Source organism: Duganella paludis, assembly GCF_054461335.1.
The window spans coordinates 6071887-6129557 of record NZ_CM136922.1 but is presented as its reverse complement, the minus strand read 5'-3'; the positions used below and the strand labels follow the sequence as shown (position 1 = coordinate 6129557).

General features: G+C 63.5%; 48 protein-coding genes, 1 tRNA gene and 1 riboswitch (2 of these 50 only partly in view). Of the genes, 20 read left to right on the top strand and 29 right to left on the bottom strand.

Annotated elements, in window-relative coordinates; genetic code table 11:
• The 12 genes from galB to ACXZ1M_RS27000 form a co-directional block, all read left to right on the top strand.
• Positions 1-1142, top strand: partial view of a beta-galactosidase GalB gene (galB, locus tag ACXZ1M_RS27055; RefSeq protein WP_459050687.1) — the final stretch only. Its footprint begins 1312 nt before the window's first position; the window shows 1142 of its 2454 coding nt (coding positions 1313-2454); its start codon lies off the left edge, out of view; its stop codon occupies positions 1140-1142.
• An 11-nt stretch (positions 1143-1153) separates the two neighbouring features.
• Complete coding sequence (locus ACXZ1M_RS27050; RefSeq protein WP_459050686.1) at positions 1154-3163, top strand: beta-xylosidase family glycoside hydrolase; 2010 nt, start codon at positions 1154-1156, stop codon at positions 3161-3163.
• Between the two features lie 193 nt (positions 3164-3356).
• Positions 3357-3466, top strand: a riboswitch (guanidine-I (ykkC/yxkD leader).
• 61 nt (positions 3467-3527) lie between these two features.
• Positions 3528-4529 (top strand): ABC transporter substrate-binding protein, encoded by a 1002-nt coding sequence (locus ACXZ1M_RS27045; RefSeq protein WP_459050685.1) that lies wholly within the window; start codon positions 3528-3530, stop codon positions 4527-4529.
• 9 nt (positions 4530-4538) lie between these two features.
• On the top strand, positions 4539-5387 hold the full coding sequence (locus ACXZ1M_RS27040) for an ABC transporter permease (RefSeq protein ID WP_459050684.1): 849 nt from the start codon (positions 4539-4541) through the stop codon (positions 5385-5387).
• Positions 5388-5390: 3 nt separating this feature from the next.
• Positions 5391-6239 (top strand): ABC transporter ATP-binding protein, encoded by an 849-nt coding sequence (locus ACXZ1M_RS27035; protein ID WP_459050683.1) that lies wholly within the window; start codon positions 5391-5393, stop codon positions 6237-6239.
• Positions 6229-6966, top strand: a complete 738-nt coding sequence (locus ACXZ1M_RS27030; RefSeq protein WP_459050682.1) for an urea amidolyase associated protein UAAP1 — start codon at positions 6229-6231, stop codon at positions 6964-6966. The genes ACXZ1M_RS27035 and ACXZ1M_RS27030 overlap by 11 nt, the downstream gene beginning before the upstream one ends.
• Before the next feature lie 9 nt (positions 6967-6975).
• Positions 6976-7620 (top strand): urea amidolyase associated protein UAAP2, encoded by a 645-nt coding sequence (locus ACXZ1M_RS27025; protein ID WP_459050681.1) that lies wholly within the window; start codon positions 6976-6978, stop codon positions 7618-7620.
• Positions 7621-7623: 3 nt separating this feature from the next.
• Positions 7624-11289, top strand: coding sequence for an urea carboxylase (gene uca / locus ACXZ1M_RS27020; protein ID WP_459050680.1), 3666 nt, complete (start codon positions 7624-7626; stop codon positions 11287-11289).
• Between the two features lie 12 nt (positions 11290-11301).
• Positions 11302-12201, top strand: coding sequence for a TorF family putative porin (locus tag ACXZ1M_RS27015; protein ID WP_459050679.1), 900 nt, complete (start codon positions 11302-11304; stop codon positions 12199-12201).
• A gap of 14 nt (positions 12202-12215) precedes the next feature.
• Positions 12216-13901 carry an allophanate hydrolase gene (gene atzF, locus ACXZ1M_RS27010; protein ID WP_459050678.1) on the top strand — a complete coding sequence of 562 codons (1686 nt, stop codon included), beginning with the start codon at positions 12216-12218 and terminating at the stop codon, positions 13899-13901.
• A 24-nt stretch (positions 13902-13925) separates the two neighbouring features.
• Entirely contained in the window at positions 13926-15047 is a 1122-nt protein-coding gene (locus ACXZ1M_RS27005; protein ID WP_459050677.1) for a helix-turn-helix transcriptional regulator, read from the top strand.
• Between the two features lie 170 nt (positions 15048-15217).
• Positions 15218-15814 carry a DUF2459 domain-containing protein gene (locus ACXZ1M_RS27000; RefSeq protein ID WP_459050676.1) on the top strand — a complete coding sequence of 199 codons (597 nt, stop codon included), beginning with the start codon at positions 15218-15220 and terminating at the stop codon, positions 15812-15814.
• Between the two features lie 12 nt (positions 15815-15826).
• Here the strand turns inward: ACXZ1M_RS27000 and ACXZ1M_RS26995 are convergent, their stop codons facing one another.
• Positions 15827-16261 (bottom strand): hypothetical protein, encoded by a 435-nt coding sequence (locus ACXZ1M_RS26995; RefSeq protein WP_459050675.1) that lies wholly within the window; start codon positions 16259-16261, stop codon positions 15827-15829.
• Positions 16262-16295: 34 nt separating this feature from the next.
• Between ACXZ1M_RS26995 and ACXZ1M_RS26990 the strand changes: the two genes are divergently transcribed.
• Entirely contained in the window at positions 16296-17345 is a 1050-nt protein-coding gene (locus ACXZ1M_RS26990; RefSeq protein ID WP_459050674.1) for a glycoside hydrolase family 43 protein, read from the top strand.
• 22 nt (positions 17346-17367) lie between these two features.
• Here the strand turns inward: ACXZ1M_RS26990 and ACXZ1M_RS26985 are convergent, their stop codons facing one another.
• The 18 genes from ACXZ1M_RS26985 to ACXZ1M_RS26900 form a co-directional block, all read right to left on the bottom strand.
• A complete protein-coding gene (locus ACXZ1M_RS26985; protein ID WP_459050673.1) occupies positions 17368-18627 on the bottom strand; it encodes a GGDEF domain-containing protein in 1260 nt (419 codons plus the stop codon).
• Between the two features lie 335 nt (positions 18628-18962).
• Positions 18963-19037, bottom strand: a tRNA-Val gene (locus ACXZ1M_RS26980).
• Positions 19038-19080: 43 nt separating this feature from the next.
• Positions 19081-20760 (bottom strand): carboxylesterase/lipase family protein, encoded by a 1680-nt coding sequence (locus tag ACXZ1M_RS26975; protein ID WP_459050672.1) that lies wholly within the window; start codon positions 20758-20760, stop codon positions 19081-19083.
• A gap of 27 nt (positions 20761-20787) precedes the next feature.
• Complete coding sequence (locus tag ACXZ1M_RS26970) at positions 20788-22134, bottom strand: glutamine synthetase family protein (protein ID WP_459054078.1); 1347 nt, start codon at positions 22132-22134, stop codon at positions 20788-20790.
• A gap of 22 nt (positions 22135-22156) precedes the next feature.
• On the bottom strand, positions 22157-23662 hold the full coding sequence (locus tag ACXZ1M_RS26965; RefSeq protein WP_459050671.1) for a CoA-acylating methylmalonate-semialdehyde dehydrogenase: 1506 nt from the start codon (positions 23660-23662) through the stop codon (positions 22157-22159).
• A 13-nt stretch (positions 23663-23675) separates the two neighbouring features.
• The gene (gene aptA, locus ACXZ1M_RS26960) at positions 23676-25028 is read right to left on the bottom strand and encodes an omega-aminotransferase AptA (RefSeq protein WP_459050670.1); all 1353 of its coding nucleotides are present in this window, start codon (positions 25026-25028) and stop codon (positions 23676-23678) included.
• Between the two features lie 5 nt (positions 25029-25033).
• Positions 25034-26788: an amidohydrolase gene (locus ACXZ1M_RS26955; protein WP_459050669.1), complete on the bottom strand. Its 1755-nt coding sequence runs from the start codon at positions 26786-26788 to the stop codon at positions 25034-25036.
• Positions 26789-26811: 23 nt separating this feature from the next.
• Positions 26812-28119: an NAD(P)/FAD-dependent oxidoreductase gene (locus tag ACXZ1M_RS26950; protein WP_459050668.1), complete on the bottom strand. Its 1308-nt coding sequence runs from the start codon at positions 28117-28119 to the stop codon at positions 26812-26814.
• 8 nt (positions 28120-28127) lie between these two features.
• Positions 28128-28961 carry an ABC transporter permease gene (locus tag ACXZ1M_RS26945; protein ID WP_459050667.1) on the bottom strand — a complete coding sequence of 278 codons (834 nt, stop codon included), beginning with the start codon at positions 28959-28961 and terminating at the stop codon, positions 28128-28130.
• Entirely contained in the window at positions 28958-29851 is an 894-nt protein-coding gene (locus ACXZ1M_RS26940) for an ABC transporter permease (protein WP_459050666.1), read from the bottom strand. Before ACXZ1M_RS26940 ends, ACXZ1M_RS26945 begins: the two co-directional genes overlap by 4 nt.
• Before the next feature lie 8 nt (positions 29852-29859).
• On the bottom strand, positions 29860-30981 hold the full coding sequence (locus tag ACXZ1M_RS26935; RefSeq protein WP_459050665.1) for an ABC transporter ATP-binding protein: 1122 nt from the start codon (positions 30979-30981) through the stop codon (positions 29860-29862).
• Positions 30982-30984: 3 nt separating this feature from the next.
• The gene (locus ACXZ1M_RS26930) at positions 30985-32082 is read right to left on the bottom strand and encodes a polyamine ABC transporter substrate-binding protein (protein WP_459050664.1); all 1098 of its coding nucleotides are present in this window, start codon (positions 32080-32082) and stop codon (positions 30985-30987) included.
• Positions 32083-32096: 14 nt separating this feature from the next.
• Complete coding sequence (locus ACXZ1M_RS26925) at positions 32097-32456, bottom strand: cupin domain-containing protein (protein ID WP_459050663.1); 360 nt, start codon at positions 32454-32456, stop codon at positions 32097-32099.
• Positions 32457-32530: 74 nt separating this feature from the next.
• A complete protein-coding gene (locus ACXZ1M_RS26920) occupies positions 32531-34945 on the bottom strand; it encodes a TonB-dependent receptor (protein WP_459050662.1) in 2415 nt (804 codons plus the stop codon).
• A gap of 87 nt (positions 34946-35032) precedes the next feature.
• A complete protein-coding gene (locus tag ACXZ1M_RS26915; protein ID WP_459050661.1) occupies positions 35033-36520 on the bottom strand; it encodes an aldehyde dehydrogenase in 1488 nt (495 codons plus the stop codon).
• Complete coding sequence (locus ACXZ1M_RS26910; protein ID WP_459050660.1) at positions 36517-37917, bottom strand: aspartate aminotransferase family protein; 1401 nt, start codon at positions 37915-37917, stop codon at positions 36517-36519. Before ACXZ1M_RS26910 ends, ACXZ1M_RS26915 begins: the two co-directional genes overlap by 4 nt.
• 11 nt (positions 37918-37928) lie before the next feature.
• Complete coding sequence (locus tag ACXZ1M_RS26905) at positions 37929-39299, bottom strand: glutamine synthetase family protein (RefSeq protein ID WP_459050659.1); 1371 nt, start codon at positions 39297-39299, stop codon at positions 37929-37931.
• 2 nt (positions 39300-39301) lie between these two features.
• Entirely contained in the window at positions 39302-40069 is a 768-nt protein-coding gene (locus tag ACXZ1M_RS26900; RefSeq protein WP_459050658.1) for a gamma-glutamyl-gamma-aminobutyrate hydrolase family protein, read from the bottom strand.
• A gap of 184 nt (positions 40070-40253) precedes the next feature.
• On the opposite strand from ACXZ1M_RS26900, the gene pdxR reads away from it, so the two are divergent.
• Positions 40254-41750, top strand: coding sequence for a MocR-like pyridoxine biosynthesis transcription factor PdxR (gene pdxR, locus ACXZ1M_RS26895; RefSeq protein WP_459050657.1), 1497 nt, complete (start codon positions 40254-40256; stop codon positions 41748-41750).
• A 3-nt stretch (positions 41751-41753) separates the two neighbouring features.
• Here the strand turns inward: pdxR and dnaQ are convergent, their stop codons facing one another.
• Genes dnaQ through ACXZ1M_RS26880 form a run of 3 tightly spaced genes read right to left on the bottom strand, consistent with a single transcriptional unit; the run spans position 41754 to position 43722 of the window.
• Positions 41754-42479, bottom strand: a complete 726-nt coding sequence (gene dnaQ, locus ACXZ1M_RS26890) for a DNA polymerase III subunit epsilon (RefSeq protein WP_459050656.1) — start codon at positions 42477-42479, stop codon at positions 41754-41756.
• 33 nt (positions 42480-42512) lie between these two features.
• Positions 42513-42953: a ribonuclease HI gene (gene rnhA, locus ACXZ1M_RS26885; RefSeq protein WP_373986743.1), complete on the bottom strand. Its 441-nt coding sequence runs from the start codon at positions 42951-42953 to the stop codon at positions 42513-42515.
• Positions 42946-43722, bottom strand: coding sequence for a class I SAM-dependent methyltransferase (locus ACXZ1M_RS26880; protein WP_373986742.1), 777 nt, complete (start codon positions 43720-43722; stop codon positions 42946-42948). Before ACXZ1M_RS26880 ends, rnhA begins: the two co-directional genes overlap by 8 nt.
• 20 nt (positions 43723-43742) lie before the next feature.
• On the opposite strand from ACXZ1M_RS26880, the gene gloB reads away from it, so the two are divergent.
• Positions 43743-44549, top strand: coding sequence for a hydroxyacylglutathione hydrolase (gloB, locus tag ACXZ1M_RS26875; RefSeq protein WP_459050655.1), 807 nt, complete (start codon positions 43743-43745; stop codon positions 44547-44549).
• A gap of 120 nt (positions 44550-44669) precedes the next feature.
• Here the strand turns inward: gloB and aceB are convergent, their stop codons facing one another.
• Positions 44670-46268 (bottom strand): malate synthase A, encoded by a 1599-nt coding sequence (gene aceB / locus ACXZ1M_RS26870; RefSeq protein ID WP_459050654.1) that lies wholly within the window; start codon positions 46266-46268, stop codon positions 44670-44672.
• 189 nt (positions 46269-46457) lie between these two features.
• On the opposite strand from aceB, the gene ACXZ1M_RS26865 reads away from it, so the two are divergent.
• Positions 46458-47366: a LysR family transcriptional regulator gene (locus ACXZ1M_RS26865; RefSeq protein WP_459050653.1), complete on the top strand. Its 909-nt coding sequence runs from the start codon at positions 46458-46460 to the stop codon at positions 47364-47366.
• A gap of 76 nt (positions 47367-47442) precedes the next feature.
• On the opposite strand, the gene ACXZ1M_RS26860 is transcribed toward ACXZ1M_RS26865, so the two are convergent.
• The 4 genes from ACXZ1M_RS26860 to ACXZ1M_RS26845 form a co-directional block, all read right to left on the bottom strand.
• Entirely contained in the window at positions 47443-47646 is a 204-nt protein-coding gene (locus tag ACXZ1M_RS26860) for a cold-shock protein (RefSeq protein WP_020703630.1), read from the bottom strand.
• Positions 47647-47891: 245 nt separating this feature from the next.
• The gene (locus ACXZ1M_RS26855; RefSeq protein ID WP_459050652.1) at positions 47892-48242 is read right to left on the bottom strand and encodes an Hpt domain-containing protein; all 351 of its coding nucleotides are present in this window, start codon (positions 48240-48242) and stop codon (positions 47892-47894) included.
• Positions 48242-48892 (bottom strand): uracil phosphoribosyltransferase, encoded by a 651-nt coding sequence (gene upp / locus ACXZ1M_RS26850; protein ID WP_445230963.1) that lies wholly within the window; start codon positions 48890-48892, stop codon positions 48242-48244. The genes ACXZ1M_RS26855 and upp overlap by 1 nt, the downstream gene beginning before the upstream one ends.
• Positions 48893-48938: 46 nt before the next feature.
• Positions 48939-50621 (bottom strand): isovaleryl-CoA dehydrogenase, encoded by a 1683-nt coding sequence (locus ACXZ1M_RS26845; protein ID WP_459050651.1) that lies wholly within the window; start codon positions 50619-50621, stop codon positions 48939-48941.
• 80 nt (positions 50622-50701) lie between these two features.
• Between ACXZ1M_RS26845 and ACXZ1M_RS26840 the strand changes: the two genes are divergently transcribed.
• The 4 genes from ACXZ1M_RS26840 to ACXZ1M_RS26825 all read left to right on the top strand — a co-directional run bounded on the left by ACXZ1M_RS26840 (position 50702) and on the right by ACXZ1M_RS26825 (position 56145).
• Positions 50702-51910, top strand: a complete 1209-nt coding sequence (locus ACXZ1M_RS26840) for an acetyl-CoA C-acetyltransferase (RefSeq protein WP_459050650.1) — start codon at positions 50702-50704, stop codon at positions 51908-51910.
• Positions 51907-52758, top strand: coding sequence for an enoyl-CoA hydratase/isomerase family protein (locus ACXZ1M_RS26835; RefSeq protein WP_459050649.1), 852 nt, complete (start codon positions 51907-51909; stop codon positions 52756-52758). The genes ACXZ1M_RS26840 and ACXZ1M_RS26835 overlap by 4 nt, the downstream gene beginning before the upstream one ends.
• A 220-nt stretch (positions 52759-52978) precedes the next feature.
• Positions 52979-54652, top strand: a complete 1674-nt coding sequence (locus ACXZ1M_RS26830; RefSeq protein ID WP_459050648.1) for a putative bifunctional diguanylate cyclase/phosphodiesterase — start codon at positions 52979-52981, stop codon at positions 54650-54652.
• Positions 54649-56145 carry an HDOD domain-containing protein gene (locus ACXZ1M_RS26825; RefSeq protein WP_459050647.1) on the top strand — a complete coding sequence of 499 codons (1497 nt, stop codon included), beginning with the start codon at positions 54649-54651 and terminating at the stop codon, positions 56143-56145. Before ACXZ1M_RS26830 ends, ACXZ1M_RS26825 begins: the two co-directional genes overlap by 4 nt.
• 5 nt (positions 56146-56150) lie before the next feature.
• Here ACXZ1M_RS26825 and ACXZ1M_RS26820 read toward each other — a convergent pair whose 3' ends face one another.
• Both ACXZ1M_RS26820 and aroC read right to left on the bottom strand, forming a co-directional pair.
• Positions 56151-57302: an MFS transporter gene (locus ACXZ1M_RS26820; RefSeq protein WP_459050646.1), complete on the bottom strand. Its 1152-nt coding sequence runs from the start codon at positions 57300-57302 to the stop codon at positions 56151-56153.
• On the bottom strand, positions 57303-57671 hold the 3' end of the coding sequence (gene aroC / locus ACXZ1M_RS26815; protein WP_459050645.1) for a chorismate synthase. 729 nt of this gene lie beyond the right edge of the window; 369 of the gene's 1098 nt are visible here — the last part of the coding sequence; its start codon lies off the right edge, out of view; it ends in the stop codon at positions 57303-57305.

Sequence of the window (57671 nt, the reverse complement as noted above, 5' to 3'; positions counted from 1 at the left end):
CGGCCCTCAGCGCCAAGCTGGTGGAGATCGCGCATCGCGAAGATCCCACGCGTCCCGTCACCAACGCCATGAACTACGCCAAGGCCGACATGCCGATGCCGGCCACGCTGGACATCATCGGCCTGAATTATCAAGGCGCTGGCATTCGCGCATTTCCCGGCCAGTTCCCGGCCTTCCACCAGAAGCTCCCGGACAAGATGATCGTGTCGACCGAAAGCGCTTCGGCGCTTAGCAGCCGTGGCGAATACCAGTTCCCGGTGCCGGGCGTGAACAGCGCGCCTGTGCGGCCCGGCGTGGGCGGCGATCCACAACGCCAGCACGTCAGTTCCTATGAATTGTTCGCCGCCGATTTCGGCACCTCGGCCGACCGCTCCTGGGCGGCGCAGGACCAGAACCCCTACGTGGCGGGCGAATTCGTCTGGACCGGCTGGGACTATCTGGGCGAGCCCACGCCCTACTACGGCGCGCGCAGTTCCTACTCCGGCATCATCGACCTGGCCGGCTTCCCCAAGGACCGCTACTATCTGTACCAGTCGCGCTGGCGGCCGGATCTGCCGCTGGCGCACCTGCTGCCGCATTGGAGCTGGCCGGAGCGCGTGGGCCAGGTCACGCCGGTACACCTGTTCACCTCCGGCGACGAGGCGGAGCTGTTCGTCAACGGCAAATCGCAGGGACGCATCAAGAAGGCGCCCTACGAATACCGCCTGCGCTGGGATTACGTGGTGTACGAGCCGGGCGAGATCAGCGTGGTAGCCTACAAGGACGGCAAGGAATGGGCGCGCTCCTCGGTGAAGACCGCGCAGGCGGCGGCCGTGGTGCAGGCCGGCGCCGACCGCAACGTCATCGCCGCAGATGGCCGCGACCTGTCCTTCATCAGCGTGCGGGTGACCGACGCCAACGGCGTGACCGCACCGCGCGCCGACCAGCGCATCCGCTTTACGGTCGAAGGCCCCGGCGAACTGGTGGCCACCGACAACGGCGACCCGACCAATATGGAATCGTTCCGGTCGCCGGAACGTGCCGCGTTCAACGGCCTGTGCCTGGCGATTGTGCGGGCCAAGCGGGGACAATCCGGTAGCATCGTGGTGCGCGCCACGGCGGAGGGCTTGACGCCGGCCACCGTGACGCTGCAAGCCAAATAACGGGAGATGCGATGAAAATCCAGGTGGCGATGATGGTTGCCCTCATTACGGTGTTGCTCACGGCGCCGGCGCAAGCCGAGCCGCCGGTCCGTACCTGGACGCCGGACAACGGCGACGGCACTTTCACCAATCCCCTGTTCTACGACGAGTTCTCCGATCCTGACCTGATCCGCGTGAACGAATGGTTCTACCTCACCGGCACCACCATGCACGCCATGCCCGGCCTGCCGCTGCTGCGCTCCAAGGACATGGTCAACTGGGAGTTCCTCAGCTACGCCGCCGACCGCCTCGACTTCGGCCCGGCCTACCGGCTTGAAGGCGGCAAGAACATTTACGGCCAGGGCATCTGGGCGCCGAGCCTGCGCTACCGCAACGGCGTGTTCTACATCTTCACCAATGTGAACGGACGCGCCACGCAAGTCTACTCCGCCATCAATCCGCGCGGGCCGTGGGCGCATTGGGAAATGAAGCGCAGCCTGCACGACCTGTCGGTGCTGTTCGATGACGACAACAAGGCCTATGCCGTCTGGGGTCACCAGGACATGCACATCGCCCAGCTCACCGACGACTTGCTGGACATCGTGCCCGGCACCGAGAAAGTGCTGTTCTCAAAAACCGACGGCATGGGCGAAGGCGCGCACTTCTACAAGATCGGCGGCAGATACTTCATCCTCAGCGCCAACTACGCCGGCGGGTTCCGCATGCCGGCGGCGCGCGCCGACAACGTGTACGGGCCGTACGAAGTCAATCAGGCCATCAGCAAGGACGAAGGCTTCGGCCTGGTGCGCGGCTACCGCTTGAACAACAAGGAATATCCGTTCGATGTGAGCCCACCGAATCCGGCCTCGCGCGACGGCACCGCCATGCACCAGGGCGGCATCGTGCTGACCGAGGCCGGCGAATGGTGGGGCTTTTCGATGATGGACTATAACTCGGTCGGCCGCCTCCTCAGCCTGGCGCCGGTCACCTGGAAAGACGGCTGGCCCTACTTCGGCCTGCCCGGCAATCCGGGACGCAATCCGCGTACCTGGGTCAAGCCGCGCACGGCGGAACGGCAGCAGGTGAAAGTGCCGTTCGAACGCGACGACGATTTTTCCGAACCGGCGCTCAAGCCGCTCTGGCAATGGAACCACGTGCCGGTCGAGGACCGCTGGTCGCTCAGCGAGCGGCCCGGTTTCCTGCGCCTGCGCTCCATGCCTGCGGCCTCGTTCTGGGAAGCGCGCAATACGCTGACCCAGCGCGCCATCGGGCCGATGTCCTCCCCCACGGTGGTGCTGGATGCGGCGGGACTGCAGGACAACGACGTCGCCGGCCTGGCCCTGCTCAACCTGCCCTACGCCGCGCTGGGAGTGGAGCGCAGCGACGGCAAGCTGTCGCTGGCCCTTTTCGACCAGGCCCGCAACCGCACCGTGCGCGTGGCGGTCAAGGCCACGCGCCTGTGGCTGCGCGCCGAATGCGATTTCCTGACCGAGAAGGCGCGCTTCAGCTATTCCACCGACGGCCGTAACTACCAGAGCATCGGCGAGCCGTTCACCATGATCTTCCAGCTGACCACCTTCCAGGGCGTGCGTTACGCGCTGTTCAACTACAACACCGGCAACCAGAACGGCGGCGCGGCCGACTTCGACAGCATCGAGGTCCAGCAGCCCCATCCGCGCGGCCTGATGCGGCCTATCCCTTATGAACAAGCCATCCAGTTGCGCGCCGCCGTCGGCCGCGCGCCGGCGCAGCCGCTCAACTTCACGGTGCGCGAGCTGGGCCTGGGCCGCGTCGCCCTGCAAGCCGGCGACAGCTTCCTGAGCGTCGGCCCGGATGGCGGCGCCACGCTGCAGGTCACCCGGCCCGGCCTGGCGCAAAGCTTCCAGTGGATGGAAACACCGACCGGCGAACTGCTGCTGCTATCGCTGCAGACCAATTTCTACCTGCGCATCCATCCGCAAACCGGCGCGCTGATCGCCGACAGTCCCGGCCCCATCCCCGACGGCAGCGACGGCGTGCGTTTTAACTGGCGGACGCTGTAAGGCTGATCGTTGCCTGGCGCACCCGCACGGTGCGCAATGCACGCATACGGTGCGCGTCAGCGCGGCATATTGCGCCGCTGTCTGCCGCCAGCGCGCCACCAGCACGCAAAATCGCGGTCTTCCGTCTGGCACGCAATCTGCTTAATAAAAAGCAAGCGAGAGGCGCGGCAGAATTTGCCAGTAAGCGCTTCTTGAGCATGGACGCTAGGGTTCCGATCGCAGTCGCGATGTCTGGACCGAGAGCATCCGGCTTCGAACGCAGTTTGGTTCGGAGCTCCACGGAGGGATAAAAGCCCGGGAGGTCGTCACACTAGCAATGTGATGCTCGCCTCTCGTCCTTTTAATTTTCTTCGGAGGTATGCTCATGCGATATCGCTTTTCTCCGCGCGTTCTGCGCAACGTCGTCTCTTCCCTTCTGTGCGCAGCATTGACCATCGGTTCGCTTGCACCGGCAAGCGCCGAAGTGAAGGTGGGCGTCTCCGATTGGCCGGGCTGGGTGGCCTGGTACGTGGCCGATCAAAAAGGCTTCTTCACCGCGCACGGCGCCAAGGTCAAGCTGGTCTGGTTTGCCAACTATAGCGATTCCATCTCCGCGCTCTCCACCGGCCAGCTGGACGCCAATTCGCAAACCTGGTCCGACACCATGACGCCGCTGGCCAAGAAGATCAAGCTCAAGACCATCCTGGTCAACGACAACTCGGCCGGCAACGACGCCCTGATGGTCGGGCCGAAAATCCGCAGCATCGCCGACCTCAAGGGCAAGTCGATCGCGCTGGAGCAATTTAGCATTTCGCACTTCGTGCTGGCCAACGCCTTGAACCGCAACGGCCTGTCGATCCGCGACGTCAAGATCGTCAACCTGTCCGCCGGCGATGCGGCCGCCGCCTTCATGTCGGGCCGCACCGATGCCGCCGTGGTGTGGAATCCGTGGGTGTCGCGGATTGAAACCAGCGGCAAGGGCCGCGCCCTGTTCACCTCCAAGGACATGCCGGGGCTGGTGCCGGACCTGCTGGTGGCGCACGAGAACGCGCTGTCCAACAAGGCCAAGCGCGCCGAACTGGTGGGCATGATCAAGGCCTGGTTCGACACCGAGGAATTCATCCGCACCCAGCCGGCCGAGGCGCTGAAGATCATGTCCAAGGTGGTCAGCATGAAGCCGGCCGAGTACCAGGTGTTCATGCCCGGCACGCGTTTCTTCAACGCGGCCGACAACCTGGAGGCGATGGACCCGGCCAATCCCAAGTCCCTGACGGCGGTCGGCCCCGCCATCCACCAGTTCCTCAGCGCGAACAAGCTGGTGGAAGGCAAGGTCGATTTCGCCGCCGGCATCGACAACTCCCTGCTGCTCGACGCCCAGAAAAAATAAGAGGTTCCCATGTCGAATATGAACGACCATCCCGCTGCAGCGGAGGCGCCCCCGCGCGTGCGCAACCGGCGCTCGCCGTGGGCGGTGGGCGGCGAACTGCCCGCCGGCTCCCTGATGACGCTGGCCGCGCTGGGCTTCCTGCTGCCCTGCGTCCTCTGGATCGCCATCTCCAGCAACGGCTGGGTCGACGCCGTGTTCCTGCCCACCATACGGCAGGTGGCGGCCAGCGCGCACGGCTGGGCGCTGGAAGACGACCTGCTGGGCGACGTCGGCATCAGCATCGCCCGGGTGTATGGCGGCTTCGCGTTGTCCGTGCTGTTCGCCCTGCCGCTGGGCGTGCTGCTGGGCGCCTTTCCACCGGCGCGCGCGCTGCTGGAACCGGTGATCGACTTCAGCCGCTATTTGCCGGCGGTGGCCTTCATCCCGCTGATCATGCTGTGGGTCGGCATCGACGAAAGCGCCAAGGTGGCGGTGATTTTCATCGGCACCTTCTGCCAGATGATCCTGCTGATCGCCGGCGACATCATGCGCATTCCGTCGGCGCCGATCGAAGCGGCACGGACCATGGGCGCCACCAACGAGGAAGTCATCCAGCACGTGCTGATACCGGCCGCCTGGCCCGCCATGTTCGACACGCTGCGCGCCATGATGGGCCTGTCGTGGACCTACCTGGTGGTGGCGGAACTGGTGGCGGCCAATTCCGGCCTGGGCTTCTCCATCCTCAAGGCGCAGCGTTTCCTGCAGACCGACAAGATCTTCGCCGGCATCCTGCTGATCGGCCTGGCGGGCCTGCTGACCGACCAAGCCTTCCGCTGGCTGCATCGGCGCGCCTTCCACTGGCATCACCTGCGGACCTGAACCATGAACAACAACGCCAACAAAATCAGCATCCGCGCACTGGACAAGCACTACGGCCACGGCGCGCGCCGCACCCAGGCGCTGAGCAATATCGACCTCGACATCGCCGCCGGTGAATTCGTCACGCTGGTCGGCGCTTCGGGCTGCGGCAAGTCGACCCTGCTGCGCACCCTGGGCGGTCTGGAGGAATACGCGGTGGGCAGCATCAGCTGCAACGGCAAGCCAGTCGATGGACCGGGACCGGATCGCGCCATGGTGTTCCAGAGCTACAGCCTGTATCCATGGCTGACCGTGGCCGGCAATATCCGCTTCTGCCGCAAGCTGAAGTTCCACCGCAAGGACACCACCTCGGCCGACGTCGAGCGCGCCTCGGGCCGGGCCGACGCCCTGATCTCGCTGATGGGGCTGGAGCACGTGCGCAACGCCTATCCCTCGGAACTGTCGGGCGGCATGCAGCAGCGCGTGGCCATCGCCCGCGCGCTCATGGTGCGGCCCGACGTGCTGCTGATGGACGAGCCCTTCGGCGCGCTCGATGCGCAGACGCGCGAAGTCATGCACGACCTGATGCGCTACCTCTACCTGCTGGAAAAAACCACCGTGGTCTTCGTCACCCACGACGTCGAGGAAGCGATTTACCTGGGACAGCGCGTGGTGGTGATGGCGCCGCGCCCCGGCCGCGTCGACTCCGTGTTCGAGGTGCCGTTCGGCGCCGAGCGCCACCAGGATCTGAAGCTGGCGCCCGAGTTCACCGAACTGAAACGCCAGATCCTCGACCGCATCCGCGAAACCTCCGGCATGAAGACCGATCTTGAACAACTCAAAAAACTGACGGAGCATCATCATGGAAATTAAAACCCCGCACATCGACCTGGCCAGCCTGCTGTGGAGCGAAGACGTGCCCGGCGGCAGCCACCTGTCGTTCCGCGTCCAGCGCGGCACCACGCTGCGCTTCATCGACCTGCAAGGCGGCGCCAACCTGTCGCTGCTGCTGTACCGCGCCGACGAGCGGCTGGAGCGTCTCAACCTGCCGGACACGCTGAAAGCCCAGCATACCGCCCACCTCACCACCGGCCATGTGCTGTACTCGGACATGGGCCGCATCCTGGCCGCCATCACCAGCGACACGGTCGGCTGGCACGATCCGCTGTGCGGCTTTTCCGACGCCGCCCAGGTCCGGGAAAAATACGGCGAGGGGCGCTACCAGGAACTACGCAACGGCATGTACCGCAACGCCAAGGACAGCCTGTTGGTCGAACTGGGTAAATGGGGCCTGGGCTGGCGCGACCTGATGCCCAGCCTGAACCTGTTCTCGAAAGTCGGCGTGGACCAGGACGGACGCTTCCAGTACGCGCCGGACCACTCCAGCGCCGGCGGCTATGTCGAGCTGCGCTTCGAGATGGACACCTTGGTGGTGCTATCGACCGCGCCGCATCCCTTGTCGCCGTCGCCGATGTATGCACCGGGCGGCGTCGCCATCGTCGCCTGGCATTCGGGCGTGGCCGGTCCCGCCGACCACTGCCGCCTGTCCTGCGCTGAAAACCAGCGCGGCTATGCCAACACCGAACTCGCCTACCGCTAGGAAACCACCATGCAAGCACTGCACACCAGCACCCTCGATCCCGCCCACGCCGTCTTCGACCACGTGCACGCCGCCGGCGAACCGTGGACGCACACCATCAAGCGCGGCCAGATCTTCCGCATCATCGACCTGGAAGGCAACCAGGCGGTCGACACGCTGTTCTACAACGCCCACGACACCTCGGAAAGCTACAGCGCGGCCGACACCGTGCAGCGCCAGGGAGGCATCTACCTCGGCGCCGGCTCGGTGCTGCGCTCGAATCGCGGCAACGCCATGCTGACCATCGTCGCCGATACCTGCGGCCGCCACGATACGCTGGGCGGCGCCTGCGCCGCCGAGAGCAACAGCGTGCGCTACGCGGCGGACAAGAAGTATATGCACAGCTGCCGCGATAATTTCCTGCTGGCGCTGGCGCGGCTCGACTGCGGCATGGGCAAGCGCGACCTGGCGCCCAACATCAACTTCTTCATGAACGTGCCGGTTACGCCGGAAGGCGGCCTGACCTTCGAGGACGGCCTGTCCGCGCCCGGCAAGTACGTCGAAATGCGCGCCGAGATGGACGTGCTGGTGCTGGTGTCCAACTGCCCGCAGCTGAACAACCCCTGCAACGCCTACAACCCGACGCCCGTGCGCTTCGTGATCTGGGAGGGATAACCGATGTTCACCAAGATATTGATCGCCAACCGTGGCGAGATCGCCTGCCGCGTCATCCGCACGGCGCGCAAGATGGGCATCAAGACCGTCGCCATCTATTCCGAGGCGGACCTGGAATCGCTGCACGTGCGCCTGGCGGATGAAGCGGTGTGCGTGGGACCGGCGGCCGCCAGCGACAGTTACCTGAACGCCGACGCGGTGCTGGCGGCCGCGCGCAGCACCGGTGCGCAAGCAATCCATCCAGGCTACGGTTTCATGAGTGAGAACGCCGGTTTTGCCGAAGCCTGCGCCGACGCCGGCATCAGCTTCATCGGACCGCGACCCAGCCAGATGCGCGAGTTCGGCCTGAAACACACGGCGCGCGCGCTGGCCCAGCAGGCGCAGGTGCCGCTGCTGCCCGGCACCGGCCTGCTGCCGGACCTGAGCGCGGCGCTGGACCAGGCGGCCGCCATCGGCTATCCGGTCATGCTGAAAAGTACCGCCGGCGGCGGCGGCATTGGCATGCGCCTGTGCGCCGACGTGGAGGAGCTGAAGTCGGCCTACGCCTCGGTGAAGCACCTGTCCGAGAATAACTTCAAGAACAGCGGCATGTATCTGGAAAAATTCGTCCGCCATGCGCGCCACGTGGAGGTGCAGATCTTTGGCGACGGGCGTGGCAATGTGGTGTCGCTCGGCGAGCGCGATTGCTCGGTGCAGCGCCGTCATCAGAAAGTGATCGAGGAAACGCCGGCGCCGGGATTGAGCGAGGCCACCCGCGCGGCGCTGGCCGATACCGCCGTGCGGCTGGCGCGCTCCATCAGCTATCTGTCCGCCGGCACGGTGGAATATGTGCTGGATGCCGACAGCGGCGAATTCTACTTCCTGGAAGTGAATACCCGTTTGCAGGTGGAACACGGCGTGACGGAGCTGGTGTTCGGCGTCGACCTGGTCGAGTGGATGATATGCGCGGCCGGCGACGGCTTCGAGCTGCCGCCGCAGGACAGCTTGCGCAGCGGCGGCCATGCGATGCAGTTGCGCGTCTATGCCGAAGATCCGGCCAAGAATTTCCAGCCATCGTCCGGCGTGTTGACCGAAGTGCGTTTCGCGCCGCAGCTGCGCGTGGACACCTGGGTCGAACGCGGCGTCACCGTCAGCCCGTATTACGATCCGCTGGTGGCCAAGCTGCTGGTGAAGAGCGACACGCGCGAGGCGTCCATTGCCACGCTGCGCACGGCGCTGGATGACACGCGCATCGACGGCATCGAGACCAATCTGGCTTATCTCGGCACCATCCTGGCCTATCCATTGTTCGAGCAGGGCCGGCAGACCACGCAGTTTTTGGCGGCCATGCCGTACCAGCCGCGCACCATCGACGTGCTGGATGGCGGCATTCAAACCACCTTGCAGGACTATCCGGGCCGCGTTGGGCTGTGGGCGGTGGGCATTCCGCCTTCGGGGCCGATGGATGCGTATGCGCACCGCTACGCCAACCATTTGCTGGGTAATGACGTGGCGGCAGCCAGCATGGAGATGACTTTGCAGGGCGCGACGCTGCGCTTCAACTGCACCAGCCAGATCGCGCTGAGCGGCGCCGACATGCAGGCCGTGCTGACCGGCAGCGACGGCGTGCGCCAGCTGGCAAACTGGCAAGCGCATAGCGTTCAGGCCGGGGATACCTTGCGCCTGGCCGGCATCAAGGGCGCGGGCTTGCGCGCTTACCTGGCCGTCAGCGGCGGTTTCGATACGCCGGCATACCTGGGCAGCCGCGCCACCTTCACACTCGGTAACTTCGGCGGCCACGGCGGCCGCGCGCTGCGCAGCGGCGATGTGCTAAAGCTGCACGGCAGCCATGCCACGCCGGTGCGGCCGGTGCAACCGGCGCCGCAGGTGGCGTTGCCGGCGCTGCCTGCCGTGCTGGCGGCGAGCGACGCGCCGCAATACAGGCACCGCTGGGAGATCGCGGTGCATTACGGGCCGCACGGCGCCCCTGACTTCTTCACCGACGACGACATCGCCATGTTCTTCGGCACCGACTGGGAAGTCCACTTCAATTCCAGCCGCACCGGCGTGCGCCTGAACGGTCCCAAGCCGCGCTGGGCGCGCACCGATGGCGGCGAGGCCGGCCTGCATCCCTCCAACATCCACGACAACGCCTACGCCATCGGCTCGATCGACTTCACCGGCGACATGCCGGTGATCCTGGGCCCGGACGGCCCCAGCCTGGGCGGTTTCGTCTGCCCCGCCGTCATCGTCTCAGCGGACCTGTGGAAGATGGGCCAGCTGAAGCCGGGCGACAAGGTGCGCTTTATCCGCGTGACGCCGGACCAGGCGGCCGCCATGCGCACGGCGCTGGAAAGCACTTTCGACAACACCGCCGCTCCCGTACCGCTGCTGGCGCCGCAACAAAGCACCGAAGGCGACACCTGCCCCGCCATCGCCGGCCAGGGTATCTACAGCGACGGCACGCCGGTGCTGTACCGCCGCGCCGGCGACGATTACCTGCTGGCGGAATTCGGCGACATGGTCCTCGACATCACGCTGCGCTTCAAGGTGCACGCGCTGATGCAGGCCATCGAACAAGCCGCCCTGCCCGGCGTAATCGACCTTACGCCCGGCATCCGCTCGCTGCAGATCCACTTCGACCATCGGCGCCTGCCACCGACTGAGCTGATCCGCCTGATCGACGCGCTGCAGCGCGACGCGCCGTCGGTCGACGCCATCGTGGTGCCGTCGCGCATCGTGCACCTGCCGCTGGCGTGGAACGACTCGCAAACCCGGCTGGCGATCCAGAAATACCAGACCACCGTGCGGCCGGACGCGCCCTGGTGCCCGAGCAATATCGAATTCATCCGCCGCATCAACGGCCTGGCCAGCGAACAGGACGTGTACGACGTGGTGTTCGGCGCCAGCTACATGGTACTGGGCCTGGGCGACGTGTATCTGGGTGCGCCGGTAGCCACGCCGGTCGATCCACGCCATCGCCTGGTGACCACCAAGTACAACCCGGCCCGCACCTGGACGCCGGAAAACGCGGTCGGCATCGGCGGCGCCTATATGTGCGTGTATGGCATGGAAGGCCCCGGCGGCTACCAGTTCGTCGGCCGCACGGTGCAGATGTGGAACCGCTATCGCCAGACCGACAGCTTCCGCGACGGCCATCCATGGCTGCTGCGGCTGTTCGACCAGATCCGCTTCTACGAAGTCAGCGAACAGCAGCTGCTGCGCCATCGTCAGGACTTCCCGCTGGGCCGCTTCGACATCCGCATCGAGGAAACCACCTTCTCGCTGGCCGACTACAACCGCTTCCTGGCGCGCGAGAACGACGCCATCGGCGTGTTCAAGGAACGCCAGCAGGCGGCCTTCCACGCCGAGCGTGAACGCTGGATCGCCAACGGCCAGGCCGACTTTGTCGGCGAGGAAGCGGCGGCCGACGACGGCGCGGCCGCCGAACTGCCGCACGGCAGCGAATACTTGACCGCCGAAGTGCCGGGCAGCGTCTGGCAGATTCTCGCCGAACCGGGCCAGGCGCTCGTCAGCGGCGACGCCATCGCCATCTTTGAATCCATGAAGATGGAAATTTCGCTCCGGGCGCGCGCCTCCGGCGTGGTGACCGACTGGCTGGTGGCCAAGGGCACGCCGGTGAACGCCGGCCAACGCATCGCCATTTTCAAACCTCACGTAGCAGACTAAAAGGAGATCTCCATGTTCCATCGTCATATCGCTGTTGCCACCGCTGTTGCCACCACCGTTGCTGCTACCCTCGCCTGTACCCCTGCCGCTTTCGCCGCCGATGCCGCCGATGCGCCCAGCTGGACCGGCCACGTCGACCTGGTCAGCCGCTACGTCCTGCGCGGCATCACCGAGACCTACGGACCCGGCACACCGCTGGGCAATGCCGGCGCCGACGCGCCGGAGTCGGACCGCGCCGCGCTGCAATGGGGCGCCGACTGGTCGCATCCATCGGGCTTCTACGCCGGCTACTTCGGCAGCATGGTCAATTACTCCTACCAGCGCCTGGGCGAGTCGTACAGCAACCGCGACATCATGGACTTCCAGCGCAAGAAATCGGTGGAGAACGATCTGTACGGCGGCTACAACGGCAAGGCCGGCGAGTTCACCTACACCATCGGCGCCACCGGCTACGTGTACCTGAACGGCAAGCATTCGGATGCGCTGGAGACCAAGCTGGCGGTCGGCTACGGCCAGTTCACGCTGGGCGCGCAGACCCTGCTCAACGACGTCATCTGGGGCAACCAGGGCGATACCTACTGGACACTGAACTTCGCCCAGCCCCTGCCGTATGCGATGACGCTGAGCGCCTCGCTCGGCTACTACACGTATCAGAAACAAGGCAAATTCCTCGGCTCGCGCGACACCGCGCTGGGCGTGGCCTGCGCGGCCGGCCAGAGCTTCTTCGACAACGGTTGCCTGCCCGGCGGTGCGCCCAGCTCGGGCGGCTTCCGCCACCTGATTATCGGCGTCAGCCAGCCGATCGGCGAAACCGGCGTCACCTGGAACCTGCAAGGTATCCTAGGCGGCGACAACCGCTTCGGCGTGCGCCAGAAAAACCAGGTGTTGGCGGCCATCAGCTACGGCTTCTGAACCGGAGACCTCTTATGACACAACACGCCAATACCGCACAGGCGGCATGGATTACCCGGCTGGACACGCCGCTCGGCACTGACGCCCCCGCGTCCGTCAAGCTGCCGCTGGCCGGCCTGCGTTTCGCCGTCAAGGACAACATCGACGTGGCCGGCGTGCCGACCACCGCAGCCTGCCCGGCTTACGCCTACACGCCGGCGCAACACGCCCACGTGGTGGAACGGCTGCTGACGGCCGGCGCCAGCGTGGCCGGCAAGACCAACCTCGACCAGTTCGCGTGCGGCTTGAACGGCACACGCTCGCCGTATGGCGCCGTGCCCAACAGCTTTAATCCACTGTACGTCAGCGGCGGTTCCAGCTCCGGCTCGGCCTACGCGGTGGCCACCGGGCAGGTCGATTTTTCGCTCGGCACGGACACCGCTGGCTCTGGCCGCGTGCCGGCCGGCTTGAACAACATCGTCGGCATCAAGCCGTCGCGCGGGCTGCTGAGCGCACGCGGCGTGGTGCCGGCCGCGCCCAGCGCCGACTGCGTCTCCATCTTCGCCCGCACCGTCGCCACGGCGGTGCAGGTGTTGAAAGCGGCGCACGGCTACGATGCCGCCGATCCGTACTCGCGCCGCTTGCAGCTGGATCAGACGCCGTTTCCCGCACGCGTCCGCTTCGGCGTGCCGGACGTGCTGAACTTCTTCGGCGATACGGCAGCGGCGGCGGCCTTCGATGAAGCGGTCGCGCGCTTGACGGCGCTGGGCGGCGTCCAGGTCCGCATCGCCTACGCGCCGCTGGCGGAAGCGGCCGGCCTGTTGTACGACAGCGCGCTGGTGGCCGAGCGCTATGCGGCGCTGCGCGGCTTCGTCGGTACGAATGAAGCCGACATCGTCGAGCCGGTGCGTACCATCCTGTCCGCCGGCCGCCGCTATAGCGCCGCCGACCTGGTCGATGCGCAACTGCGCCTGCGCGCACTGGCGCAGCGCGTGGCGCCGATGTGGAACGATATCGACCTGCTGCTGGTGCCTACCGCACCCACCCACTACACCATCGAAGCGATGCAGGCCGATCCGGTGGCGCTCAACCGCAACCTGGGCGCCTACACCAACTTCGTCAACCTGCTGGACTACGCCGCCATTTCAGTGCCGAGCAGCATACGCGCCGACGGCCTGCCGTTCGGCGTGACCTTGATCGCCCCGTGCGGCGCCGACCTGCGCTTGGCCGATCTGGGGCAACGCTACCACCATGCCACCGGCCTGGCCATGGGCGCCACAGGCCAGCCGCTGCCGGCGCCGATGGCGCTGCTGGAGAGCCCGGCGCCTACGCCGATGGTGCGCGTCGCCGTAGTGGGCGCGCATCTGTCGGGCATGCCGCTCAACGGACAACTCACCGAACGCGGCGCGGCGCTGGTGGCCGCCACCCGCACCGCAGCGGAATACCGCCTGTACGCCCTGCCCGGCACCACGCCGCCCAAGCCCGGCATGGTCCGCGTGGCGCCCGGCCAAGGCAGCGCGATCGCCGTCGAGGTCTGGGAAATGCCGGCGGCCCAGTACGGCAGTTTCGTGGCGCTGATTCCGTGGCCGCTGGGCATCGCGACTATCAAGTTGGAAGACGGCGCGACGGTCCAGGGCTTTGCCTGTGACGCCCTGGCGCTGCAGGGCGCGGAGGATATCTCCCACCATGGAGGATGGCGCAGCTACATTGACTCGCGGTAAAATCGGAGCAAACATGGAGAAGTCATGCAGCCTACGGACATCGTCAGCAGCATTTACGCACATGCACTCACCGCCAACGGCACGAACCAGCTCATGGCCGAGCTGGGGGCGATGTTCGATGCCAACGCTTCCTTCATGTTTTCCACGCACTCTGCAAGTTCGCCCGAGTCCGTTCTCATCAGCCACAATATCGCCAGCACCACCGTCGATGATTTTCGCGCCTACTGGTACAAGGAAGATATCTGGGCGCTGGAGGCCGGCCGGCGCGGACTGATGAAGCGGAATGTCGTGCTACGCGGCTCGGACCTGGTGCCCGCCAGGGAACAGGAACGCAGCCGCTTCCACAATGAATTCGGCAAGCGCAGCGGCATGGGTTCCATGCTCGGCTCGGTGCTATTCGACGGTTCCGAGGCGGGCGGCCTGCCGTTTACCAATCTGTGCTGGTATCGCGATGCGGGCCGGGAGGACTTCCGTCCGCAGGATGTGCAGATGCTCAAGCAGCTGCTGCCCCACATCCAGCGCGCCGTGCGCATGGCGCATGAAATCGCGTCCCTGAAATACCGCAGCGAAGTCCAGCGCCTGGTGTCGGCGATGCCTGGCGCCGCCTGGCTGATGCTGGATGCGCAGTGCCATATCGTCCAGACCAACCAGGCCGCCGACGAGCTGATCGCCAACGGCGGCGAGCTGCTCAAGACCACGGGCAAGCAATTGCGCCAGCTGGGCAGCCGCTCCGCGCCCTCCCTGCACGACGCCATGGCGTACTGCCGTGATAGCGGTGCGGCCACGCGGCTGGTGCTGTTCTGGGCGGAGAAAAATCAACTCCTCAAGGCGGATCTGATCCCGATGCCGGTGGATGCGCCAACGGGACTCGGTCCATTCCCCGAGTTGCGCTATGTCTTGCTGCTGCACCTGCCGGCCGACAATCGCGCCGAAATGCTTGCCCGCATCGCCGAACTGTACGGCTATACGCGTGCCGAACAACAGGTGCTGCAACTGCTGCTGGAAGGCCATCAGAGCGAACAGATCGCCCTGCTGCGCAACATCTCGATCAACACCGTGCGCACGCAATTGAAAAGCATCCTCGGCAAGGGCGGATTCGTGCGGCAGGTGGACCTGGTCAACCAACTCAGCAAGCTGCTCGACTGAGCTTTGGCCGCGCCGGCTTGGTCGGGGATGCTTGCTGTAAAATTGCCGCTCTTACAGCACCTGCCCCGCCTCCGAGTGAAATGAGATCGATCGTCCAGCAACTTGCCATCCTCGCGTTTTTTGTACTGCAAACCGGCTGCGCGGGCGTCCCCAGCCGCGCGGATCTGCCTGTGGCCGCAACACCGCACACCATCTACGTCGTGCAGTACGGCTGGCACACCGCGCTGCTGCTCGATGGCCCTGCCCTGCTGGCCCGCAGCGCCAAGCTGGGGACCGATTTCCGCGACCACAAATATGTCGTGGTGGGCTGGGGCGACGGCGAGTATTTCGTGGCGGAGCAGCCGCCCTGGTCGAAGGCGGTCAAGGCCCTGGTCGCGTCCGACTACCCGGCCTTGCAGGTCGGTGGCAGGGATACCAACCCGCCGCTCGGTGCGACAGCGGCCGACGTCATCGCGCTGGCCATCACGGAGCGCGGCTTACAACAGCTGGTGGCGTACATCGATCGCAGCATCGCCGCCGACCGCGACGGCAAGCCCATCTATCTGGGCAAGCAGCAAACCAATCCCGACCGGTTTTACCAGGCGACGGGCAACTACAGTCTGTTCAACAATTGCAATTCGTGGCTGGTGGATGCGTTGCGGGCGGCGGAGATGCCGATTTCCGGCCTCAATCTGACCGCGCGCAGCGTGTTCGAACAGGCCGGGCGTATCTCGAAGCTGCAACAGGAAGGTGGGACTAGCCTGCGCGTCGGAGCGCAGGCTATTTGAGGCGGCGGGTGCTTATTTTGCTTCAGCCACAGCGGCTTTAGGCTTGCGCGGCGCCTTCGGCTTTTCCGCAGCGACAGCTTTCTTCGGCTTTTCGGCAGCAACTACTTTCTTCGGCTTTTCGGCCGCGACTGCTTTCTTTGGCTTTTCTGCGGCGTCCGCTTTGCCTTTGCCCTTGACCGATTCAATCAGCGCGGCGACGTAGGCGTTGCGCGCGGTCTGGGCGATCGCGATTTGCTGCTGCAGACGCGCCAGTTCCGCATCGACCACCTGCACATTCACCGCCTGCGCTTTGGCGGCCTCGCTCAGGTTTTGCGACGCATAAGACGTTCCGTTAATCGTAATATATTGCGGCAGACTCATTATTTTCCTTGTTCGAATGCGGGCAAGATGGCCCAACGGCCGCAATTGTATGTCGTGGCCAAGCGCATCGCAATGGTCCTTGCGCATACAATGGTCGGAATTTCAACGATATCGCCGCTTGATGAAAACCTTCCTGTCCCGCCTGGCGCGCAGCGCGCTCATCTTCGTCTCGCTTGCGGGCAGTTCGAGCGCACCGGCTGGAAATCCCATCGTACCCGGCTGGTATGCCGATCCTGAAATCCGCATTTTCGAGGGTCGGTACTGGATTTATCCGACCTACTCCGCAGACGACGGTACGGCGGTGCAAGGCGGCAGGTTCACGCCGGAGCAGGAGCGCATGCGCGCCCGCAAGGACTTGATCTGGGCGCCATTCCTCAAGCAGAGCTTCATGGATGCGTTTTCATCGACCGATCTGGTGCACTGGACCAAACACCCGCGCGTGCTCGACGTCGAAAACGTCAGCTGGGCCGCCTACGCCGTGTGGGCGCCCTCGGCGGTCGAGCACAACGGCAAGTACTACCTATTCTTCGGCGCCAACGACATCAAAACCAATGACCAGCTTGGGGGTATCGGGGTCGCGGTCAGCGCACGTCCTGAAGGGCCGTTCAAGGATGCCCTGGGCAAGCCTTTGATCGGCGCGATCCACAACGGCGCTCAGCCGATCGACCAGATGGTGTTCAAGGATGACGACGGGCAGTTCTACATGTACTACGGCGGCTGGCGCCACATGAACGTGGTCAAGCTGGCGGCGGACCTGCTCAGCGTCGTGCCCTTCCCGGACGGCACGCGCTACAAGGAAATCACGCCGGACCCGGCGTATGTCGAAGGCCCATTCATGGCCAAGCGCAAGGGCACGTACTACATGATGTGGTCGGAAGGCGAATGGACCGGCCCCGACTACAGCGTGGCCTACGCCATGAGCGACTCGCCGCTCGGACCCTTCAAACGAATCGGCAAGATCCTGCAGCAGGACAGCCGGGTCGCGACCGGCGCCGGCCATCACTCGATCGTCAACATTCCCGGGACCGACGAGTGGTATATCGCCTATCACCGCCGGCCGCTGGGTGAGAGCGACGGCAACCACCGCCAACTGGCGATCGAGCGGCTGGAGTTCAATGCGGACGGCACCATCGCCCCGGTGACGCTGACCACCAGCGGCGTCGCCCGGTAGCGATGCACTGCGGTTACGGATCTCAGGTATTCATGCTGGCAGCACACACTTGATCCCGTCCCTGGCGCTTGGCTCGGTAGAGTTGCGCGTCCGCCGCCTGGATAACGGCGGTGATCTCGCTGTCTTCCTGGTGTTGCGCAACGCCGAAGGATGCGGTGACCCGAACTCCCATCGGCCATGACTGGTGATGCAGGACGGTACGCAACTGCTCCGCGAGGCCCGATGCCCGCAACTCGTCGGTGAGCGGGCAGACCATGAGGAACTCTTCGCCGCCCCAACGGACCAGACGGTCGGAAGACCGGATATGCGATGCGATGACCGCGGCGAACTGGCGCAGTACTTCATCGCCAATCGCATGCCCCTGCTCGTCGTTGATCTTCTTGAAGTGATCGATGTCGATGAAGATCGCCGTCATCGGCGCTGCCAGCAGCGATGAGGTGTTCATCAACTCGGCCCTCAGCCCCTGCCGGTTGAACACACCGGTCAAGGGATCGGTGTGGGCCTGCTCCACCAACTCCCTGGCTTCCAGCTCCAGCGCCTTGTTCACCTGCGCCAGCAGCGACACCTGCTTGGCGCTCGACCGCAAGCGCACCCGCAGCATGGCGTTGGCGACACCGAGTGCGGCAATGGCAAACGCGATCCAGGCGGCGGCGATTATGCCGAGCAAAGTCGAGCGGCTGATTTGCTTGCCGACAAGGCGCAGGGAATGAATCACGAGAACCTGATCCTCCGCAACGCCACCGCTCGTCAATATTTCGACGCGCGTCGCGCTGTCAAAGTTCACGAACGAGTGCTCCATGGGTGGCTTTGCCATGTCCTTCCACCATTGCGGCACGGCGAACCAGCGCAGGGGAATCGTGAACGGAACATTCGACGAGATGTCGATGCCGTCGATCTGGTTAACTTTGTAGGTTTCCCAGCGCGCCTCCTGAGTCAGCCCGTCTTCCCGATTGACCACGACGAAGCCTATCTTGCCCGCCTTCTTGCCACGGAACTGGACCTCCGCCACGATACTTTCGAATTCGGAGAGATCGATCCCTTTCCCTTTGGGATCGAGGTCGAATAGTATTTTGCAATATGGCCATTGGGACTTGGCGATGAGCTGGCATCGGAATTCGATATCCTTGCCGCGCCCCACCGTGGCGATGGACGCCCCGCCATTGCTCCGGTCGTCTTCCACCTTCACATTGACGGCGAACGAATTGAGTTCGATGACCCTCGTCATTCCGAATTGGTGCCACACCAACAGTGCAGCAGTCAGCGCAAGCAACAAGACCAGCAACACTTTCGCCCGGCGCAGCAAGGCTTGGAAGGATCGGAATCCGACGGGAGCAGGCGTTGAGCGGCTAACGTTTGGCTGGGGCATGGCGATGATGGTCTGATATGAGAGCAACACTATCCGTATTCCGGACAACAGAGCAATATATCACGGACATTTCCACATGGAAAGATTCGCTTTGGCAGCTACGTATTGATTATGACCCCGGCTACCGCGTCTACTACGAGCGCGCCGGAGAAAAACTATTGTTGTTGCTCGTCGGTGGCGGCCGGCATGATTAGCCAGAACGCAAAAAGCCTACACATCTGTGTAGGCTTTTTTGATTTTCTTACAAATTCTGGTGGGAAGTGCAAGTTTCGAACTTGCGACCCCTGCAGTGTGAATGCAGTGCTCTACCCCTGAGCTAACCTCCCGAACGAGGCGTATTATAGCGGCTGCCTCGGAAAAATGGAAGGGCTATGGCAACACTGGCTCCCATACGCTGCGACGGGCGGCGTCCGGGTCCGGCTGGGTGCTGGATTTGGACTTCCACAACATGGTCTGGCGCTGCGTGCTGTCATATGGCGCCCAGCGTGGCACGGTTGGGCCATTCGGATCGCCGTTGCGGGCGAAGTTGGTCCAGGCGTCCATCATCTGGTTGGCCAGGCGGCGCTCATCCACCTGGGCCGTTTTCTCCAGGGCCTTCCCGCCCGGAACCCACTCAAACATGCGCGTGCCGAATACAAACGGCAGCTCCAACGCGTGGATCGCGCCCAGGACCGGCGTTTGGGGATCGAGATATTTGGAAGGCATGGTCCACTGGAAGCGGTAGACATAGGTGCGCGGGTTGAGCTTGCTCTGGCGTTCGGCGACCTGCGTCATTGGCCGTATCATGACGAAGTCGTCGTTTTGGGCCTGGCGGATCGACAACTCATCCTTGGTGTTGAGCTGGGCGGCATAGTAGGCGTCCAGGCTCGCGATGCCCAGGGTTTGCTCGACCTTGGCCACGGTTTCCTTGCTGATGAACGGCGCTGCGGGACCGAGGTCGGTTTCCTGCGCGAAGGGATTGCGCAGTTTGCTGTCGTACAGGCTCCAGTAATTCATTTCGTTCTGGTTCGCGCCGACCATCAAATCCACGCCCCGCACATTGCCGTCGCTGATGCGCTGGAGCGGATTATCGACCACCAGTTGACCATCGACGAAAGGTGCGAACAGTTCGTCGCCGTTGGGCAGCGAGTGGAATGCGGCCTCCTGCTGCTTCAGCAATTCACCGGTGCTGGCGGCCAGCAGTTGCGGCATGGTCTTCAGCGGCCCGGAGTTGACGATGCCTTCTGCATACGAAAGCGCGCGCTCGCGGGTGTGGACCAGGTTCGCGCCGCCGCTTTGTCCAATGGCGCGGTGAAACAGCTTCGTCGGCTCGGGCGTCGCCAGCAAGGTGATGACGGAAGCACTGCCCGCCGATTCGCCAAACACGGTGACGTTGTCCGGGTCGCCCCCAAACGCGGCCACGTTGCGCTTCACCCATTGCAAGGCGGCGATCTGGTCGCGCGTGCCGTTGTTGCCGCTGCCGGCGTATTGCGGGTCGATGCCGCCCAGCTCCATGAAGCCAAACAGGCCCAGACGGTAGTTCAGGCTCACCACCACCACGTCCCGCTTTGCCAGATGCTTGCCGGTATAAAGTTCGCTGGCGCCGCCGACCACGAAAGCGCCGCCGTGAATGAACACCATCACCGGACGCTTTTTGGCGTCGACAGCCGGAGTCCAGACGTTCACCCGCAGGCAATCCTCATTCTCATGCAGTTCGATTTTTTCTCCGGTGACTTTGTCAATCTCGACGCGCGCCGGGTCCGGATAGTATTCCAGCGGGTCGGTTACCTGCGGGCAGACGGCGCTGAACCTGGTCGCGGCAAATTTTCCCTCCCATTTCGCGGCCGGCTGCGGTGGGCGGAAGCGTAATTCGCCCACCGGGGCTGCGGCATACGGAATGCCCTTGAACGCTACGACGGAACCTTCCTTGAAGCCTTCGGCCACGCCGGACTCGGTGACGGCGCATAGCGCGCAAGGTTTGTCGGATGCCGCTTTACCGCTGGAGTAGCCGCTGGCCAGCAGCGTCGCCATGATCACCGTGGCCGAAATCAAAGATCGTTTGAAACTCATGTTTTCCTCGGATTGAAATGAAATGATTTATGCCTGTGGCAGCAGGTAGCGACGTTCCCAGGCGCTGATCTCGGCCATGAAGTCCGCATACTCCAGCGCCTTGACCGCCGTGAAGCCGGCGACAAACTCCGCGCCCAGCAACTGCCGGACGGCGGCGCTGTCCGCCATTTTCTTGTTTGCGCTCGCAAAGTCGTGCGCCAGGTCCTGGGACAGGTCGGCGCAGTTGCCGCTGGCCTCACCGGTTGGCGACAGCGACTCCTTGATGCCTGCCAGTCCGGCCGCCAAAGTGGCGGCAATCGCCAGATAGGGATTCGCATCCGCGCCGGCGATGCGGTTTTCCACGCGCCGTGCGGCCGGCCCGCTAATCGGTATGCGCAGCCCTGCGGTACGATTGTCGTAACCCCAATGCAGGTTGACCGGCGCCTGCGTGCCGGCCACAAAGCGACGATAGGAATTCACGAACGGGGCGAACACCGGCATCATCTCCGGAATATATTGCTGCAGGCCGCCGATGAAATGGCGGAAGCGCGCACTCTCGCTGCCGTCCGGATTACTGAAGATGTTCTTACCCTCGCCATCCACCACGCTTTGATGAATGTGCATGGAATTGCCCGGCTGGCCGGCAATCGGCTTGGCCATGAAGACGGCGTTGAGACCGTGCTTCAGCGCGATTTCCTTGGCGGCGTACTTGAACAGGAAAGCCTGGTCGGCCACGTCCATCGCGTCGCCATGCACCAGATTGATCTCGTACTGCGACACGCCCGATTCATGGATCCACGTATCCGAGTTGATGCCCAGCTGGTCGAGGGCGAGGCGGAACTCGTCCCAGAATGGCGCCAGCTCGTTGAGCATATTAAGGCTGTATGCCGACTGCCCCGCCTCCGCCCTGCCGCCTCGCGCCACCGGCGGCGTCAAGGGATCGCGCGGGTCTGTGTTCGCCGCAGTGAGATAGAACTCAATCTCGGGCGCCACCACAGCCGTCAAGCCGTGTTCCCGATATGCGTCCAGCACCTTGCGCAGGATGGAACGGGCCGAGAACTGGCACACATCGCCATTCAGCTCTACACAATCGTGGATCACCATCGCGCGCGGGCTGGAGGACCACGGCGCCACGCGCAAGGAAGCGTAATCAGGCACCAGCCGCACGTCCGGGTCGGCGTCCGGAAACAGCGGATCGCAGGAGTATTCCCCGGTCACCGCCTGCATCGGAATCGCCTGGGCGATGCGCAATTCCGCGCCGGTGGCGAAGCTTTCGGCCGGCATCAGCTTCCCGCGTGGATAGCCGGTGATGTCGGCAAACAGACACTCCACCTGATCGATCCCATGCCACTTGAAAAAATCGCGCAGCGACTGCTCATCATTGGCTCGTTGCATTTTCAAAACCGGACTCCTATCTCTATCGGTGTGACGGGAAGCTGAAAGCCGTCCCCTCGCTAACGGCGCGGCCAGGCCAGCGCTGTGTGATGGTCTTGCGCTTGGTGTAGAAACGCACCGCATCCGGCCCATAAATCGATAGATCGCCAAACAAGGAGCGCTTCCAGCCGCCAAACGAATGCGAGGCAACCGGCACCGGCAGCGGCACATTCACGCCCACCATACCAACCTGGATCGTATCGGTAAAGAAGCGCGCCGCTTCGCCATCGCGGGTGAAGATGCAGGTGCCGTTGCCATATTCATGCGCGTCGACCAAGGCGCAAGCTTCTTCCAGGGTACGCACGCGAACAATGCCGAGCACCGGGCCGAAGATCTCTTCTTTGTAGATGACCATCTCCGGCGTCACATGGTCGAACAGCGTAGGGCCAAGGAAGTAGCCCTCCTCGTGTCCGGCAACCTGCACCGAGCGGCCGTCCACTAGCAGTTGCGCGCCCTCTTTCACGCCCAGGTCGATGTAGCCGCGCACGCGGGCCAGATGCTCCTTGCTGATCAACGGCCCCATGTCGCTGCCGGCATCGGTGCCCGGACCAACGCGCATCGCGGCGATTTCCGTTTTCAGCGCGGAGACCAGGGCGTCGGCGGTGCCGTCGCCCACCGCCACCACCAGCGGAATCGCCATGCAGCGCTCCCCACAGGAGCCATACGCAGCGCCCATCAGCGCACGTACGGTGTTGACGATGTCCGCATCCGGCATAACGATGGCGTGGTTCTTGGCGCCGCCCAGCGCCTGCACACGCTTGCCGTTCGCGCTGCCCGTCGTGTAGATGCGTTCCGCAATCGGCGTCGAACCGACGAAGCTGACCGCCTTGACGCGGCGATCCGTCAGCAAGATCTCAACCGCCTCGCGATCACCGTTGACCACATTCAGCACGCCGGGTGGCAAGCCCGCCTCCAGCGCCAGTTCGGCGATGAAAATGGAAGCCGACGGCACGCGCTCGGAAGGCTTCAGCACAAAGGTATTGCCGCAGGCGACCGCCATGGGCCACATCCACAACGGCACCATGGCCGGAAAGTTAAACGGCGTAATGCCGGCCACCACGCCCAAAGGCTGAAATTCGCTCCAGCTGTCGATGGCGGGACCGACGTTTTTACTATGTTCGCCCTTCAGCAGTTCCGGCACATAGCCCGCATATTCAACGTTCTCGATACCGCGTTGCAGTTCGCCCAGCGCATCGGCCAGCACCTTGCCATGTTCGGCGGTGATCAGCGCGCAGATCTTGTCCGCTTCGCGTTCCAGCAGGCGCGCCAAGCGGTTCATGACCTGGGCGCGTTTTGCCGGCGAAGTTTTGCTCCACGCCGGATACGCTTCCTGTGCGGTGACGATCGCCAGTTCCACGGTGGCCTGGTCGGCCAGGACGACGGAGCCGGTAACCGCGCCGCGCGCGGGATTGTAGATGCTTTGGCGGCGCTCGCCGCCTTCGGCTTTCAGTCCGCCCAGGAAGTGGCCGACGGTGACAGAATGACTCATGAAGATATCCTCTTTAAGGTGTAGCAAGTATGGCTTCGCCCAGGGCGTTGATCAGCAAATCGATTTCGGCTTCGGTGGAGGTGAAAGGCGGCGCCAGTTGGATGGTGTCGCCGCCGTAGCGCACGTAGAATCCTTTTTCCCAGCACTTCATCGCGATCTGATACGGCCGTAACGCCGGCTGCCCGGGAACCGGGGCGATGGTCAGACCCGCCGCCAGACCGAAGTTGCGGATGTCGGCGATGTTTTGAATGCCCCTCAAACCGTGTACCGCTTTTTCAAAATACGGCGCTAAAGCGTTCACACGCTCGATCATATTTTCGCGGCACAGGATGTCCAGCGCGGCCAAGCCTGCGGCGCAGCCCACCGGATGCGCCGAGTAGGTGTACCCGTGCGGGAACTCCAGCAGATACTCAGGACCGCCCGCCGACATGAAAGTGTCGTAAATCTCGCGTTTTGACAGCACGGCGCCCAGCGGCTGGGTGCCGTTGGTGATTTGCTTCGCCACCGTCATCATGTCCGGCGTCACGCCGAACTTTTCAGCGCCGGTGAAGGCGCCGGCGCGGCCGAAGCCCGTAATCACTTCGTCGAAGATCAGCAAGATATCGTGTGCGTCGCAAATATCGCGCAAGCGTTGCAGATAGCCGTGCGGCGGAATAATGACGCCGGCCGATCCGGAAAACGGCTCGACGATGACAGCCGCGATATTGGACGCATCATGCAGCGCGATCAAATCCAGCAAGCGGTCCGCCAGTTCGGCGCCGGTTTCCGGCATGCCCTTGGTGAACGCAGGCGTCGCACCCAGCGTGTGCGGCAAATGGTCGGCGGCGATGCCCTGGCCGAACAGCTTGCGGTTGGCAGACAGTCCGCCCACTGAAATGCCGCCGAAATTGACGCCGTGATAGCCCTTCTCGCGGCCGATCAGCAGGGTTTTGCCTGGCTGGCCTTTCAGGCGCCAATAGGCGCGCGCCATTTTCAGCACGGTCTCCACCGACTCCGAACCGGAGCCGGTGAAGAACACATGATCCAATCCTTCCGGCGTCAGCTCCTTGAGTTTATTCGCCAGCTGGAAGGCCAGCGGATGCGAGAACTGGAACGCAGGCGAATAATCCAGCGTCGACATCTGGCGGCTGACGGCGGCGCTGATCTCGTCGCGGCAATGTCCCAGGCCGCTGCACCACAGGCCGGACAAGCCGTCGAAAATCCGCCGGCCATCGGCCGCGACGTAGTAGCTGCCCTTGGCGGCGATGATCATGCGAGGGTTTTTCTTGAAATCCCGGTTGCCGGTGAATGGCATCCAATAAGGATCGAGCCATTCCGCGTCCGTCCTGAGCGACGCGCCGATACCGGCGTTGCTATTGTTATCCATGATGCTTACTTATCCTTTTTATCCAATTCGGGTAATTCGTACACCACCGTGCCATCGAGGATGGTGTAGCGCACTTTGATCGCGGACAGCGACGCCGGCGGCGCCGCCTTCACGTCACTGTCCAGCACCACCAGGTCCGCCAGCTTGCCCACTTCGATCGAACCGGTGGTGTGTTCCTGCTTCATCGCCTTGGCGGCGGTGATGGTGTAAGCGGCCAGCATGGTGTCCAGGTCCAGGCGTTCGGCCGCGTTCAGCACTTCGCCCTTGTGTTTGGACTCCGGCTCCAGGTCCATGCGCAGCAGGCCGGTCTGGGTGGCCGACAGCGGCGTATTAGGCATCGGGTCGCCCGGCATGGCGTCTACCGGCCAGTCGCTGCCGCCGTAGATGGTGGCGCCGGCCGCTTTCAGGCTCGCCGCCGGATACATGTAGCGGAAGTTTTCGGCCGAGATGTAAGGCTTCAATGCCTCCACCGAATACTCCGACGGCAAAGCCCAGAACAACTGCATGTTGGCGTAGACGCCAAGCTTGGCGAAACGCGGGAAGTCGGCCTTGTCGACAATCTGCAGGTGCGTGATGGCGTGGCGGTTGTCGGGCCAGCCGTTCTTCTTGCGCGCGGCCTCGAAGGCGTTGAGTGCGGCATGGGTGGTGTAGTCGCCGATCGAGTGCACAAAGACGGTGAAGCCTTCCTTGTCCAGGCGCGCCACATAACGGTTCAGCACCGGCACTTCAAAGAAGCGGCCACCGGAACTGGCGCCGGGATGCCCCTTGCCGTCGAGGTAGGGATGCAGCATGGCCGCCGTTTGGGTCGGATATTCGATCACGCCGTCCGACAGGATCTTGACACCGTCGGCGCGAATCCAGCGATGGCCGCTGAAACGGCTGCGCAGCGCGAACAGGCGGCGGTACTCCGTTTCGTCATCCACCACGCTGGAAGCCAACATGGCGCGCACGCGCATTTTCAGTTGATCGCTTTGTTCCAGGCTGTCGTACAGGTCCAACGCATCTTCTGTGGCCAGGGCATCCTGCACCGAGGTGACGCCTTTCGATCGCAGCAGCGTCAGCGCCTCATTCAATTTGCGCAGGCGATCAGCCATGGCCGGCTTGGGCATGGCGTTGGTGACCAGATCCTGCGCCGTGTCTTTCAAAAAACCGGTGGCGTGGCCCTGGGCATCGCGCTCGATTTCGCCGGAGGTGGGATTCCTGGTGTCGTCGCCGATCTTCGCAATGCGCAGGGCGACGCTGTTGACCCACGAGGTATGGGCATCCGCCCCGCCCAGGATGACCGGCTGGGTGCTGCTGATCTTGTCCAGATCGCGCGCGGTGGCGACGAAGTTGGCGGGATTGACGTTGACCACTTCTATCCATTTATCGGGCGAGGCAGGATGCAGCTCGTCCGGGCAGTGCGCGCGCACGTAGTCCGCGATTTCCGCGACGCTCATCGCTGCGCCGCCGACGCTGCACTTGCCCAGCCTTTCCGAACCCAGCGCCGGATGAACGTGGCCGTCGATAAAGCCCGGCAGCAGGCTCTTGCCCTGCAAATCGATCACGCGGGTCGCGGGACCGATGTAGGCCGCGATTTCCGCATCGCTCCCCACGGCGACAATGAGATTGCCGCGCACCGCCACCGACTGCGCCTGCGAGCGCCGCTCGTCCATGGTCTGGACCTTGCCCTTGACCAGCACCAGCGTCGCAGGCGTTACGGTGTCCGCTTGGGCCGCGAGCGCGCCGCAGGCCAGCATCACCATCGTTACTATTTTCATCAGCTGCATAAACACCTTTCGGTTTAGATTTCCAGAAGATCGCGCAAGTGGTAGTACATCATGCCCGTCACCAGCGCCGGCGTGCGCAGCAAGGGGCCGCCGGGGAAGGCTCGGTGCGATATTTTCCCCACCAGGTCGAAGCGCTCGGCCTGGCCGATAATCGCTTCCGCCACCAGTTTCCCCGCCAGTCCCGCCAGCGCCACGCCATGTCCGGAGAAGCCTTGCAGGTAATAGAGATTGGCGTCCAGCCGGCCGAAGTCCGGCGCTCGGTTCATGGTGATGTCGACAAAACCGCCCCACGCGTGGGACACGTTCAGATCGGCCAGTTGCGGGAACACCGCCAGCATCCGCTTACGCATGCTGCTCACCAGATTGGGTGGCGTAACGGTGCTGTAACTCACACGGCCGCCGAACAGCATGCGATGGTCGGCCGTAGGACGGAAGTAGTCGAGCACAAAATTGGTGTCGCACACGGCGGCCCGCTGGGCCACCAGCGCATCGGCGCGCGCCGGGACCATCGGCTCGGTGGCGATGATGTAAGTCCCCACCGGCATGATGCGCTTGTCCAGCTCCGGCGCCACACTCTCCCCGTATTCATTGAGGTAGACGTTGCCCGCCATGACCACGAAATCGCAGCTCACGCTGCCCCGCCCCGTATGCACCAACGGCTTGACGCCGCGCGCAACCCGCGTCACGGCGGAGTGCTCGAAGATGCGCACGCCGACCGAGCGTGCGGCCGTCGCCAGGCCTAGACAGTATTTCAGCGGATGCAGATGGCCGGAATTGGGATCAAAAGCGCCACCGACAAAGCGCTCGCTGGCGATCCACTTCGGCATGTCGGCGGCGGAGACGGTCTGCATGGGATAATCGTAGGCGCTTTGCAAATGTGCGGTCCACTGTTCCAGCGAGCGCGCCTTTTTGGCGCTGATGGCCGCGCTCAGGAAACCCGGCGTGTATTCGCAATCGATGCTGTATTGGCCGATGCGCTGGCGCAGCAGGTTCATGCCCTCGACCGACATTTGCCACATGCGGCGTGCATCGGCGCGATCGAATTGATGTTCAATCGCCGTGTCGCTGGCGTAGCCGACGATCGCCTGGCCGCCATTGCGTCCCGATGCGCCCCACCCCACCGATTGGGCTTCCAGCACGATCACCGAATATCCACGCTCCACCAGCTCCAGTGCCGCCGACAGGCCCGCGAAGCCGGCGCCGATGACGCAGACGTCGGCATGCTGCGCCCCCTGCAAGGCCGCCGATGCCGGTTCGCGTGTAACCGTGGCCTCGTAATAGGAATTGGCCCGTAACTTTTCGTCTTTGTGATTCTCTACCATGGTTCTCTCTATTTAAACGAAGTTGCGGACGCCGCCTGCTTGCGGCGCAACCGCTCGGCGCGCGCCATCCACAGGCCGGACAGCACCACGCCGATGCCGACCACCAGAATGGTCAACGTGGCCAGCGCGTTCACACGCGGATCGAGGCCCAGCCGTGCCCGCGAAAAGATCACGATGGGCATGGTCGAATAACCGGGACCGGTCAGGAAGGCCGACACCACCACGTCGTCCAGTGACAGCGTGAAGGTCAGCAGCCACGCCGAGGCCAGGCTCTGGGTGATGTTCGGCAGCGTCACCTTGGTGAATACCTGGTGCGGACGGCAGCCCAGGTCCATGGCCGCCTCGCTCAAGCTGGTACTGATCTCGCCGAGCCGCGCCTGGATCACCACGGTGGCGTAAGCCATGCCCAGCACGGTGTGCCCGATCAGCACCGTCAGCATGCCGCGCGGCGGAAAGCCGAACAGCTGTTCCAGCGACACCAGCATCAACAGCAGCGACAGGCCGATGATCACCTCCGGCATCACCAGCGGCGCGCTGGCCATGCCCATGAACAGGGCGCGGCCACGGAAACGCCGGTAGTGATTGAGCACGAAGCCGGCAAAAGTCCCCAGCAGCACCGAGCAGGTGGCCGACATGGTCGCCACCTGCAGCGACAACTTGAAGCCGGCGATGATCTCCTCGTCCTGGGACAGCGCCTGATACCAATGCCAGGTAAAGCCGCGCCAGGTCATGTCCTGCGCCGAGCTGTTAAACGAAAATACGATCAGCACCAGGATGGGGAGGTACAGGAAGGCGTACACCGTCATCAGCCAGCTACGGCCAAACCAGGAATGCGGCTTCATGCGCGGCCTCCCGGCTGCTCGGCCTGCGAACGGTTGTAGATCCCCATCGGCACCAGGATCAGCAGGATCAACACCACCGTCACGGCGGACGCCATCGGCCAGTCGTTATTGGTGAAGAACTCGTCCCACAGCACGTGGCCTATCATCAGCGTCTCCGGACCACCCAGCAGGTCCGGGATCACGAATTCGCCCACGCAAGGCACGAACACCAGCACGCAGCCGGCGATGATGCCGCTGCGGGACAGCGGTATCGTCACGCGCCAGAAGGCCGCCAGCGGCGTCGCGCCCAGATCGGCGGCAGCCTCGATGAAGCGGACGTCCATCTTCGACAGATTGGCGTACAGCGGCAGGATCATGAACGGCAGATAGGTGTACACCATGCCGATCATCAGCGAGAACTGGGTGTTCATCATGCGCAGCGGCTCGTCGATCAATCCGGCGGCCAGCAAGGCGTGGTTGACCACACCTTCGTTGGTCAGCATGCCCTTCCACGCATAGATACGCAGCAGGAAAGAAGTCCAGAACGGCAGCATCACCAGCATCATCAGCACCGGCCGGCTGGCCGGCTTGGCGCGCGCCATGAAATACGCGAACGGATAGGCGATGACCAGGCAGCAGGCCATGGTCAGGAAGGCGTACTTGACCGAGTTCAGATAAGCCGCCAGATACAGCTCGTCCTGGAACAGGAACAGGTAGTTGCCCAGGTTGACCTTCAACAGCAGCGCGCCATCGACGTAGCTGAACAGCGTGCCGAAGGGATTACTCATCTCTCCCTGTGCCACGCTCAGTTTCAGCACAATGAAGAACGGCACCAATGAACTGAAAAACAGCCAGGTGTAAGGGATGCCCAGCACCAGGCGCCGGCCGCTGGCAGGGTTATGCTTGATCATGGAGAGCCTCATTGGGTCAGCACCACCATGGCGTCATCGCTCCAGGACGCGACCACCCGATCGCCGCGCTGCGGATGGAACTCGGCGTGGCGCGCGGCGTTGATGGCGATGGCCTTGAGCAGCGCGCCATTGGCCAGGCGCAGGTGGTAGACGGTGTAGCTGCCCAGGTACGCCAGTTCGACGATCTCGCCGCGCACCCAGTTGTGCGGCGTGGCCGGCGTCTCCGTGCCGATGGCAATCTTCTCGGGACGGATCGCCACCGCCACCTCCATGTCCACCGTGCCGCTGATGCCGTGGCCGACGTAGAAGCGGCATTCGGCCGCCTCCACCACCACGTGGTCGGTCTCGTCCTCCACCACCCTGCCTTCGAACAGATTGACGTTGCCGATAAAATCGGCGACGAAGCGGCAGTTGGGCGACTCGTACACCTCCTCCGGCTTGCCGGTCTGGCGGATCACGCCCTGACTCATGACGGCGATGCGCGACGCCATGGTCATGGCCTCTTCCTGGTCGTGCGTGACCAGCACGCAGGTGACGCCGACCTGTTCGACGATATCCACCAGTTCCAACTGGGTGCGCTCGCGCAGTTTTTTATCCAGCGCCGCCAGCGGTTCATCCAGCAGCAGCAACTGCGGGCGCTTGGCCAGGCTGCGCGCCAGCGCCACGCGCTGCTGCTGCCCGCCGGACAACTGGTGCGGGCGGCGTTTGCCATAGGGTGACAACTGCACCAGCGCCAGCATCTGCTCCACGCGTTCGGCCATTTCCTCCTTGGCCATGCCGGCGCGGCGCAGGCCGAAGGCGATGTTCTCCCATACCGACAGGTGCGGGAACAGCGCGTAGGACTGGAACATCATATTGATCGGCCGCTGATACGGCGGCATGGCCGATATCTCCTGCCCGTTCAGATAAATCTGGCCGGCGGTGGGCGACTCGAACCCGGCCAGCATGCGCAGCAAGGTCGATTTGCCGCAGCCCGAGCTGCCGAGCAAGGCGAAGATCTCGCCCATGCCGATGGAGAGCGACACGTTGTCCACCGCCGTCACGCCGCCAAATTCCTTGACCAGATTCGAAATCTGCAGGAACGGCCGGCCCTTGTCGGCCTTGATATTGATTGAAGATGTAGATGCCATGGCTTACAAACCTGTTTTAAATTGCGTGTACATGCGCGCCATGAAGCGGCGGGTCGCCGTCGTCACCGGCAGCGGCGCCACCAGGCGTTTTTTATCCGCGTCGCCGAGGAAGATGGTTTTGTTCTCGATGATGTTTTTGTCCACGTAGCGCGTGCTGGCGATGTTTGGATTGGCGTAGAACACAGCGTTGGTGATGGATGCATGCACTTCCGGACGCATGATGTAGTTCATCCACAGCAGCGCGTTTTGCGGATGCGGCGCATCGGCTGGAATGGCCATGGTGTCGAAGAACATGATCGGGCCGGCGGCCGGGATCAAGGCTTCGATCTCGACGCCGTTTTTTGCGTCCAGCGCGCGGCGGCGGGCGATATTGATGTCGCCCGACCAGCCCAGCGCGACGCAGATGCCGCCATTCGCCATGTCGTTGATATAGCCGGAAGAGCTGAACAGCGTGATGTTCGGCCGCACCGCCTTCAACATCTTCAGCGCGGCCTGGTAATCCGCCTGCGAATTTGAATACGGGTCTTTGCCCAAGTACTGCAGGGCCGGCGCGAAAATCTCCGAGGGCGAATCCATGAAAGACACGCCGCACGACTTCAGCTTGGCCATATAGCGCGGATCGAACACCAGATCCCATACATTGGCCGGCATGGCCAGGTCGCCCAGCGCGGCCTTGACCTTCTTCACGTTGATGCCGACCGTGGTGTAGCCCCATAGCCAGGTCACCAGGTGCGCATTGGACGGATCGATTTTAGCGACGGCTTGCTGGATCAGCGGGTCCATATTGGCGAGGTTGGGCAGCTTGCTCTTGTCGAGCGTTTTCAACAGGCCGGACTGGATCTGCACATTGGCCCACACCTCGGACGGCACCACCACGTCGTAGCCGGTGTGGCCGGCCACCAGCTTGGCGTGCAGCACCTCGTTGGTGTCGAACACGTCGTAGCGCACCTTGATGCCGGTTTCCTTCTCAAAGTTCTTGACCGTGTCGGCGGCGATGTAGTTGGACCAATTGTAGATATTCAGTACCTTCTCTTCCGGCGCGGCGACCGCCAGGGCCGATATGGACAACAGCGCGGCCAGCATTCCATAAATCTTCAACATGCTTCTATCCCCCTTCAGGTACGCACACTGCGATCGACAATGACATAGTATTTTTCCAGCGGTTCCAGCACTTCAAACACGCCCGTAAAACCACCCGGTATCAGCAGCGCATCCCCGGCGACCACTTCCTTGGCTCCACCCTGCGCGTCGATGACGCGGCAGCGCCCCTGCGTAACGTAGAAAAACTCGTCTTCCTGCGGGCCGAAAACCACCTTCCAGCTGCCCGGCTCACTGCGCCAGATACCGGCCGACATATCCCCGTTGGCGCTGTCGAAAAAATTCCAGGTCGAGCGCAGCGGATCGCCCGACACTTTTCTATCCGCCGCTGGCCAGTCCTGCTGCACCGCGACTGATCGCTCTGAAAACAAAATCATGTGTGACATCTTTCTACATCCGATCTAAAGCACCACAACGGCCGCCGCCTGAATTGCCGGCGGCGGCCTGCTCTTTACAGCTTGCCTGCCAGGCTGATGCCGATGGTGCGCGGCGTCAGGCGATAACCGAGGCTGGCGGCGGACTGCACCACCGGACGCTGAATCAGCTTCTGGTTGTTGGCCAGGTTCTGGGCGAACACGGTAAAGTCCAGATTACCCCAGCTCAGCCCGGCGCTGGCGTCCACCAGATTGTAGGCGGGACGGTGGTAGTCAGGATTCGGGATCGAGCGGGGCAGGATGCTATAGCCGCCGTTGCTGCTGCCGGTCCAGCGGCTGGCCGCACGCACAAAACCGTATACGTCGCTGGACAGGTTGAAGTTGTATTGCGCCGATACCGAAGCGGTGAATTTCGGCACGCCGGGGATATTGGCGCCCTTCACCGCGCCCGGCAGGCCGGCGGCCTCGCCGTCGCTGTCGTCCAGCGTTGCATGGGTCACGCCGCCGCCGAAGGTCAACACCACGCTACGTACCGGCTTGGCCTGGACTTCCACTTCCGCGCCATAGCTGGTGGCTTTGCCGGCGTTGTTGTTGTAGGCGAAGCCGCATTCCACGAACACCTGCTGCTGCAAGTCCTTCCACTGCACGTAGAAGGCCGAGGCGTTGATCGACAGCCGGTTGTTGAGGAAGCGGGATTTGTTGCCGGCCTCGTAGCTCCACAGGCTGTCCGAGCGGTAGCTGGTCGGGGTGGGCGCGCTCAAGCCGCACAGCTGCTCAGGAATCGGCACATTCACACCGCCCAGGCGGAAGCCCTGGGAGGCCGATGCGTACAAGGTATTGGTGGGATCGGCTTCCCACGTGACTGCGAACTTCGGCGTGGATTTCGAGCCGGTCACGCTCTCGGTGGACTCGTCGAAGCCATCGCGTCCATCCAGGTGATTATTGAAGAATAGCGAACCCAGCTGGTGCAGCGAGGTGGTCGCTTTCACGTAGCGCAGGCCGACCGTGGCGTGCAAAGTCGGCGAGAAGTAGTAGTTGGCCTCGCCAAACACCGAGTACTGCTTATCGAAGCCGTTGGCGTTGCCGTAGTACGTGCTGTCGCCGGGGAAGCCAAGCGAGACCGGGAAGATCACCACATTCGGATCGGTCGGGCTCAGGCCGGCCGCCTTGAAGGCTGCGTTCAGGCCGAACACAGGCTCATTGTCGGCAATGTCGGTCCGCAGGCGCGAGGCATACACGCCGGTAATCCAGGTCCAAGGCGAAACGGCGGCGTCATACGGCTTGGAAGTGATGCGCAGCTCCTGCGATACCTGGTGCACCTGGTTATCCAGATACACCGCCGCCGGCAGCTTGGTAATGGCTAACGCCAGCGCCGGATCGGTGATGCGCGTGGCCAGGCCCAAGGCCGAAATGGCCGAAGCATCCTGAACGCGGCTGAATTTGCGCTCGTAGTAGCTGGTCACCGAGGTGATGTCGCCGATGTCGGTCGCGTAGTTGACGGTCAGGCTGGGCACCACCAGACGGTCGTTGCCCGGTTCCATCACCGACTTGGCGGCCTGGTTGTTGGGCAGCGGCTTGCCGTTTGGTAGCGCCAAATACGACACGTCGGTGTTGCCGGTCTTGACCTTCTGATAGAACAGCGACGGCGTGATCGACAGATCCTTGGTCGGCTGCCATTTCATGGCGAGGCGCAGCACGCTGGATTTCTCGTTGTTGATATCGGAACTGACCGGGGCGCCGGTCTCGCGGTCGACCTGATCGATGAAGCCGCCGTTGCGCGCGGTCTGCACGCCGATGCGCAGGGCCAGCTCGCCAGGTATCAGCGGCTCATTAACGACCGCGTTGGCCAGGTAGTTGTTGGCGCCGTCCTGGGTCTTGGAGAATTCCGAGTACACCGAGGCTTCGCGCTCCTTGATGTTGGGCTGGTTGCCGATGAACTTGATGGTGCCGCCCATGGAGCTGGCGCCGTACAGCGTGCCCTGCGGACCGCGCAAGACTTCCACGTGGTCGAGGTCGAAGAACTTGGGCTCGGCGCTGCCCATCGAATAGACGTTGCTGATGGACATGGAGACGTCGTCCAGGTAGATGCCGACGGTCGCGGCGCCCGAAACCGAGCTGATGCCGCGCATCGAAATATTCGACAGACCGGCGCCGTTGCCGGTGTTGCCGCCGGAACCGCTGGTGAAGGCAATATTCGGCACGGCGCGGGTCACGTCGGCAAACGTGGACAAGTGCTGTGCGGTCAGGTCGTCGCCGCCGATCACGGAAATACTGGTGGCGACCTTGCTGGAGTCTTCCTTGCGCTTGGTCGCGGTCACCATGACCGTCTGCAACTGGTCCGAATTGCGCGCCGCCGCCGGGCTGGCCGCCGCGCTGACAGCGGGACTGTCGGCCCCCTCTGCGGCTGGGGTCTGCTGGGCATTGGCTTGCGAGGCAATCGCGGCACAGGCGACTGCTACTGCGTAGCTAAGGCGATTTTTAGGGCATTTCATATGAACATCCACCATCAAGATAGTTGTACTGCGAAAAATGGCACCAACCGCATGCCTGACGTGTAAAGCTATTACCGCTGGCTTGCCTCAACCGATCTGTATCCAGGTGGTTTTCAGCTCGCTGTATTTGTCCAGGGCGTGCAATGACTTGTCGCGCCCGTTACCGGATTGCTTGTAGCCGCCGAACGGCACCGTGATGTCGTCGTCGTTGTATTGGTTGACGTGCACGGTGCCGGCGCGCAGCGCGCGCGACACCTGGATCGCCTTGCTCAGGTCGGCCGTCCAGACGGCCGCCTGCAAGCCGTACGGACTGGCGTTGGCCTCGCGTACCGCCTGGTGCACGTCGGTGAAGCGGAACACCGACAGCACCGGGCCGAAGATCTCTTCCCGTGCGATGCGCATGTCGCCGCTCACCTCGTCGAACAAGGTCGGTTCGATGTAGAAGCCGCCGGACTCGCTGCGCACGCGGCGACCGCCGGCCAGCAAGCTTGCGCCTTCGGTTTTGCCGGCATCGATGTAGCCCAGCACGGTGTCCATCTGGCGGGCATCGACGATGGCGCCGACCGTGGTGGCCTCGTCCAGCGGATCGCCGGGTGCGTACGACGGCAGCAGCGCCAGCGCTTTTTCCAGGAAGCGTTGCTTGATCGACTCTTCCAGGAACAGGCGCGACGGAGCGTTGCAGCTTTCGCCCTGGTTGTAATAGATGGAGCCGACGGCGGCAGCCACCGCCGCGTCCAGGTCCGGGCAATCGGCGCAGACGATGTTGGCCGACTTGCCGCCAAGCTCGGTCCAGGCACGCTTCAGGTTGGAGCGGCCGGCCATTTGCAAGATCTGGCGGCCAACGCCGGTGGAGCCGGTGAAGCCGATGCAGTCGACATCCATGTGCAGCGCCAGTGCGGCGCCGGCTTCATCGCCGTAGCCCGGCACCACGTTCAGCACGCCGGCAGGCAAACCCGCTTCGATGGCGATTTCCGCCAGGCGCAGCGCCGTCAGCGGCGACTTCTCGGAGGGTTTCAGCACCACGCTGTTACCGGCGGCCAGGGCCGGGGCGATCTTCCACGCGGCCATCAGCATGGGATAGTTCCACGGCACGATGGCGGCTACCACGCCCACCGGTTCACGCGTGATGAGGGCCAGGCTGCTGTCGGCGGTGGGCGCGATCTCGTCGTAAATCTTGTCGATGGCCTCGCCATACCAGCGCAGGCAGTTGGCGCTCGACTTGACGTCCACGCTCAGGCTGTTCTTGATCGGTTTGCCCATGTCCAGGGTTTCCAGCAGGGCCAGTTCCTCGCCGTGCTGCTCCAGCAGATCGGCGAATTTCACCAGCACGCGTTTGCGTGCGGCCGGGGCCTGGCCGGCCCAGCGCCGGTCTTCGAAGGCGCTGCGGGCGGCGGCTACGGCGGCATCGACATCGCCGGCGTCGCAGCGCGCCACTTCGCACAGGTGGCGTCCGTCAACTGGCGACGCGTTCTGAAAGCGGCGCCCGGCTACGGCCCAGCGGCGCTCGCCATCGATGACGGCGCGGCCATCGATCTTCAGCGCGGCGGCGCGCGCATGCCACAGGTTGTTGCTCATTGTGCGTTCTCCATCCAGCCGCGTTCCCGCAGATCCGCCAGGGTCAGGTCCAGGCAGTGTTTAATTTTTTCCACCATCTCGTCGATCTGGGCGCGGGTGGTGGTGAGCGGTGGCGCGATGATCATGCGGTCGCCGACAGCGCGCATCAGCATGCCGTTGCCGAACAGATGGCCACGGCACACCATGCCCACGCCCAGCTCGGGATCGAAAGCCACGTTGTCGTGCACCTTGGCTCCCTTGCGCTTGACTAGGTTGAGGCCGGCCACGAAACCCAGGCTGTCGGCATAGCCGACCAGCGGATGGCCGGCCAGCTTGGCGAAGCGCGTTTGCAGATACGGGCCGGTGTCATCGCGCACCTGTGCCACCAGGTTTTCGGTTTCGATGATGTGCAGGTTTTCCAGCGCCGCCGCGCAGGCCACCGGGTGGCCGGAATAGGTGAAGCCGTGATTGAACTCGCCGCCCTGCTCGATCAGCACCCGCGCCACGCGCTCGCCCACCAGCACGCCGCCCAGCGGCACATAGCCGGAGGTCACGCCCTTGGCGAAAGTGATCAGGTCCGGGCGGATGCCGAACAGTTCAGACGCGAACCAGCTGCCCAGGCGGCAGAAACCGGTAATGACCTCATCGGCGATCAGCAAAATGCCGTACTTGTCGCAGATGCGCTGGATCTCGGGCCAATAGGTGGGTGGCGGAATAATCACGCCGCCCGCGCCCTGTACCGGCTCGCCGATGAAAGCGGCCACCTTGTCGGCGCCGATTTCAAGGATCTTCTCTTCCAGCCAGCCGGCCGCCACCAAGCCGAATTCGTCAGGGCTCATGCCCTGCCCGGCCGTCACATAATTCGGCTGGCCGATGTGGACGATGCCAGGAATCGGCAATCCACCCTGCTCATGCATGGCGGACATGCCGCTCAGCGAAGCGCCGGCCATGGTGCTGCCGTGATAGCCGTTGTGGCGGCTGATGATGGTGTGGCGTTGCGGCTGACCCAGCACATCCCAATAGCGCCGCACCATGCGCACATTGGTGTCGTTCGATTCCGAGCCGGAACCGGTGAAGAACACGTGCTTGAATCCTGGCGGCGCCAGTTCGGCCAGCTTGGCGGCCAGTTTCACGGCCGGCACATTGGTGGTGTTGAAGAAGCTGTTGTAGAACGGCAGCGTCTCCATCTGCTCGTATACCGCTTTCGAGATGCTGGTGCGGCCATAGCCGGCGTTGACACACCACAGGCCGGACATGCCGTCGATGAGCCGCTTGCCCTCGGAATCCCACAGGTAGATGTCCTCGCCGCGCACGATCACGCGCGCGCCTTTCTCGCCCAGTGCCTTGTGGTCGGTGAACGGATGGATATAGTGCGCGGTGTCCAGCTTTTGAATGGTTTGGGTATCGAAATTGTTCATGTCTGGTCTCCTTAAACGTGCAGCAGCAGGTGCTCGCGCTCCCACGGACTGATGACGGTCATGAACTCCTGATGCTCCAGATCCTTGATGGCGGAGTAGACGTCAATGAAGCGGTCGCCCAGCACAGCGCGCAATTTGTCCTCGCCGCGCAGCACTTTCAGCGCTTCCGGCAGGCCTTGCGGCAGTTCGAATTTCAGGTCGTAGGCGCTGCCGGTGGTCATCGGCGACGGCTCCAATGCCTCGACCATGCCCAGGTAGCCGCAGGCCAGCGTGACCGCCAGGGCCAGATAAGGATTAGCATCGGCGCCGATGATGCGGTTCTCGACGCGGCGGTCCTGCACACCGGATTCCGGCACACGGAAGCCGACGGTGCGATTGTCCATGCCCCACTGAATGTTGATCGGCGCCGCCGTGTGGCGCACGATGCGGCGATACGAGTTCACATACGGCGCCACGATCGCCATCGCCGACGGCATGTAGCGCTGCAGGCCGCCGATGTAGTGCTTGAAGATGGATGCGGCCGAGCCATCGGCGTTGCTGAAGATGTTCTTGCCGGTCTTGGCATCGACCACGCTTTGGTGCACGTGCATGGCCGAACCCGGCTCGCCCGCCATCGGCTTGGCCATGAAGGTGGCGTACATATCGTGCTTGAGCGCGGCCTCGCGCAGCGTGCGCTTGAAGAAGAACACTTTATCGGCCAGACCCAGCGGATCGCCGTGCAGGAAGTTGATTTCCATCTGGCCGGCGCCGATTTCGTGGATCAGCGTGTCCACGTCGAGATTCATCAATTCGCAGTAATCGTAGATGTCCTCGAACAGTGGATCGAATTCGTTCACCGCGTCGATGCTGTAAACCTGGCGGCTGGTTTCGGCACGGCCGCTGCGGCCCACCGGCGGGCGCAAAGGCAGGTCCGGATCGACGTTCTTGGCAGTCAGATAGAATTCCAGTTCCGGCGCCACCACCGGCTTCCAGCCCTTGTCCTGATACAGCTTGAGCACCCGGCGCAACACCGAACGCGGTGCGAAATCGACCAGGCGGCCATCGGAAAAATAGCAGTCGTGGATCACTTGCGCAGTCGGATCGCTGGCCCACGGCACCATGGTGATGGTGGTCGGGTCGGCTTTCAGTATCATGTCGCGATCGGTGCTGGAGATGGCGCGGTCGTAGCCGCCATCCTCGGTCGGATAATTGCCGGTGACGGTCATGCCGAGCACGGCCTCCGGGATGCGCATGCCGCGCTCCTGCGTGAATTTACCGCGCGGCAGGATCTTGCCGCGGGCCACGCCGGTCAGGTCGGGCACCAGACACTCGATTTCCGTGACGCGCTTATCGTTCAGCCACACGTCCATGTCGGTGTAAGTAAAGTTCTCGCGTATTGCCATAATTAGCTTTCTTGATTGATGCTGAGGTGTTGGTAGGCGCGGCACGCGTCGCCGAAGGCCTGGAAGATGCGCAGCGAGGCCGGGTTCTCGCTGATGCGCCATTCCGGATGCCATTGCACGGCCAGGGTGAAGCCGGGCGCGTTGCGCACCGAGTAGGCTTCCACCAGTCCGTCGGGCGCCGTCGCTTCGACCGCCAGTCCCGGCGCCAACTGGTCCACGCCTTGGCCGTGCAGGGAATTGACTGGCAGGTCGTGGTTGCTGCCCAGGATCTGTGCCAGCCTGCCGTCCGCCGCCACACGCACAGGATGGGCGGCGGCATATTGCTGCTCCAGGCTGGCTGCCTTGTCTTCCCGATGGTCCGTCATGCCCGGCACGGCGTGCACCGCCTGATGCAGGCTGCCGCCGAGCGCAACATTCAATTCCTGGAAGCCACGGCAGATCGCCAGCAAAGGCAGGCCGCGCGCCAGCGCCTTGCGGATCAGCGGAAAGATGGTGGCGTCGCGGGCGGCGTCCTGCGGCAGGCTGTCATCCAGCACCTGCTGGCCGTAATGGCTTGGATGCACATTCGATGGCGAGCCGGTCAGCAGGATGCCGTGGCAGGCGGAGAGCACGGCCGAGTAATCCGTCGCGGCGCCGATGGCCGGCAGGATCAGCGGCGCGCAGTCGGCGCCATTGACCACCGCCGCCACATATTTAAACTGGACCGTATGTTGCAGATGATGGCCAATCTTTTGCGAGCAAGCCGGAAGAATTACAGTTGGTTTAGACATTGGTATAATTAGCCTATTCTTTTGGAGCCACTTTGGTGCATTATTTTTCCACTCCAAAATGGTGCACTGCACGCACCAGTCTGGGCATAAGAGGTAAAATTGATTATTACCGCTGCATGACAAAGAGCATATAAGCTAATTTGGCTTATGAATAGTTCCACTTTTCTGTTTTTTGAGGAACCACTTGGAAAATTTATCTCCCGTTTCTGATTTGCTCGCTGGCTATCTGAGCCAGCATGACTTTCATCCGCGCCTGCCAGACCAGCGCCGGCTGTATGAAGCGGCCAAGGAGGCCATCCATAAACAGCAGCTGGCGCCCGGCAGCAAGCTGCCCTCCAGCCGCGATCTGGGAAAAAATTTGTCGGTGGCGCGCAACACGGTGATTGCCGCCTACGAACAGCTGACCGCCGAAGGCTTTGTCACCAGCTCGCGCGGCAGCGGCACGTATGTGGCCGATCTGCGGGAATTGATGAGTCATCAGGCTTCCGCCGCGACCAAGGAGGCTGCCGTGCCGTCGCCGCCGGTATCGCGGCGCGGTGAAGCGGTCAGCGCGGTAGCGGCCGGCCCGCGTTTCGAGATCGAACCGTTCGCGCCTGGCGAGGCGGATTTTTCCGGCTTTCCCACCAAGCTGTGGCAAAGCCTGCAAAACCGCGTCTGGCGCGACATGCATTCCGAGCTGCTTGATTACGGCGATACGGGCGGCTACCTGCCGCTGCGACAGGCGATCACCGCTTACCTGCGTTTGTCGCGCTCGGTGAAGGTGACCATGGAACAGGTGGTCGTGACGGCGGGAACCCAGCAGTCGCTGGATCTGTGCGCGCACATGCTGGCGGATGTGGGGGATACGGTGTGGGTGGAGGATCCCGGCTACTGGGCCGCGCGCCGGGTGTTTGAAGCGTCCGGCCTGGCCTTGCGGCCGGTGGCGGTGGACAAGGACGGCCTAGCGCCGCCGGCCGATGAAACCACGCCGTCGCCGCGACTGATCTACGTGACGCCGTCGCACCAGTACCCGACCGGCGCGGTGATGAGCCTGGCGCGACGACTGGAGCTGCTGGAATTCGCAGCGCGACAGCAAGCCTGGATATTGGAAGACGATTACGACAGCGAATTCCGCTACACCGGTCGCCCGCTGGCGGCGCTGCAGGGGCTCGACAGCGACAACCGCGTGGTCTACATGGGGACGTTTTCCAAGGTGCTCTACCCTGGCATCAAGATCGGCTACCTGGTGCTGCCGCCGGCACTGGTGACGCCGTTCAAGAACGCTTTATACGATTTACACCGCCCGGGACAGTTGATGGTGCAGGCGGCGCTGGCCGAGTTTATCTCGCAAGGCCATTTCGCCACCCATCTGCGCAAAATCCGCCAGATTTATGGCTCGCGGCGCGAAGCCTTGCACCGCACGCTGTCCCGGCACATGAGTGCACGGGTCAGCGCCAAGGTGACGATTTCCAGCGAAGAATCGGGGCTGCACCTGGTGTTGGAATTGCCCGACTATGTGGACGATGTGGCGCTGAGCAAGCTGGCCGCCGGTTCGGGCATCCGTGTCAACGCGCTGTCGACCTACTACCAGTCCACGCCGGTGCGGCGCGGACTGCTGGTGGGCTACGCTTATGTGACGCTGGAAAAGATCGCCTACTACGGCAAGCTGTTGACGACCATTATCGAGTCGGCGATAGACTGAGCTTTATGCCGCTGCCGGTGGCGCTGGCGGATTCAGCGATGCGGTCCAGATGCACTGGCCCTTCACCGCCTTGTCCAGGCCGGCCAGCGTGGCGGCGTGTTCGGCCAGCTCGGCTTCCGAAGCCGGCACGAAGATGATCTCGGCCATGGCCACCGGCGCCAGCAGTTCGCCGATGTTGACCACTTCCTCTTCCACGTCCATGCCCAGGCTGTTCTGCCCGCGCGTCATGGCCAGGTAGACGTCGGCCAGCAGTTCCGCATCCAGCAGCGCGCCGTGCAGCTTGCGGTGCGAGTTGGAGATGCCGTAGCGGTCGCACAGCGCGTCCAGCGAGTTGCGCTTGCCTGGATGGAGTTCCTTGGCCTGCACCAGCGTGTCGATCACGCCGCCGATGTGGCTGCTGAAATCCGGCAGGTTCAGCAGCTTGAACTCGTGATTCAAAAAGCCCAAGTCAAACGGCGCATTGTGGATGATGACTTCGGCGCCCTGGATGTATTCGCGCAGCTGTTCGACGACTTCGCGGAACTTGGGCTTGTCGCTCAGGAACTCGGTGGTCAGGCCGTGGACGTTCAGCGCGCCCTCTTCCGATTCGCGCTCCGGATTGATGTAGAAGTGCAGGTTGTTGCCGGTCAGCTTGCGCTCGAACAGCTCCACGCAGCCGATTTCCAGGATGCGGTTGCCCAGCTTGGGGTTGATACCGGTGGTTTCAGTATCGAGTACGATTTGGCGCATAGTGTTCCGTTATTAATTTCAGCGAGCAGTATATCAGCGGGCGCGCGCCACTTCCACGCCGCGATTGGCCAACATGTCGGCGCGTTCGTTGCCAGGATGACCATTGTGGCCGCGCACCCAGCGCCATTCGACCGTGTGCATTTGCTGCGCGGCGTCGAGCGCCTTCCACAAGTCTTCGTTCTTGACCGGCTCTTTGCTGGCGGTTTTCCAGCCGCGCGCTTTCCAGCCGTGGATCCACTCACTGATGCCTTTTTGAACATACTGGCTGTCGGTGTGCAGCACCACCGTGCACGGACGCTTGAGCACGGTCAGCGCCTCGATCACCGCCTGCAATTCCATGCGGTTGTTGGTGGTATCGCGCGCGCCGCCGCAGATTTCCTTCTCGGCGCCCTCGGCCACCAGCAATGCGCCCCAACCGCCCAGGCCCGGATTGCCCTTGCATGCGCCGTCGGTAAAAATTTCAACCTTATCCATCCTGCTGTTCCCGTTGTTTGTTTGTTACCGGCACGCCCACCTGGGCGTTGGCCGTTTTTTTGGTCCATGCCGGACCGATCAAGCGCATGCCTTTCACGCGCTTGACTGCTTGTATGATGTACACGCCGCCGAAGTACGGCCACCAGCGCGACCCGGCATTATCCATGAAGGTGTAGCGTTGCAGCCATTTTTCTGTGCGACAGGCCGGCGCGTAGCAGCCGAAGTGGCTCTGGCTGGCGCTCATGTTCAGCAATTTTAACCAGTCTTTCATGCGCGGCATGGAAATCAGCTCCTCCGTTCGCGGCAGGAAAGAGGTGCCGCCGACGCGCCGCAGCACATGGCGCGCGCCCCACAGGCTGGCCGGGTTGAAGCCACAGATGACGACCTGCCCTTCCGGTATCAGCACGCGTTCGACTTCGCGCAGCACCTGGTGCGGATCGGTGGAAAATTCCAGCACGTGCGGCAGCACGATGAGGTCCACGCTTTGCGAGGCGAACGGCAATTCGGTGTAGTCGAGCGTGACGTTGACGGCGCGCAGGTTGTCGCGCACGGCGCGTGTCTTGCGGTCGGCCAGCAGCTTGTACGGCATGCGGCTGGCGGCCAGTGCATCAATTTCAGGCATGCCGATCTGCACGGCGTTGTAGCCGAAGATATCGGCTGTTAAATTATCGAGACAGCTTTGTTCCCACGCACGCATGTACACACCTGCGGGCGTTTGCAGCCAGCCTTCCAGCGCTATAATGGATTTCTCTGATCCCGCCTTATCCATGCTTAGCCTTTAGCGATCCAATGACCATATCTTCTACTCAAGCTCTCACTGTTTTAACGGTACCGGCATTCCGCGACAACTACCTGTGGTTGATACATGATGGCACACATGCCGCAGTAGTCGACCCCGGCGACGCCAAACCCATTCTGGCGGCACTGAAAGAACATGGCCTGAAGCTCACCGCCATTTTACTCACCCATCACCATGCTGACCATATCGGCGGCGTCCCTGAATTATTACAGCATTATCAGGTTCCCGTTTTCGGCCCGCGCAACGAGACCATCGACGCCGTGACGCTGCCGGTCGGCGAAGGCAAGACCATTGATGTGCCGGGACTGGCGCTGAAGCTGAGCGTGCTTGATGTGCCGGGCCACACCATGGGCCACATCGCCTATGTGCGCGAGGCGAGCGGCGATGCGCCGACCTGGCTGTTCTGCGGCGATACGCTATTTGCCGGCGGTTGCGGCCGCCTATTCGAAGGCACGCCGGCGCAGATGATCAGCTCGCTCGGCAAGCTGGCCGCGCTGCCGGACGATACGCTGGTGTATTGCGCGCACGAGTACACGCTGTCCAACCTGCGCTTTGCGCGCGTGGTGGAGCCGGATAATGTTGCGCTGCAGGAGCGGGTGAAGGTGGAGACCGACAAGCGCGAGCACGACGTGCCCACCGTGCCCAGCAACATCGGCCTGGAGAAGGCGACCAACCCCTTCCTGCGATACCGCGAGCCGGCGATTGCGCAGCAGCTGGTGCAAGCCGGGCGTCTCGATCGCATCGATACGCCGTTGGCGACCTTCACCGCGCTGCGTTTGTGGAAGAACGACTTTTAACAACGCACGTCGGCCCGCTTTAGCAACGCGCGTCATTTCGCCCACTGGGCGAAATGACTCCCGCGGACGCGGGAATCCATAGTCAGCATGGGCTCCCGCTTGCGCGGGAGCGACGATGCCTTAGATTTCTTCGTACAGCGGCAGCGTCAGGAATTCTTCGAACGATTCCGAGGTCGACATCTCTTCGAAGATCTGCGCCGCGCGTGGATAGGCTGGCGTGTTGCCGTCCGGTGCGGTCTCTTTGACCTTCGCCAGTTCTTCCGGAATCATCGCGCGCACCATGTCGGCGGTGACCTTGCGGCCGTCGTCCAGCACGCCCTTGGTCGAACGGATCCACTGCCACACTTGCGAGCGGCTGATCTCGGCCGTGGCCGCATCTTCCATCAGGTTGTGGATCGGCACGCAGCCGTTGCCGTTCAGCCAGCTGCCCAGATAGTGGATGCCGACGTTGATGTTGTAGCGCAGGCCCGCTTCCGTGATCGGCGTTTCCGGTTTGAAGTCCAGCAACTGTTCGGCATGCACTTCCACGTCCAGGCGCTGCTTGTCGATCTGGTTCGGCTTGTCGCCCAACACCTTCTTGAACTCGGCCATGGCCAGCTCCACCAGCCCTGGGTGCGCCACCCAACCGCCGTCGTAGCCGTCGGTGGCATCGCGCGCCTTGTCGTTGCGCACGCCGCCCATGGCGATGTCGTTTTTCTCCGGATCGTTCTTGATCGGAATCAGCGCGGCCATGCCACCGATGGCCGGTGCGTTGCGCTTGTGGCAGGTCTTCAACAGCAGCAGCGCATACGAGCGCATGAACGGCGCGGTCATGGTAACCTTGGCGCGGTCGGCCAGGCAGAAGTCCTTATCCAGCTTGAATTTCTTGATGCAGGAGAAGATGTAATCCCAGCGGCCGGCATTCAGGCCCGAGCTGTGTTCGCGCAGTTCGTACAGGATTTCGTCCATCTCGAACGCGGCCAGAATGGTCTCGATCAGCACGGTGGCCTTGATGGTGCCCTGCGGCAGGCCCAGCTCGTTCTGCGTCATCACGAAGATGTCGTTCCACAGGCGCGCTTCCAGGTGCGATTCCATTTTCGGCAGGTAGAAGAACGGGCCGGCGCCGCGTGCGATCTGTTCCTTGGCGTTGTGAAACATGAACAGCGCGAAGTCGAAGATGCCGCCGGAGACGCGCTTGCCGTCCACCAGCACATGTTTTTCATCGAGGTGCCAGCCGCGCGGACGCACCACCAGGGTGGCGACTTTGTCGTTCAGCTTGTACGACTTGCCGTTCTGCTCCAGGGCGATGGTGCCGCGCACCGCGTCCTTCATGTTGATCTGGCCGGTGATCTGGTTGTCCCAGCTTGGCGAGTTCGAATCTTCAAAGTCGGTCATGTAGCTGTCGGCGCCCGAGTTCAGGGCATTGAGGACCATCTTGCGTTCGACCGGGCCGGTAATTTCCACGCGACGGCATTCCAGGGCCTTTGGAATCGGCGCTATTTTCCAGTCGCCGTTACGGATGTGTGCGGTGTCGGCCAGGAAGTCCGGGCGTTCGCCGGCGTCCAGGCGCTTGGCGCGCTCCACGCGCACGGCCAGCAGTTGTTGGCGGCGTGCTTCGAACTCGCGGCTCAGCTTGGCCACCAGCGCCAGTGCCTCGGGCACCAGGATGGTTTCGTAGCCCGGCTTGATGTCGCCAGTGATTTGCATGCCTTCTGGCAGGGTGATGGTGGATTGCGTCATGGGAGGTCTCCGTAAAAGAATGTCAACGAATCAGCTAATTATATGCTTGTTGCAGTGCAGTGTTTTTAGTATGTGGGCTCAGTTACACGCGCCAGTGTTTTAAAGTATATTCAATCGTTAGTTATGCAAACAAGACTAAAAATCACTTCATCTATGCGTTTTTGTAAAAAGTGACGGAGACAGGTATTCATGGGGCAGTTCAGACAAATTTCCACTTTCGTTGAGGTGGTCGCCAAAGGCAGCCTGTCGGCGGCAGCCCGCGCCGAGGGCATCGCCCCGGCGATGATAGGACGCCGGCTCGATGCGCTGGAGGCCCGCCTGGGCGTCAAGCTGCTGCAACGCACCACGCGCAAGCTGGCCCTCACCGATGAGGGCGCGGCCTTCCTGGAAGATTGCCAACGCATCCTGGCGGAGTTGGAAGAAGCGGAATCGGCGGTGTCCGAGCGTAGCGCGCACGCCACAGGGCACTTGATGATCTCGGCCCCGGCCGGCTTCGGACGCCAGCACGTGGCGCCGTTGCTGCCCTCTTTCCTGGCCGAGCACCGCGACGTGACGGTCACGCTGAACATGAGCGACCGCGTGGTCGACATCGTCGGCGAAGGCATCGACGTGGCGATCCGCATCGCCAGCCTGTCCGATTCCAGCCTGGTCAGCGTCAAGCTGGCCGACAATGAACGCGTGGTGGTCGGCTCGCCGGGCTACCTGAAGCGCCACGGCATACCGGAAACCCTGGCCGATCTGGCCAAGCACAACTGCCTGGCGATCAGCAGCGAAGGCAGCCAGCGCGGCTGGACCTTCCGCGAGGACGACAAGAATGTGGTGCTGAAGGTCAACGGCAATATGGCCTGCAACGACGGCCAGGTGCTGCACGAGTGGGCGCTGGCCGGCAAGGGGCTGGCGTGGCGTTCGATGTGGGAAGTGGGCAGTGCGATTGCGGCAGGCAGATTACAAACCGTGCTGGACGGTTATTCGGCGCCGGGCAGCGATATTTATGCGGTGTTTGCGCAGCGCCGCCATTTACCGCTGAGGGTGCGGGCGTTTGTCGATTTTCTGCGTCACACCTATGCACAGCCGGATTATTGGCGCAAGAAAATTTAAAGGTAGAGGTCTAAAAGGTACAGGCAAAAAAAAATCCTCGGATTCCGAGGATTTCTTGATCGTTAGATCCAGCGTATTAGATTGGCTGAATGTTCGAAGCTTGCTTGCCTTTAGGGCCAGCGGTTACTTCGAAGGAAACACGTTGGTTCTCTTGCAGCGACTTGAAGCCAGCCGACTGAATCGCCGAGAAGTGAGCGAACAGATCTTCGCCGCCTTCGTCAGGGGTGATAAAGCCGAAACCCTTCGAATCATTGAACCATTTTACGATACCAGTTGCCATTACAATTCCTATTTCACAGTTAATTTGGGCTTGCGCCCGTGATATCGTTTTTGAGGCAAGAAAGACAATCTGTACTACTCTTGAATCTAAACGATCCCGCATTATACCCAATTACGAGAGAAAAGCACGTTTTCATGAAAATAAATGCAAAGCGTCGCTTTTTTTGGTAATCACTCGTTGAACCGGGTGTATTTGTCACTATAGACAAACAAATCATACATGCTTTGAGCTAGATCAAGCGCGCGCTAATCGTATTCGGTGGCCTTGGCGTTGCGGCTCGCCCACAACAGCAGCTTCTTGACTTCAGGCACGACCGGAGCCCAGCCGGTTTGCGTCTCCAGCACGGCGCGCACCATCTGCTCGATGCGGCGCGCTTCGCGGCCGAACACGGCAAAGCCGAAAGTGCCGGCCGAACCCGCCACACCGTGCAGCACTTCGTGCAGCTCGTGCAGCGCCGCCGGCGACGGATGTTCGTCCGCCACGCAGCGATCGAGCGCGGCGCGGATCTTGTCCAGCGTGCCGGGCACGGTGGCGGCGAACTTGTCGTTCAGCGCCGCCAGCCGCGCGCGGAAATCGGGATCGACCGGGGTTGCCATTACTTGGTGCCGAAGATGCGGTCGCCGGCGTCGCCCAGGCCCGGCACGATGTAGGCGTGGTCGTTCAGGTGCGAATCCAGCGAGGCGCAGTAGATTTTCACGCCCGGATGCGCTTTCTGGAACACTTCGATGCCTTCCGGCGCGGCCACCAGCGCCAGGAAGATGATTTGCTCGTCGGTGACGCCACGCTTTTTCAGCACGTCGACGGCGTGCACGGCCGAATTGCCGGTGGCAACCATCGGGTCGCACAGGATGAAGGTGCGTTCGACGGTGTCCGGCAGGCGCACCAGGTATTCCACCGGCTGGTGGGTCTCGGGATCGCGGAACACGCCGATGTGGCCGACGCGGGCCGAAGGCACCAGGTCGAGCAGGCCGTCGCTCATGCCGATGCCGGCGCGCAGGATCGGCACGATGGCCAGCTTGCGGCCGGCGATCACCGGCGCGTCGATGGTCATCAGCGGCGTTTCGATGGTGCGGGTGGTCAGCGGCAGGTCGCGGGTGATTTCGTAACCCATCAGCAGCGTGATTTCCTTGAGCAGGTCGCGGAAGGTACGGGTCGACGTATCCTTGGCGCGCATGTGGCTCAGCTTGTGCTGGATCAGCGGATGGTCGGTGATGAAGAGGTTAGGAAAACGCGGGTCTTGTTTCATTGAGTGTGCTCTTATTAGCGATTGGGCGATTGATTGCCTCATTATACTAGGCCGGCTCTACCAGAGCCCTGTCCAAAATGGCCGCGCAGTCCACGCCCGGCGGTAGGCGGCCGAAGGCGCCGCCCGGCTCGCGCTTGAGGCGCGAGGCCATGAACGCCGACGACACAAAAGGCGGTGCGTGGCGCAGCAGCAGCGCCGCCTGCACCGCCAGCACCACCCGCTCGGCCAGCACGCGGGCGCCGAATTCGTCGAGTTGCCCTTGCGCCAGATCGGCCAGCAGCGTGGTCTTGTAGGCCACGAAGAACACGTCGGCATTGCCGGCCAGCGCCAGTTCGGTCGCCAGCGCCTCGCGCGCTTCCGGCGATTTGGCGAAGGCGCGCAGCAGGTCCAGGCACATCACATTGCCCGAGCCTTCCCAGATCGAATTGACCGGCAGCTCACGGTACAGCCGCGCCAGCGGGCTCTCTTCGACGTAGCCGCTGCCGCCGATGACTTCCATGGCCTCGGCGCCGAAGGCCGGGCCGCGCTTGCAGACCCAGTACTTGCCGGCCGGCGTCAGGATGCGCGCCAGCATGGCCTGGGCCGGGTCGTGGGATTCGTCGAAGCAACGCGCCAGGCGCATCGCCAGCACGGTGGCCGCTTCCGACTCCAGCGCCAGGTCGGCCAGCACGTTCTGCATCAGCGGCTGCTCGGCCAGCGGACGGCCGAAGGCCACGCGACGGCGCGCATGGTGCAATGCGTGGGTCAGCGCCGCGCGCATGGTGCCGGCGCTGCCCAGCACGCAGTCGAGCCGGGTGTGGCCGCCCATCTCCAAGATGGTGGGAATGCCGCGCCCCTGCTTGCCGATCAGCCAGCCGTAGGCGCCGGTGAACTCCACTTCCGAGGAGGCGTTCGAGCGGTTGCCCAGTTTGTCCTTGAGCCGCTGCACGCGGATGGCATTGCGCTCGCCGTTGGGCAGGTAGCGCGGCAGGAAGAAGCACGACAGGCCGGCGCTGCCGGCGTCGTCGGTCTGCGCCAGGATCAGGTGCGCATCGCTTTGCGGCGCCGAGAAGAACCATTTGTGGCCGACGATGCGAAACACGTCCTCACCCTCCTCGCCGAACAGCGTGCGCGCCTCGGTCGGCGGCAGCGGATCGGCGCGGGTGGTGTTGGCGCGCACGTCGGAACCGCCCTGCTTCTCGGTCATGCCCATGCCGATGATGGCGCCGCGCTTTTGCTCGATCGGCAGCGAGCGCGGGTCGTATTCGTTGGAAAGGATCTTGGGCAGCCATTTGGCGGCGATGCGCGGCGCCTGCTTCAACGCCGGCACCGAGGCATAGGTCATGGTGACCGGGCATTGCGCGCCATTTTCAACCTGGCCAAACAGCAGGTAACGCGCCGCCCGCGCCACCTGCGCGCCAGGGCCGCACTGCCACGGCGAGGAATGCGTGCCGTGGCCGATCATCAGCGCCATCAGGCTGTGCCAAGCGGGATGGAATTCCACTTCGTCAATGCGGTGGCCTTCGCGGTCGTAGTTGTCGAGCCGGGGCGTGTGGCGGTTGGCCAGGCGCGCCAGGTCCAGCGTTTCGGCCTTGCCCAGCTCGGCGCCCAGTGCATGCAGCGAGGCCTCCGCGTCGCCGGCGCCCTCGCGCAACAGAGCTTCCCGCAAGGCCGGATCGGCCGCGTACAGATTGATATTGGCAAACGGCGCAACAGTATTGCGCACTTCGTGGGTATCGAATGGCTGCATCTTGTCTCCGTTCAAACCGCTGTTTTTGATTTTCTTGAACAATCACCTTTATCATAAACGCTTATCAGAACGGAGTTCGCATGACCGACGCCTATATTTATGATGCCATCCGCACCCCACGCGGCAAGGGCAAACAGGATGGCAGCCTGCACAGCGTCAAGCCGATCTCGCTGCTTACCGGCCTGATGCAGGAACTCCAGCAGCGCCACCAGCTCGATACCGGGCTGGTCGACGACGTGGTGCTGGGCTGCGTCACGCCCATCGGCGAGCAAGGCGCGGACATCGCCAAGATCGCCGCCCTGGCCGCCGGCTGGGACTGGAAAGTGGCGGGCGTGCAGCTCAACCGGTTTTGCGCCTCCGGCCTGGACGCGGTCAACCTGGCGGCGCAGAAGGTGCGCTCCGGCTGGGAAGAGCTGGTGGTGGCCGGCGGCATCGAATCGATGTCGCGCGTGCCCATGGGCTCGGACGGCGGCGCCTGGACCTTGGACCCCGAGACCAGCCTCAAGACCGACTTCGTGCCGCAAGGCATAGGCGCCGACCTGATCGCCACGCTCGACGGCTACCAGCGCGAACAGCTGGACGCCTTCGCGCTGCGCTCGCAGCACAAGGCCGCCGCCGCGCGCGCTGCCGGCCGCTTCCGCTCCATCGTGCCGGTGCGCGACCAGAACGGCGTGACCATCCTGGACGAAGACGAATTCATCAAGCCCGCCACCACCATGGAGGTGCTGGAAAGCCTGCAACCGGCGTTCGCCGCCATGGGCAAGCTGGGCTTCGACAGCTTGGCGCTGCGTAAATATCCACAGTTGCAACAGATCGCGCACCTGCACACCGCCGGCAATTCCTCCGGCATCGTGGACGGCGCCGCGCTGGCCTTGATCGGCAGCCAGGCGGCCGGCGCGCGCATCGGCCTGCCGCCGCGCGCGCGCATCGTTGCCGCCGCCATCACCGGCAGCGAGCCCACCATCATGCTGACCGGCCCGGCGCCGGCGGCCCGCAAGGCGCTCAAGTTGGCGGGACTGCGCGCCGGCGACATCGACCTGTATGAAGTGAACGAAGCCTTCGCCTCCGTGGTGCTGCGCTTCATGCACGAGCTGGCGATCCCGGAAGACAAGGTCAACGTCAACGGCGGCGCCATCGCCCTCGGCCATCCGCTGGGCGCCACCGGCTGCATGCTGCTCGGCACCCTGCTCGATGAACTGGAGCTGCGCGGGCTGCGGCGCGGCATGGTCACCATGTGCGTCGGCGGCGGCATGGGCATCGCCACCATCATCGAACGGGTGCGGGCATGATCACCACCCAGCACAACGGCGACACCATCACGGTGCTGCTGGCGGCGCGCAGCATCAATCCGCTGAGCCGGCTATTCCAGCGCGAACTGGACGACCTGCTCGACCAGCTGGAGTCACGCCACCCTGACCTCGGCGCCATCCTGATCGGCTTCGACGCCAACGCCGCCGATCCCAGCCACGAACTGGAACACCTGATGGCGCTGACGCCGGCGCAGGCGGCCGACTGCATGCACATGCTGGCGTCTTACAACGCCCTGCTGTGCCGGCTGGAAGGCATGGGCGTGCCGGTGACCGCCACGCTGCGCGGCGACGTCGGCGGCCACGCCCTCGGCCTGGCACTGGCCTGCCACCGCCGCATCGCCCTGGCGGATACGCATCTCAGCCTGCCGCAAGTGCTCATGGGCCTGGCGCCGGTGGCCGGCGAGATCGCCCGCACCGTGCGCCTGACCGGCGTCCAGGCCGCCATGCCGTTGCTGCTCGAAGGCGCGCGACTGAACGCGGCGCAGGCGCTGCAAGCCGGGTTGGTGCACGCAGTCGTGGCCGATGAAACCGAACTTGCGGACGTCGTCCGCGACACCAGCGTCGGCGCGGTTCAGCCGTGGGAGACCAAAAACTACCAACTGCCCGGTGGCGGCATGGATGCAGCGCCTGTGCGAGCGTTGCTACAAATCGCGCCAGCGCGGCTGCGCCAGCGCGCCGCCGGTGCAGCACCAGCGGCCGAGGCCGTGCTGTGCGCCATGGTCGAAGGATTGCGCGTGGATTTCGCCAATGCGCTGTGCATCGAGAGCCGATATTTTTGTCAAACAGCTATCAATAAAGCCCATCAAAAAGGCAGCTCCCCCCTCTGAAAAGCGGTTTTTTTCCACATCTCAAGAGATTTCTCAAAAAGACGCTGTAATGTTGTCTTTTTTCATGTAATTTGCCGCCCATCAGTGATACATTTCGTTATGCTTTTGCAAGATTCACCCAGTTTAATTGTTACATGCATAGTTTCGCTTATTTGAAAGAATAGTTTTCGCGATGCCAACCAGCGTTTCATCCCAGCCGCGTCATGAATTGGATAACCTCATGGAAGAGGCTGGCGATGTCGTCTTTCGCCTCACGCCCCCAGGCCAGCTGTTGTTCGCCAGCCGACGCGCCAGTGCCCGCATCGGCGCCGCCGCGCCGCTGGCCGGCAGCGCCATCGCCATGCTGGTGGCGGACACCGACCAGGCCGCTTTGGCGGCCGCGCTGACCGAAGTAAGCGAGTCGCGCAGCACCAAGCTGCTCGAAGCGCGCATCAAGACTACCGACATCGAGATCTGGCACGAACTGCGCATCTCCGCCTACGACAACGCCGACGGCGCGCTGGAACTGCTGGTGGTGGGCCGCGACATGACGGTGCAGCATGCCACCGAAGAGCGCCTGCGCCACATGGCCACGCACGACGCGCTGACCGAACTGCCCAACCGCCTGCTGCTGTCCGACCGTATCCGCATGGTGATCGCCAACGCGCGCCGCTCCGGCCAGGGCTTCTCGGTCGCCACGGTGGGCCTGGACGGTTTCAAGAAAGTCAACGATGGCCTCGGCCATCCGATCGGCGACGCCATGCTGCGCATGGCCGCCCAGCGCCTGCGCAAGACCCTGCGCGACAGCGACACCCTGGCGCGCGTGGGCGGCGACGAATTTGTGGCGATCTTGCCTGGTACCGCTACCGAAGCGCAGATCAAGCTGGTCACCGGCCGCCTGATCGCCACCCTGCAGTCGCCGTTCGAAATCGAGAGCCACACGATTTACGTCGGCGCCTCGGTCGGCGTGGCCGTCTATCCGGAGCACGCGGAAGACGAAATCCGCCTGCTGGCGCTGGCCGATGCCGCCATGTCGCGCGCCAAGGAAACCGGCAAGGCGCGCGCCGTGGTCTACAGCCCCGCCCAATCCGGCCCGCCGCAGCACGACATTTCGCTGGAAGCCGCCATGTTCCAGGCGGTGCGCGAGGGCGAGTTCCAGCTGTACTACCAGCCCATCGTCGACGCCTCCACGCGCGAAATCCAGGGCTTCGAGACGCTGATGCGCTGGAAGCACCCGACGCTGGGCATGGTGCCGCCGGCACGCTTCATCCCCATCGCCGAGACCAACGGGCTGATTAACCTGCTCGGCGCCTGGGCCCTGAAAGCGGCCTGTGTGCAGCTGAAACAATTTGAAGAAGTGGCCAAGCGCAGCTTGTACATGTCTGTTAATATCAGCCCGCGACAATTCCGCAACGATAAATTTCTGGATGTGCTGGACGATGCAATTGCTTTCTCCGGCCTACTTGGTGAGCAATTGGTTTTAGAAATTACAGAAGGCACGCTGATGATCGACCCGGTGCATGCCGAGTCCATCCTGTCCAAAATGGCCGAACGTAAGGCCCGCATCGCCATCGACGATTTCGGCACCGGCTATTCCTCGCTCGCCTATCTCAAACGCTTCCCGATCTCGGTCCTGAAAATCGACCGCACCTTCATCCGCGACCTGCCCGGTTCGCAGAAGGACGGCGCCATCTGCAACGCCGTGCTGGACCTGGCCAAGCACCTGAATCTGTCGGTGGTGGCCGAAGGCGTGGAGACTGAAGAACAACTGCAATACCTTGACCAGCGCGGCTGCCAATACATCCAGGGCTACCTGACCGGCAAGCCGATGGCCGCCAACGTGGCGCTGGCCGCGCTCAAGGAAAGCATCCACGCCAAGATGGTGCCGGCGGAGTTGCGACAGGTGGCGCAATGATCGGCAGCTACAAAGCCGCGACGGCGCTCGGCAACAAGACCCTGGCGGATCTGGGCGACTGCACGCGCCGGCGCGGCGACATGCCGGGCTTCGCCAAGGCCATCACCGCCATCCTCGGCGCCATGCGCGGCGAGGATGAGCAGGAATTCAATATGACCCGCACGGTGCTGTCCGATCCCGTGCTGACGCAAAAAGTCCTGCGGCTGGCCAATAGCGGCATGTACTCGGCCTTCGGCCAGCATGTGAACACCGTGTCGAAAGCGGTGCTGGTGCTGGGCACGGAAGCGATCGGCCACCTGGCGCTCGGCCTGAAGCTGATCGAGGAGCTGGCCGCCACTTCCACCGACACCAACATCGCCCACATCGAAATGGAAAAAGCGGTGCTGGCCGGGATCGTGGCGCAGCAGATCGCCTACACCGCCGAAAGCCGTCACGGCGAAGAGGCCGTGGTGTGCTCGATGCTGCACACGCTGGGCCGCATGATGCTGACCTTTTACATGCCGGACCGCTGGCACGAGCTGCAACGCCTGGCGACCCAGACTTCGCGCTCGGAAGAGGAAGCCGCGCCGGACCTGCTGGGCCTCAGCCTGGAAGAAATCGGCCACGCGGCCGCCCTGCACTGGGGTTTGCCGTCGTCGCTGGTGAACGGCATGCGCACCGTGGCGCCAGCCGAACCCGGCGCGGAAGTCACGCCCGCCGACTGGATCGCCGGCCTGTCCACCATGGCCGCCAGCTGCGCCGAATCGCTGTGGCACGACGACGCCGAAGGCGCCGAAAAAGTGAAGCAACTGGCCGAAAGCTATGCCGGCATGCTGGGCGTGGACGCGCCCAACCTGATGCACGCCATCGAGCAGGCCAAGGTGGTGGCGGCCAACGACCTGACCATCGCGCCGCTGTCGCGCCCGGCCGAACGCCGCGCCAAGGCGCTGGCCAAGACGCGCCAGCGCGCCGCCGGCAACAAGATCCTGCTCAGCGGCCTAGCCGACATGCGCGACGTGCTCGATACGGCCAGTCCCGGCCAGATGGTGCAGATCGCGCTGGAGACGGTGTACAAGGGCCTGGACTTTTCTCGCGCCGTGGCGTTTGTCCGCAACCGCAAGGACGGCCAGTACGCGGCCAAAATCAGCTTCGGCGACGGCACGCGCGAGCTGCTGCCGTCGATGACCTTCGACGACGCCTACGAACCGAACGTGTTCCACGCTGCGCTCAACAGCGACCGCGTGATCTTCATCGAGAACGCGCGCGACGCCAAGTTCGCCGCCAAGCTGCCTTTGTGGTGGAAGAATTCCCTGTCCGAGGCGCGCAGTTTCGTGATCCTGCCGCTGTCGTCCAACGGCCAGCCGGCCGGCTTCCTGTACGGCGACTGGGACGATTCCTTCCCGCCGATCTCGCTCAGCGCCACCGAATTCGCGCTGCTGAACGACATGCGCGCCATGGTCATGCGGGCGGTGGAACGGCGCCACGGCGTGGTGCCGGAAGCGGTAGCGCGCTAAACGAATCAGTGGCTATCGCGCTGCTGCCAGCGGAACGACATCATGGCGGCCAGCGCCGATAGCAGCACCAGCGCCGAGGCCACGTAGTACACCGACTCGGCGCCCGCCCTCTCCCACCACTGCGCCAGAAACAGGCCGCCCAGCGATCCGCCGATGCCGTAGGAGATGCTCATGTACAGCGCCTGCCCGCGCGCCTGCAACGGCCCGGAGAACCAGCGCTGCAGCGACATCACGGACGAGGAGTGGTGCAGCGCGAAGGTCAGCGCGTGCATCAGCTGCGCCGCGATCAGCAGCCACAGGATGTGCGAGCCGAAGCCGATCATCAGGAAGCGCGCCGCCGCCACGCCCAGCGCCAGGTACATCATGCGCATCGCGCCCCAGCGCCGGAACAGCGGCGCCTGGAAATAGAACAGCAGCACCTCGGCCAGCACGCCCAGCGACCACATGGCGCCGATCACGGTCTTGCTGTAGCCGCTGCGCTCCAGGTACAGCGAGTAGAAGGTGTAGAGCGAGGTATGCGCGGCCACCATCAGCGCGGTGGAGGCGAAAAAGGCGATCACCTCGCGCCGGCGCAGCAGCGACAGCAAGGCCGGCGGCGCTTCCTTGTGCGCGCGGCGCGGCACGTCGCGCAGGCGGAAGGCGGCGGCGATGGTCGCCACCAGCAGCGCCGCCGCCACCCAAGGCAGCGTGATGATGCCGTAGTGTTCCAGCGCGAGCGATGCCAGCGTGACAGAGACGATGAAGCCGATCGAACCCCACATGCGGATACGGCCATAGTAGGTCAGGTCGCCCTTCATCTCGGACAGCATCAACGCTTCGCAGATCGGCGCCTGGCCGCTGGTGAACAGGTTGAGGATGACCATGGCCAGCATGAAGTGGCCGAAGGTGCTGCCGAAGAAGAAGCCCGAAAATCCCACCAGCGCGGCGAAGCCGGCCACGCGCAGCACCAGCACGCGGCGGTCGTAATGGTCGGCGACGTAGCCCCAGACATTGGGGCCGACGATGCGCAGCACCTGGATCATCGACATCAGCACGCCGATCTGCGCCACCGTCATGCCCTTGTCGGCGAAGTACAGCGTCGCGTAGGTGCTCCAGGTGCCGGCGTGCGCGTAGTAGCAGAAGAGGAATAAGGCGAAGCTGAAAGCCTGCGCCGGCACTTACAGTTCGATGTTGGGGGTGGACACCTTGACGTCGCCGCACTGGGCGCGATGCATCAGCGCGTGGTCGATCAGCACCAGGGCCAGCATGGCCTCGGCGATCGGCGTGGCGCGGATGCCGACGCACGGATCGTGGCGGCCGAAGGTTTCCACCGACACCGGATTGCCGGCCTTGTCGATCGACGGCCGCGGGCTGCGGATCGACGAGGTCGGCTTGATGGCGATCGACACCGTGATGTCCTGGCCGGTAGAAATACCGCCCAGCACGCCGCCGGCGTTGTTGCCGACGAAGCCCTGCGGCGTCAGCGGGTCGCCGTGCTCGGTGCCCTTCTGCGCCACCGACTTGAAGCCGGCGCCGATTTCCACGCC

Coding starts and splice junctions, on each gene's coding strand:
- ACXZ1M_RS27050 (WP_459050686.1), top strand. CDS start 1,154: ATGAAAATCCAGGTGGCGATGATGGTTGCCCTCATTACGGTGTTGCTC.
- ACXZ1M_RS27045 (WP_459050685.1), top strand. CDS start 3,528: ATGCGATATCGCTTTTCTCCGCGCGTTCTGCGCAACGTCGTCTCTTCC.
- ACXZ1M_RS27040 (WP_459050684.1), top strand. CDS start 4,539: ATGTCGAATATGAACGACCATCCCGCTGCAGCGGAGGCGCCCCCGCGC.
- ACXZ1M_RS27035 (WP_459050683.1), top strand. CDS start 5,391: ATGAACAACAACGCCAACAAAATCAGCATCCGCGCACTGGACAAGCAC.
- ACXZ1M_RS27030 (WP_459050682.1), top strand. CDS start 6,229: ATGGAAATTAAAACCCCGCACATCGACCTGGCCAGCCTGCTGTGGAGC.
- ACXZ1M_RS27025 (WP_459050681.1), top strand. CDS start 6,976: ATGCAAGCACTGCACACCAGCACCCTCGATCCCGCCCACGCCGTCTTC.
- uca (WP_459050680.1), top strand. CDS start 7,624: ATGTTCACCAAGATATTGATCGCCAACCGTGGCGAGATCGCCTGCCGC.
- ACXZ1M_RS27015 (WP_459050679.1), top strand. CDS start 11,302: ATGTTCCATCGTCATATCGCTGTTGCCACCGCTGTTGCCACCACCGTT.
- atzF (WP_459050678.1), top strand. CDS start 12,216: ATGACACAACACGCCAATACCGCACAGGCGGCATGGATTACCCGGCTG.
- ACXZ1M_RS27005 (WP_459050677.1), top strand. CDS start 13,926: ATGCAGCCTACGGACATCGTCAGCAGCATTTACGCACATGCACTCACC.
- ACXZ1M_RS26995 (WP_459050675.1), bottom strand. CDS start 16,261: ATGCGCAAGGACCATTGCGATGCGCTTGGCCACGACATACAATTGCGG.
- ACXZ1M_RS26990 (WP_459050674.1), top strand. CDS start 16,296: ATGAAAACCTTCCTGTCCCGCCTGGCGCGCAGCGCGCTCATCTTCGTC.
- ACXZ1M_RS26975 (WP_459050672.1), bottom strand. CDS start 20,760: ATGAGTTTCAAACGATCTTTGATTTCGGCCACGGTGATCATGGCGACG.
- ACXZ1M_RS26970 (WP_459054078.1), bottom strand. CDS start 22,134: ATGCAACGAGCCAATGATGAGCAGTCGCTGCGCGATTTTTTCAAGTGG.
- ACXZ1M_RS26965 (WP_459050671.1), bottom strand. CDS start 23,662: ATGAGTCATTCTGTCACCGTCGGCCACTTCCTGGGCGGACTGAAAGCC.
- aptA (WP_459050670.1), bottom strand. CDS start 25,028: ATGGATAACAATAGCAACGCCGGTATCGGCGCGTCGCTCAGGACGGAC.
- ACXZ1M_RS26955 (WP_459050669.1), bottom strand. CDS start 26,788: ATGAAAATAGTAACGATGGTGATGCTGGCCTGCGGCGCGCTCGCGGCC.
- ACXZ1M_RS26950 (WP_459050668.1), bottom strand. CDS start 28,119: ATGGTAGAGAATCACAAAGACGAAAAGTTACGGGCCAATTCCTATTAC.
- ACXZ1M_RS26945 (WP_459050667.1), bottom strand. CDS start 28,961: ATGAAGCCGCATTCCTGGTTTGGCCGTAGCTGGCTGATGACGGTGTAC.
- ACXZ1M_RS26940 (WP_459050666.1), bottom strand. CDS start 29,851: ATGATCAAGCATAACCCTGCCAGCGGCCGGCGCCTGGTGCTGGGCATC.
- ACXZ1M_RS26935 (WP_459050665.1), bottom strand. CDS start 30,981: ATGGCATCTACATCTTCAATCAATATCAAGGCCGACAAGGGCCGGCCG.
- ACXZ1M_RS26930 (WP_459050664.1), bottom strand. CDS start 32,082: ATGTTGAAGATTTATGGAATGCTGGCCGCGCTGTTGTCCATATCGGCC.
- ACXZ1M_RS26925 (WP_459050663.1), bottom strand. CDS start 32,456: ATGATTTTGTTTTCAGAGCGATCAGTCGCGGTGCAGCAGGACTGGCCA.
- ACXZ1M_RS26920 (WP_459050662.1), bottom strand. CDS start 34,945: ATGAAATGCCCTAAAAATCGCCTTAGCTACGCAGTAGCAGTCGCCTGT.
- ACXZ1M_RS26915 (WP_459050661.1), bottom strand. CDS start 36,520: ATGAGCAACAACCTGTGGCATGCGCGCGCCGCCGCGCTGAAGATCGAT.
- ACXZ1M_RS26910 (WP_459050660.1), bottom strand. CDS start 37,917: ATGAACAATTTCGATACCCAAACCATTCAAAAGCTGGACACCGCGCAC.
- ACXZ1M_RS26905 (WP_459050659.1), bottom strand. CDS start 39,299: ATGGCAATACGCGAGAACTTTACTTACACCGACATGGACGTGTGGCTG.
- ACXZ1M_RS26900 (WP_459050658.1), bottom strand. CDS start 40,069: ATGTCTAAACCAACTGTAATTCTTCCGGCTTGCTCGCAAAAGATTGGC.
- dnaQ (WP_459050656.1), bottom strand. CDS start 42,479: ATGCGCCAAATCGTACTCGATACTGAAACCACCGGTATCAACCCCAAG.
- rnhA (WP_373986743.1), bottom strand. CDS start 42,953: ATGGATAAGGTTGAAATTTTTACCGACGGCGCATGCAAGGGCAATCCG.
- ACXZ1M_RS26880 (WP_373986742.1), bottom strand. CDS start 43,722: ATGGATAAGGCGGGATCAGAGAAATCCATTATAGCGCTGGAAGGCTGG.
- gloB (WP_459050655.1), top strand. CDS start 43,743: ATGACCATATCTTCTACTCAAGCTCTCACTGTTTTAACGGTACCGGCA.
- aceB (WP_459050654.1), bottom strand. CDS start 46,268: ATGACGCAATCCACCATCACCCTGCCAGAAGGCATGCAAATCACTGGC.
- ACXZ1M_RS26865 (WP_459050653.1), top strand. CDS start 46,458: ATGGGGCAGTTCAGACAAATTTCCACTTTCGTTGAGGTGGTCGCCAAA.
- ACXZ1M_RS26860 (WP_020703630.1), bottom strand. CDS start 47,646: ATGGCAACTGGTATCGTAAAATGGTTCAATGATTCGAAGGGTTTCGGC.
- ACXZ1M_RS26855 (WP_459050652.1), bottom strand. CDS start 48,242: ATGGCAACCCCGGTCGATCCCGATTTCCGCGCGCGGCTGGCGGCGCTG.
- upp (WP_445230963.1), bottom strand. CDS start 48,892: ATGAAACAAGACCCGCGTTTTCCTAACCTCTTCATCACCGACCATCCG.
- ACXZ1M_RS26845 (WP_459050651.1), bottom strand. CDS start 50,621: ATGCAGCCATTCGATACCCACGAAGTGCGCAATACTGTTGCGCCGTTT.
- ACXZ1M_RS26840 (WP_459050650.1), top strand. CDS start 50,702: ATGACCGACGCCTATATTTATGATGCCATCCGCACCCCACGCGGCAAG.
- ACXZ1M_RS26835 (WP_459050649.1), top strand. CDS start 51,907: ATGATCACCACCCAGCACAACGGCGACACCATCACGGTGCTGCTGGCG.
- ACXZ1M_RS26830 (WP_459050648.1), top strand. CDS start 52,979: ATGGAAGAGGCTGGCGATGTCGTCTTTCGCCTCACGCCCCCAGGCCAG.
- ACXZ1M_RS26825 (WP_459050647.1), top strand. CDS start 54,649: ATGATCGGCAGCTACAAAGCCGCGACGGCGCTCGGCAACAAGACCCTG.